Annotated in this window: 57 protein-coding genes (1 of these 57 only partly in view); 34 read left to right on the top strand and 23 right to left on the bottom strand. The window is 65.6% G+C overall.

Annotated features, from left to right (window positions below):
• Positions 1-65: 65 nt before the first annotated feature.
• The 7 genes from smpB to GL300_RS06695 form a co-directional block, all read right to left on the bottom strand.
• The gene (smpB, locus tag GL300_RS06725) at positions 66-536 is read right to left on the bottom strand and encodes an SsrA-binding protein SmpB (protein ID WP_155038844.1); all 471 of its coding nucleotides are present in this window, start codon (positions 534-536) and stop codon (positions 66-68) included.
• A 42-nt stretch (positions 537-578) separates the two neighbouring features.
• Positions 579-2003 carry an inorganic phosphate transporter gene (locus GL300_RS06720; protein WP_155038843.1) on the bottom strand — a complete coding sequence of 475 codons (1425 nt, stop codon included), beginning with the start codon at positions 2001-2003 and terminating at the stop codon, positions 579-581.
• A 1-nt stretch (position 2004) separates the two neighbouring features.
• Entirely contained in the window at positions 2005-2466 is a 462-nt protein-coding gene (locus tag GL300_RS06715) for an NUDIX hydrolase (RefSeq protein WP_343042916.1), read from the bottom strand.
• Positions 2463-2894: an alternative ribosome rescue aminoacyl-tRNA hydrolase ArfB gene (arfB, locus tag GL300_RS06710; protein WP_155038842.1), complete on the bottom strand. Its 432-nt coding sequence runs from the start codon at positions 2892-2894 to the stop codon at positions 2463-2465. Before arfB ends, GL300_RS06715 begins: the two co-directional genes overlap by 4 nt.
• A 46-nt stretch (positions 2895-2940) precedes the next feature.
• Positions 2941-5013 carry a penicillin-binding protein 1C gene (pbpC, locus tag GL300_RS06705; RefSeq protein ID WP_155038841.1) on the bottom strand — a complete coding sequence of 691 codons (2073 nt, stop codon included), beginning with the start codon at positions 5011-5013 and terminating at the stop codon, positions 2941-2943.
• A 77-nt stretch (positions 5014-5090) separates the two neighbouring features.
• On the bottom strand, positions 5091-6242 hold the full coding sequence (locus GL300_RS06700; protein ID WP_155038840.1) for a YcjF family protein: 1152 nt from the start codon (positions 6240-6242) through the stop codon (positions 5091-5093).
• Positions 6243-6252: 10 nt separating this feature from the next.
• Positions 6253-7620: a YcjX family GTP-binding protein gene (locus GL300_RS06695; RefSeq protein WP_155038839.1), complete on the bottom strand. Its 1368-nt coding sequence runs from the start codon at positions 7618-7620 to the stop codon at positions 6253-6255.
• Between the two features lie 136 nt (positions 7621-7756).
• Between GL300_RS06695 and hrpB the strand changes: the two genes are divergently transcribed.
• Complete coding sequence (gene hrpB / locus GL300_RS06690; RefSeq protein WP_155038838.1) at positions 7757-10165, top strand: ATP-dependent helicase HrpB; 2409 nt, start codon at positions 7757-7759, stop codon at positions 10163-10165.
• Here hrpB and GL300_RS06685 read toward each other — a convergent pair.
• The 6 genes from GL300_RS06685 to def (GL300_RS06660) all read right to left on the bottom strand — a co-directional run bounded on the left by GL300_RS06685 (position 10162) and on the right by def (GL300_RS06660) (position 15414).
• Positions 10162-10710, bottom strand: a complete 549-nt coding sequence (locus tag GL300_RS06685; RefSeq protein ID WP_155038837.1) for an HdeD family acid-resistance protein — start codon at positions 10708-10710, stop codon at positions 10162-10164. The two genes, hrpB and GL300_RS06685, sit on opposite strands and share 4 nt — an antisense overlap.
• 118 nt (positions 10711-10828) lie before the next feature.
• The gene (gene fmt, locus GL300_RS06680) at positions 10829-11722 is read right to left on the bottom strand and encodes a methionyl-tRNA formyltransferase (protein WP_155038836.1); all 894 of its coding nucleotides are present in this window, start codon (positions 11720-11722) and stop codon (positions 10829-10831) included.
• 42 nt (positions 11723-11764) lie between these two features.
• Positions 11765-12640, bottom strand: coding sequence for a dienelactone hydrolase family protein (locus GL300_RS06675; RefSeq protein ID WP_155038835.1), 876 nt, complete (start codon positions 12638-12640; stop codon positions 11765-11767).
• Entirely contained in the window at positions 12625-14262 is a 1638-nt protein-coding gene (locus tag GL300_RS06670; protein ID WP_155038834.1) for an alpha/beta hydrolase, read from the bottom strand. The genes GL300_RS06675 and GL300_RS06670 overlap by 16 nt, the downstream gene beginning before the upstream one ends.
• A 91-nt stretch (positions 14263-14353) precedes the next feature.
• Positions 14354-14854, bottom strand: coding sequence for a peptide deformylase (gene def, locus GL300_RS06665; protein ID WP_155038833.1), 501 nt, complete (start codon positions 14852-14854; stop codon positions 14354-14356).
• Positions 14855-14892: 38 nt separating this feature from the next.
• Positions 14893-15414: a peptide deformylase gene (def, locus tag GL300_RS06660; protein WP_155038832.1), complete on the bottom strand. Its 522-nt coding sequence runs from the start codon at positions 15412-15414 to the stop codon at positions 14893-14895.
• A 77-nt stretch (positions 15415-15491) separates the two neighbouring features.
• On the opposite strand from def (GL300_RS06660), the gene GL300_RS06655 reads away from it, so the two are divergent.
• The 5 genes from GL300_RS06655 to GL300_RS06635 all read left to right on the top strand — a co-directional run bounded on the left by GL300_RS06655 (position 15492) and on the right by GL300_RS06635 (position 20255).
• Positions 15492-16676, top strand: a complete 1185-nt coding sequence (locus GL300_RS06655) for a MalY/PatB family protein (protein WP_155038831.1) — start codon at positions 15492-15494, stop codon at positions 16674-16676.
• Complete coding sequence (locus GL300_RS06650) at positions 16673-17332, top strand: L,D-transpeptidase family protein (protein WP_155038830.1); 660 nt, start codon at positions 16673-16675, stop codon at positions 17330-17332. Before GL300_RS06655 ends, GL300_RS06650 begins: the two co-directional genes overlap by 4 nt.
• Before the next feature lie 45 nt (positions 17333-17377).
• Entirely contained in the window at positions 17378-18754 is a 1377-nt protein-coding gene (locus tag GL300_RS06645; protein WP_155038829.1) for an MATE family efflux transporter, read from the top strand.
• A 30-nt stretch (positions 18755-18784) separates the two neighbouring features.
• On the top strand, positions 18785-19021 hold the full coding sequence (locus tag GL300_RS06640) for an Lrp/AsnC ligand binding domain-containing protein (RefSeq protein WP_155038828.1): 237 nt from the start codon (positions 18785-18787) through the stop codon (positions 19019-19021).
• Positions 19022-19145: 124 nt separating this feature from the next.
• Entirely contained in the window at positions 19146-20255 is a 1110-nt protein-coding gene (locus GL300_RS06635) for a pyridoxal phosphate-dependent aminotransferase (RefSeq protein WP_155038827.1), read from the top strand.
• A gap of 67 nt (positions 20256-20322) precedes the next feature.
• On the opposite strand, the gene GL300_RS06630 is transcribed toward GL300_RS06635, so the two are convergent.
• Positions 20323-20805: an Lrp/AsnC family transcriptional regulator gene (locus GL300_RS06630; protein ID WP_155038826.1), complete on the bottom strand. Its 483-nt coding sequence runs from the start codon at positions 20803-20805 to the stop codon at positions 20323-20325.
• 124 nt (positions 20806-20929) lie between these two features.
• Here GL300_RS06630 and GL300_RS06625 point away from each other — a divergent pair, with 124 nt between their 5' ends.
• From GL300_RS06625 to ftsH, 18 genes are all read left to right on the top strand, one after another.
• On the top strand, positions 20930-21259 hold the full coding sequence (locus GL300_RS06625) for a DUF2849 domain-containing protein (protein ID WP_155038825.1): 330 nt from the start codon (positions 20930-20932) through the stop codon (positions 21257-21259).
• Positions 21252-22907, top strand: a complete 1656-nt coding sequence (locus tag GL300_RS06620) for a nitrite/sulfite reductase (RefSeq protein ID WP_155038824.1) — start codon at positions 21252-21254, stop codon at positions 22905-22907. The genes GL300_RS06625 and GL300_RS06620 overlap by 8 nt, the downstream gene beginning before the upstream one ends.
• A complete protein-coding gene (locus GL300_RS06615; protein WP_155038823.1) occupies positions 22900-23631 on the top strand; it encodes a phosphoadenylyl-sulfate reductase in 732 nt (243 codons plus the stop codon). Before GL300_RS06620 ends, GL300_RS06615 begins: the two co-directional genes overlap by 8 nt.
• Positions 23628-23999 carry a DUF934 domain-containing protein gene (locus tag GL300_RS06610; RefSeq protein ID WP_155038822.1) on the top strand — a complete coding sequence of 124 codons (372 nt, stop codon included), beginning with the start codon at positions 23628-23630 and terminating at the stop codon, positions 23997-23999. Before GL300_RS06615 ends, GL300_RS06610 begins: the two co-directional genes overlap by 4 nt.
• A 55-nt stretch (positions 24000-24054) precedes the next feature.
• On the top strand, positions 24055-24894 hold the full coding sequence (locus tag GL300_RS06605) for a ferredoxin--NADP reductase (protein WP_155038821.1): 840 nt from the start codon (positions 24055-24057) through the stop codon (positions 24892-24894).
• 127 nt (positions 24895-25021) lie between these two features.
• Positions 25022-27625, top strand: coding sequence for a type I DNA topoisomerase (gene topA, locus GL300_RS06600; protein ID WP_155038820.1), 2604 nt, complete (start codon positions 25022-25024; stop codon positions 27623-27625).
• A 130-nt stretch (positions 27626-27755) separates the two neighbouring features.
• The gene (locus GL300_RS06595) at positions 27756-28460 is read left to right on the top strand and encodes a CoA transferase subunit A (RefSeq protein WP_155038819.1); all 705 of its coding nucleotides are present in this window, start codon (positions 27756-27758) and stop codon (positions 28458-28460) included.
• Entirely contained in the window at positions 28460-29089 is a 630-nt protein-coding gene (locus tag GL300_RS06590) for a 3-oxoacid CoA-transferase subunit B (protein ID WP_155038818.1), read from the top strand. The genes GL300_RS06595 and GL300_RS06590 overlap by 1 nt, the downstream gene beginning before the upstream one ends.
• A gap of 98 nt (positions 29090-29187) precedes the next feature.
• Positions 29188-29763, top strand: a complete 576-nt coding sequence (locus GL300_RS06585) for a hypothetical protein (protein ID WP_155038817.1) — start codon at positions 29188-29190, stop codon at positions 29761-29763.
• Positions 29764-29861: 98 nt separating this feature from the next.
• A complete protein-coding gene (gene ybgC, locus GL300_RS06580) occupies positions 29862-30266 on the top strand; it encodes a tol-pal system-associated acyl-CoA thioesterase (protein WP_155038816.1) in 405 nt (134 codons plus the stop codon).
• A 99-nt stretch (positions 30267-30365) separates the two neighbouring features.
• Complete coding sequence (gene tolQ, locus GL300_RS06575; protein WP_155038815.1) at positions 30366-31061, top strand: protein TolQ; 696 nt, start codon at positions 30366-30368, stop codon at positions 31059-31061.
• Complete coding sequence (locus tag GL300_RS06570; RefSeq protein WP_155038814.1) at positions 31061-31528, top strand: ExbD/TolR family protein; 468 nt, start codon at positions 31061-31063, stop codon at positions 31526-31528. The genes tolQ and GL300_RS06570 overlap by 1 nt, the downstream gene beginning before the upstream one ends.
• A gap of 4 nt (positions 31529-31532) precedes the next feature.
• The gene (locus GL300_RS06565; RefSeq protein WP_155038813.1) at positions 31533-33083 is read left to right on the top strand and encodes a protein TolA; all 1551 of its coding nucleotides are present in this window, start codon (positions 31533-31535) and stop codon (positions 33081-33083) included.
• 60 nt (positions 33084-33143) lie between these two features.
• Entirely contained in the window at positions 33144-34469 is a 1326-nt protein-coding gene (gene tolB / locus GL300_RS06560) for a Tol-Pal system beta propeller repeat protein TolB (protein WP_155038812.1), read from the top strand.
• A 21-nt stretch (positions 34470-34490) separates the two neighbouring features.
• Positions 34491-34997 (top strand): peptidoglycan-associated lipoprotein Pal, encoded by a 507-nt coding sequence (pal, locus tag GL300_RS06555; RefSeq protein ID WP_155038811.1) that lies wholly within the window; start codon positions 34491-34493, stop codon positions 34995-34997.
• Positions 34997-35935 (top strand): tol-pal system YbgF family protein, encoded by a 939-nt coding sequence (locus tag GL300_RS06550; RefSeq protein WP_155038810.1) that lies wholly within the window; start codon positions 34997-34999, stop codon positions 35933-35935. Before pal ends, GL300_RS06550 begins: the two co-directional genes overlap by 1 nt.
• The gene (gene tilS, locus GL300_RS06545) at positions 35925-37208 is read left to right on the top strand and encodes a tRNA lysidine(34) synthetase TilS (RefSeq protein WP_155038809.1); all 1284 of its coding nucleotides are present in this window, start codon (positions 35925-35927) and stop codon (positions 37206-37208) included. The genes GL300_RS06550 and tilS overlap by 11 nt, the downstream gene beginning before the upstream one ends.
• Before the next feature lie 60 nt (positions 37209-37268).
• Positions 37269-39167, top strand: coding sequence for an ATP-dependent zinc metalloprotease FtsH (ftsH, locus tag GL300_RS06540; RefSeq protein ID WP_155038808.1), 1899 nt, complete (start codon positions 37269-37271; stop codon positions 39165-39167).
• Positions 39168-39230: 63 nt separating this feature from the next.
• Here ftsH and GL300_RS06535 read toward each other — a convergent pair whose 3' ends face one another.
• Complete coding sequence (locus GL300_RS06535) at positions 39231-39443, bottom strand: hypothetical protein (RefSeq protein ID WP_155038807.1); 213 nt, start codon at positions 39441-39443, stop codon at positions 39231-39233.
• An 18-nt stretch (positions 39444-39461) separates the two neighbouring features.
• Between GL300_RS06535 and GL300_RS06530 the strand changes: the two genes are divergently transcribed.
• Entirely contained in the window at positions 39462-39779 is a 318-nt protein-coding gene (locus GL300_RS06530) for a chorismate mutase (protein ID WP_155038806.1), read from the top strand.
• 146 nt (positions 39780-39925) lie between these two features.
• On the opposite strand, the gene GL300_RS06525 is transcribed toward GL300_RS06530, so the two are convergent.
• From GL300_RS06525 to ruvC, 5 genes are read right to left on the bottom strand one after another with little or no spacing between them, the layout of a single operon-like run.
• Positions 39926-40336: a PaaI family thioesterase gene (locus tag GL300_RS06525; protein WP_192336106.1), complete on the bottom strand. Its 411-nt coding sequence runs from the start codon at positions 40334-40336 to the stop codon at positions 39926-39928.
• A complete protein-coding gene (gene ruvB / locus GL300_RS06520; RefSeq protein ID WP_155038804.1) occupies positions 40329-41354 on the bottom strand; it encodes a Holliday junction branch migration DNA helicase RuvB in 1026 nt (341 codons plus the stop codon). The genes GL300_RS06525 and ruvB overlap by 8 nt, the downstream gene beginning before the upstream one ends.
• Entirely contained in the window at positions 41351-42262 is a 912-nt protein-coding gene (htpX, locus tag GL300_RS06515) for a zinc metalloprotease HtpX (RefSeq protein WP_155038803.1), read from the bottom strand. The genes ruvB and htpX overlap by 4 nt, the downstream gene beginning before the upstream one ends.
• A 4-nt stretch (positions 42263-42266) precedes the next feature.
• Complete coding sequence (gene ruvA / locus GL300_RS06510; RefSeq protein ID WP_155038802.1) at positions 42267-42941, bottom strand: Holliday junction branch migration protein RuvA; 675 nt, start codon at positions 42939-42941, stop codon at positions 42267-42269.
• A gap of 10 nt (positions 42942-42951) precedes the next feature.
• Positions 42952-43446, bottom strand: a complete 495-nt coding sequence (gene ruvC, locus GL300_RS06505) for a crossover junction endodeoxyribonuclease RuvC (protein WP_155038801.1) — start codon at positions 43444-43446, stop codon at positions 42952-42954.
• 133 nt (positions 43447-43579) lie between these two features.
• On the opposite strand from ruvC, the gene GL300_RS06500 reads away from it, so the two are divergent.
• The 7 genes from GL300_RS06500 (at position 43580) to GL300_RS06470 (ending at position 50187) form a co-directional block, all read left to right on the top strand.
• Positions 43580-46423 carry a monovalent cation/H+ antiporter subunit A gene (locus tag GL300_RS06500; protein WP_155038800.1) on the top strand — a complete coding sequence of 948 codons (2844 nt, stop codon included), beginning with the start codon at positions 43580-43582 and terminating at the stop codon, positions 46421-46423.
• Positions 46423-46794 (top strand): Na+/H+ antiporter subunit C, encoded by a 372-nt coding sequence (locus GL300_RS06495; protein WP_155038799.1) that lies wholly within the window; start codon positions 46423-46425, stop codon positions 46792-46794. Before GL300_RS06500 ends, GL300_RS06495 begins: the two co-directional genes overlap by 1 nt.
• Complete coding sequence (locus tag GL300_RS06490) at positions 46794-48386, top strand: monovalent cation/H+ antiporter subunit D (protein WP_155038798.1); 1593 nt, start codon at positions 46794-46796, stop codon at positions 48384-48386. Before GL300_RS06495 ends, GL300_RS06490 begins: the two co-directional genes overlap by 1 nt.
• Positions 48383-48874 (top strand): Na+/H+ antiporter subunit E, encoded by a 492-nt coding sequence (locus GL300_RS06485; RefSeq protein ID WP_155038797.1) that lies wholly within the window; start codon positions 48383-48385, stop codon positions 48872-48874. The genes GL300_RS06490 and GL300_RS06485 overlap by 4 nt, the downstream gene beginning before the upstream one ends.
• The gene (locus GL300_RS06480) at positions 48871-49140 is read left to right on the top strand and encodes a K+/H+ antiporter subunit F (RefSeq protein WP_155038796.1); all 270 of its coding nucleotides are present in this window, start codon (positions 48871-48873) and stop codon (positions 49138-49140) included. Before GL300_RS06485 ends, GL300_RS06480 begins: the two co-directional genes overlap by 4 nt.
• Positions 49141-49156: 16 nt before the next feature.
• Positions 49157-49528, top strand: a complete 372-nt coding sequence (locus GL300_RS06475; protein WP_155039222.1) for a Na+/H+ antiporter subunit G — start codon at positions 49157-49159, stop codon at positions 49526-49528.
• A gap of 176 nt (positions 49529-49704) precedes the next feature.
• The gene (locus tag GL300_RS06470) at positions 49705-50187 is read left to right on the top strand and encodes a CAP domain-containing protein (protein ID WP_170297616.1); all 483 of its coding nucleotides are present in this window, start codon (positions 49705-49707) and stop codon (positions 50185-50187) included.
• Between the two features lie 49 nt (positions 50188-50236).
• Here the strand turns inward: GL300_RS06470 and dapA are convergent, their stop codons facing one another.
• Complete coding sequence (dapA, locus tag GL300_RS06465; RefSeq protein WP_155038794.1) at positions 50237-51112, bottom strand: 4-hydroxy-tetrahydrodipicolinate synthase; 876 nt, start codon at positions 51110-51112, stop codon at positions 50237-50239.
• Between the two features lie 103 nt (positions 51113-51215).
• Here dapA and GL300_RS06460 point away from each other — a divergent pair, with 103 nt between their 5' ends.
• Positions 51216-53375 carry a lytic transglycosylase domain-containing protein gene (locus GL300_RS06460; RefSeq protein ID WP_246195099.1) on the top strand — a complete coding sequence of 720 codons (2160 nt, stop codon included), beginning with the start codon at positions 51216-51218 and terminating at the stop codon, positions 53373-53375.
• On the opposite strand, the gene GL300_RS06455 is transcribed toward GL300_RS06460, so the two are convergent.
• Positions 53326-54180 carry a DMT family transporter gene (locus tag GL300_RS06455; RefSeq protein WP_246195098.1) on the bottom strand — a complete coding sequence of 285 codons (855 nt, stop codon included), beginning with the start codon at positions 54178-54180 and terminating at the stop codon, positions 53326-53328. The two genes, GL300_RS06460 and GL300_RS06455, sit on opposite strands and share 50 nt — an antisense overlap.
• A gap of 161 nt (positions 54181-54341) precedes the next feature.
• Positions 54342-55130: an inositol monophosphatase family protein gene (locus tag GL300_RS06450; protein WP_155038792.1), complete on the bottom strand. Its 789-nt coding sequence runs from the start codon at positions 55128-55130 to the stop codon at positions 54342-54344.
• 181 nt (positions 55131-55311) lie between these two features.
• Here GL300_RS06450 and GL300_RS06445 point away from each other — a divergent pair, with 181 nt between their 5' ends.
• On the top strand, positions 55312-55555 hold the start of the coding sequence (locus tag GL300_RS06445) for an NADH:flavin oxidoreductase/NADH oxidase (RefSeq protein WP_155038791.1). It continues 881 nt past the right edge of the window; 244 of the gene's 1125 nt are visible here — the first part of the coding sequence; the start codon lies at positions 55312-55314; its stop codon lies beyond the right edge, outside the window.

Here is a 55555-nt window from a genome sequence, read left to right as displayed (position 1 = left end):
CGGAGCAGACGCGAAAGCGCCCATCCTGTAACCGCAGGGGCGGGGCCGTGCAATGGCTGGTGGCGCTAGCCTTGCTTCAGCAGGCGTTGTTTCTGGCGGTTCCAGTCGCGCTTGGCGTCGGTCTCGCGCTTGTCGTGGTTCTTTTTGCCTTTGGCGACGCCGATCTTCAGCTTCACCATGCCGCGGTCGTTGAAATACATGACCAGCGGAATCAGCGTCATGCCCTCACGCCCGACCGCCTGCCAGAAGCGGGCCAGTTCCTTGCGTGAGACCAGCAGCTTGCGCCGCCGCCGTTCTTCATGGCCAAAGACGCCCGCCTGCTTGTAGGCGGCGATGTAGCCGTTGATCAGCCACAGCTCGCCCTGTTCAACCGAGGCATAGCTTTCGGCAATGTTCGATTGTCCGGTGCGCAGGCTTTTCACCTCGGAACCGGTCAGGACGATGCCAACCTCAAGGTCGCTTTCGATGAAATAGTCGAAGCGCGCCCGGCGGTTCTCGGCGATGATTTTGTAATTCGGATCGGACTTGGTGGCCATGATGTCGAGATAGGGGCGGCAGGCGGCAAAGTAAAGAACGGGCTAAAGGCCCAGGCCCAGCACCAGTGCTGCCGCCAGCGCCGCGTTGACCGGCACGGTGATCAGCCATGCGCCAAGGATCGTGCGCACATGCGAGCGGCGGACCAGATGGCGACGGCGCAATTCCTCGTCCGGCATGGGCGCGCGTTTCCGGGCCTTTTGCCGGTCGCGCCATTCGCGATAGAAGCCGACGCCAAAGACGCCGCCAACCGAGACATGCGTGGTCGAGACCGGCAGCCCCGCCAGCGAGAAAGCCAGCACCGTCAGCGCCGTCGCCAGTGAAATGCACAGCGCGCGGGCCGGGTTCAGGCGGGTGATGCGGCTGCCGACCATGCTGACCAGTCGGCTGCCGAACAGCAGGATGCCGACCGCGATCCCCATGCCCGACAGCAGCAGGATCATCTGCGCATCCAGCAGCGGGCTTTGCCCGTCCGAGATGTTTTGCAGGATGATCGTCAGCGGCGCCGCGATGTTCGAGGTGTCGTTCGCGCCGTGGCCAAAGCCCATGACCAATGCGGCGGCGACCAGCGGCACGCCCAGCAGGTTCTTGAGCGCGGTTTTCTGGCCCGCATCGCGCCGGATCTGGCGACCCAGCATGACATGGGCATAGGCGGCCCCCAAGCCCGCGCCCAACAGGCCCAGAAGGGCCACGATCCGCCAGCCCAGATCCTGAAACGCCACCGCCGCCATCGCGACCAGAAGTCCCGCCGTTGCCGCGACCAGCGCCGTCAGCCAGCGGCGCCCCGAGGGGATCGGGTCGTCCTTGTCCAGAACATGGTGATGCATGCTGGACAGGATCAGTGCCGCCAGCAGCCCCGAGATGATGGGCGACACCACCCAGCCCATCGCAATGATTGCCATCGCCCCCCAGTTGACCGCGCCGAAACCGAATGTGGCGATACCCGCCCCGGCAATCGCGCCGACGACCGAGTGGGTGGTACTGACCGGGGCGTTCAGGCGGGTGGCAACGCTGATCCATGTCGCCGCGCCGACCAGCGCCGCCAGCATCATCTTGGCCGTGGGCGTGCCCTGTCCCATCGTGTCGCCCATCAGCCCCTCGGTCAGGGTCCGGGTGACCGCGCCTCCGGCCATGACGGCACCCAGCACATCCATCAGCGCGACCAGCACCAGACCCACGCCCAGACTGATCGCCCCGGAACCGACCGCCGGAGACAGTGCGTTCGACACGTCGTTCGCACCGATCGACAGGGCCAGATAGATCGCCACCGCGACCGAGGCCGCCATGATTCCCAGCGCCGGCTGACCGGCCAGTGCCGCCGCCGCAAATTCCGCCGCCGCCGCGATAAAGACCAGCGCCAGCCCCAGGCGCACCATGGGCCGGGCCGAGGCCAGCGCCGCATGCTCGGCATGGGTCACCCGTCCCAGATCTTTGTCGAGGATGCGGTATTCCCGCTCGTTCTGGGGCATGTCAGGCCTGATGACCCAGCCGCGCGGGCAAGGCCCGCAGCAGCTTTTTCAACTCGCTCTCGGTGACCAGTTCCGCAGCGCGGTCGGGGCGATACCAGCGGCGCTTGCGGTCGTCTTTTTCCGGGTAGTCATCGGCAAGCTCATCGACCTCAAGGGCAAAGACCCGGACCTCGACCGGAATGGCAAAGCCATGATCCTGCTGCTTGTCGTAATGATAGCTGCCCAGCGAGGACTGGTTGACGCGCCCGCGCACGCCCGCTTCCTCCCAGGCTTCCTGCATGGCGGCGTCGGCCAGTGTCCGGCCCGGCATCGGCCAACCCTTGGGCACGATCCAGCGACCGGTGCCACGGCTGGTCACCAGAAGGATCTTGCCCTTGCCGTCCAGACACAGCGCCGCGACCTGCATGTCCGGTGGCTTGCGGCCCAGAAGGCGGGCCAGCCTTTCGCCCAGTGTCTTGCTCACTCTCCCCCCTCATTCTCACGGACTTTGCCGCGCAGGGACTTGACCGTCCCTTTTTGTGTTTTTGCCGCCAGCCGCCGCCGCTGGCTGCCCAGTGTCGGCCGCGTCGCGATGCGCTTGCGCGGAGCGATCAGGGCCTCGCGGATCAGTTCGGCCAGCCGCTCGCGCGCCATGTCGCGGTTGCGGGCCTGACTGCGGGTTTCCTCGGCCCGGATCAGGATCGCGCCCTCTTGCGTCCAACGCCGTCCGGCCAGCCGCTTCAGGCGCGCCTTGACGGCGGGGGACAGGTGGGGGGAACGTTCGGCTTCGAACCGCAGTTCGACCGCGGTTTCGACTTTGTTGACGTTCTGGCCTCCCGGCCCCTGCGAGCGGCTGAACTGCTCGGAGAGTTCCCATTCCTGAATCGTCAGATGATCATCTATGCGCAACATGAAGGGAATATGTCGCAATCACGCGCAATGAAAAGCCTTCCAGCGCTTATCGTGGCGTGAAATCGGGCAGCTGCAGCCGAATCGTTGCGCTGGCCGAGGCCCCGGCGGCGTCAATGACGGTCAAATGGGCAAAGCCGGGACCGGGATCTGGCAGCAGGCTTTCCGGTCGATCCGACGCGACGCTGCTTGGCAAACCATTGAGAAGAAAGGTCCAGGGGCCCTTTCCGCCCCGCGCCCGCGCAAGCAGCGGTCCCGATGTTTCGATCACCGCCCCGTCTGGGGGGAAGGTCAAAGCCAGCCGGTCGGGGGCCAAAGGCCGCGCGGCCATCCGGCTGACCTCGCCCGCGGGGGCAAAGCGGCGCAGGGCCAAGGGAAGGGCGCTGTTGGGCAGGGTCAGTGTCTGCGATGGCGGCGGCGGTAGGGCGGCCGGGGGCAGGGCGTCGAACAGGTCGAACAGCACCGGCGCGGACAGATCCCCCCCAAAGGCCCCCGGTACCGCGGTGCCGTCCGGCCGTCCCAGCCAGACCGCGCCGACATGCGCCCCGTCGAAACCCACCGCCAAGGCATCGCGATGCCCATAGGAGGTGCCGGTCTTATAGGCCATGGGCCGCGCCCGCGCCCCCTGCGGCGCGGGGTTTCCGGCCAGCACATTGCCGACCTGCCATGCCGCGACCGGCCCGAACATCGCCACCGGCAGTGCCTGCGCACCGCCCGGCAACGCCGACAACCGCATCCCGCGCCCGCCTTGCGCCAGCGCGCCATAGCCCGTGGTCAGATCTTCCAGCGTCACCCCGGCCCCGCCCAGAACCAGCGCCAGTCCGGGTGTCCCGCCGGGCAGGCGCAGATCGATGCCGCCGCGCTCCAGCCCCTGCACCACGCGGTTCGGACCGATCGCCTCGGCCAGCTTGACGACGGGAATGTTCAGCGATTGCACCAACGCCTGCCGCAGGCTGACCGTGCCGCGAAACTGGCGGTCGAAATTCTGCGGCTGCCACGGGCCAAAGGCGGTGGGCCGGTCCTCGATCAGCGTTTCGGGATGCGCGAGACCCGCGTCGAAGGCCAGTCCATAGACAAAGGGCTTCAGCGTCGAGCCGGGCGAGCGCAGGGCCCGCGTCATGTCGACAAACCCCGCCGAGCCACCATCCGTCCAGTCCGCCGCCCCGACCGAGGCAAGGATTTCCCCGTTCCGATGATCCGCCAACACCATCGCCGCCGACAGCCGCCGTCCGACCCCCCGCACAGCGCGCGAGGCCAGTTCCTCGGCCCGGCGTTGCAGGCGGGGATCGATCGTGGTCTCGATCCGGCCCGCGCCCGGATGTTCGCGCCGCAGCCTTTCGGCCAGCAGCGGGGCCAGCGCCGGAAAGGCGCGGCGCTGACGCGGCACCGGCTCGGCCATGGCGGCCTGCGCATCGGCTTCGGACAGCAAGCCCGCCTGCGCCGCCCGCGCCAGAACCCGGTCCCGCGCGGATTTCGCAGCCGCCGGAAAGCGGTCCGGGCGGCGCCGCTCGGGGGATTGCGGCAGTGCCACCAGAAGCGCGGCTTCGGCGGGGGTCAGCCTGCGCGGTTCCTTTCCGAACCATTGCAGGCTGGCCGCGCGCAGCCCCTCGACATTCGCGCCGTAAGGGGCCAGCCGCAGATACAGATCCATGATCACAGGCTTCGTCAGCCGTCGCTCCAGCGCGAGCGCCAGCCGCACTTGTCGCAGCTTTCCAGCCCATTCGCCGGTCGGTCCTTCCTCGATCAGCCGCGCAACCTGCATGGTCAGGGTCGATCCACCCGAGACGACGCGGCCATGCCGCAGGGCCTGCCAGCCCGCGCGCAGCACCGCCACTGGGTCGATCCCGGAGTGATCGGCAAAGCGCCGATCCTCCCACATCACCAGCATGTCCAGAAACAGCGGATCAACCGCGCCCGGCTCCAGCCGCCAGCGCCCATCCGAGACCTGAAACGCTCGCAGCAGGCTGCCATCCCGCGCCATGACCTCGACGCCCACCGGAATATCCAGCCGCGGTAACGCGGTGGCTTGAACCCAGTCGTCGAAACGATCCCGCGCCCCGGCAAGGACTCCCATTGCCAGAACGGCGGCCATCATCATCAGGGCGAAACGGCGCGATCTCATGTAGGGTCCATAGCCCAAGCCGGGCCACGCTCAAACGCCTTGCGGCTTCATCGTTTCACAAATACCCCGCCAAGCCCTCAGTTGGACGGGGCCTTCGGATCGTCCTCCCCGAACAGCCCCTTCAGCCCACGGGCGATCAGGTTGCCGACCTTGGGCCGGGGTTGTTGGATGAAGGGCAGGGGCCGGCAGACCTCCATCGCGGCGATGCCGACGCGGGCGGTCAGCGCGCCATTCACCACGCCCTCGCCAAAACGCTTCGAGACACGCGCCAGCAGACCGCCCCCCGCAACGGTATGGATCAGGTCGTCGCCCGCCGCCACCGCGCCGGTCGCGACCAGATGGGTCATCACCGTGCGCGCCAGCCGCCAGCCGCCGACCGCACCGGCACGCCCGCCATAGATCTCGGCCATGCGCCGGATCATCCGCAGGTTCGCGGCCAATGCCGCCACCACATCGGCCAGGGCCAGCGGGATCAGTGCCGTCGCCGCCGCCACAGTGCGGGCCGCGGCCTCGATCTCGCGCCGGGCCTGCTGGTCCAGCGGTGCCAGCAATTCGGTTTCGGCCATGGCGATCAGGCTGGCCGCGTCATAGGCCTCGGCCTTGTGCTCGGCCAGCCGCTTGCGGCCCCATTCCAGTTCATCCCGGCCGCGATACAGATGCTCCAGCCGCCCGACCACGTCCTTCGCGGCCTTGACGTCGCCCGAGGCCATGGCCGCCCCGGCGGCCCGGTTGATCCCGTCAATCGCGGCGAAGCGCGCCCAGGCCCGGTATTCCCGCCACGCCATCGCCAAAGCGGCGATGCAGAACAGGACCATCAGCGCGATGCCGATCCAGCCCAGCAGCGGATAGGTATGCAGCAGGTCCGACAGGTAGCGCAAAGCCGCCACCGACAGCAGAAAGCTGAACAACGCGACGCCGGTATTGATGAAGAACCGCGTCAGCCGTGTCGGGCCACCGCCGACCAGCCGCGTCACCAATTGCATCGTGCGCGGCTGCGGCAGCACCGATCCCAGCCCGTCATCGATCATCGGCGCATCGGCGGGTGAGGGATGAGCCTCGGCCCCGCCGGAACCCGCGCGATGCGCGCGTCGCGTGCGCTGATCGCTGTCCGGCGTCTCGATGCGGGTGACGGGTTCGGGGCCGCTCGGCTGATCCGAGGGCGGGGCGGTGGTCGCGGCCTCGCCCATCTCGATCAGGACGGGACCGCGGCGTTTGGGGGGCTCGGCCATGGCGTATTCCTTAAATCTGGTCGCCGAACAGGAACTCCGCCGCCCGGTCCAACCGGATATGCGGCGGCCCGTCGCCCGGCCTGATGGTATTGGGGGCGGGGGCGAAGTCCATGATCGCGTAATCGCCGTCCAGCCAGTGCTCGCCGCCCTGACGGGCATGGGTCAGAAGCTCGGCCGGGTTCGCGGGCAGATCGCCCGGATAGAAGGCCGCCTGCCGCCCGTCCATCAGCGTGCCGCGCACGGCGGGCAGGTCCTCGCCATTCTGGCGGATGGTTTCTTCGGTCGTGGTCCGCAGCGAGGCGATGGACATGGCCTCGGTCCGCGCACCGGAAAAATCGGCGCGGTCGCGCGCCTCGCGCAGCATTGCCCCGGTAATCGCGGTCAGGCGCGGGTGCTGGATATGGTGCAGATGGTCGGCCTTGGTCGCGGCGAAAAGAATGCGCCCGACGCGATGCGTGCCCAGAAGCTGCGCCAGCCAGCCAGCGCGACCGGGACGAAAGGCGGTCAGGATGTCGGCCATGGCGCGGCGCATGTCCTCGACCGCCTGCGGCCCGGCATGGATCGCGCCCAGCACATCCATCAGCACCACCTGCCGGTCGATCCGGGCGAAATGGTCGCGGAAGAACGGTTTCACCACCCGCGATTTGTACGACCCATAGCGGCGCGAGAATTCGCGCCACAGCGGGCTGCCACGAAACTCGGGCGGCAGCGGGGTGAAGGTCAGCGCGGGAGAGCCTTCAAGCTCTCCGGGCATCAGGAAACGGCCGGGGGTGCAGTCCGACCAGCCCGCGTCGCGCGCCAGATGCAGATGGGCGGTATAGGCGGCGGCCAGCGCTTGCGCGGCGGATTCATTGAAATTGTCCCGGTCTGCGCCATTCAGCGCGGCGCGGAAGGCATCCTCGCCGGGGCGGCCCTTCATGCGGTCAAAGACCTCAGCCGACCATGTGTCGAACTCGCGATCCATCAACCGCAGGTCCAGAAGCCATTCGCCGGGATAGTCCACGATATCCAGATGCACGACCTGCTGTCCGCGCCATCCCGCGATCAGCCCGCGCGGCTGGGTGCGCAGCGACAGGCGCAGCTGGCTGACATGGCGCGTGCCCTCGGGCCAATGCGGATCCGGGCCGGTCATCGCCGCCAGATGCCGCTCATAGTCGAAACGCGGCACGGTATCGTCGGGCTGGGGCTGCAGCCAAGCCGCCTTCAGCGAGCCATCGGCCGCCGCCCGCAGCGCGCCCATGCGGCCGCGATCCAGAAGGTTTGCCACCAGCGAGGTGATAAAGACGGTCTTGCCCGCCCGCGACAGGCCCGTGACGCCCAGCCGGATCACCGGGTCGGAAATCCCGAGCCCCTGCATCAGATCGTCTGCGATTCCCATCCTGTCCCCGGTCTGGTTCTGCGCCGATCAAGATATGCAGGGTGGCGCGGCTTTTGTAGGGGTGGCGCAATGTCGCAAGAAAACCGCGGGCGTCCAAAGCCTTTCCGTCGCAGGGCGGTTTTGCCATAAGCACCCCATGATCCTGCCCATCGATGCCGCCCTTCCCGATCTTGTCGCCGCGCTGGAACAGCAGGGCCGCGCCGTGCTGATGGCGCCGCCCGGCGCGGGCAAGACGACGCGCGTGCCCTTGGCGTTGCTGCCCACGGTCAAGGGCCGCATCCTCATGCTGGAGCCCCGCCGCCTTGCCGCCCGCGCTGCTGCCGAACGCATGGCCGAAACACTGGGCGAGGCGCTTGGCCAGACCGTCGGCTACCGCATTCGGGGGGAATCTGTGCCGGGCCGCCGCATTGAGGTCGTGACCGAAGGTATCCTGACCCGGATGATCCAGTTCGATCCCGAACTGTCCGGGGTGGGCTGCGTGATCTTCGACGAATTCCACGAACGCAGCCTGAATGCCGATCTGGGTCTGGCCCTGACCTATGAGGCGCGGCAGGCTTTGCGTCCCGATCTGGCCATCGTGGTGATGTCGGCGACGCTGGATGCCGAGCCGGTCGCCGCGCTGCTGGACGATGCACCGGTGATCCGCTCGGACGGCCGCGCCTATCCGGTCGAGACGCGCTGGCTGGACCGCCCCTTGCCGGTGGGAGCGCGTCTGGTCCCCGAGGCCGCGCGGCTGATCTCTGAAGCCGAGGCGGCCACCCGCGATCTCGGTGGCACCATCCTTGCCTTTCTTCCGGGCGAGGGCGAGATCCGCCGCGTTGCTGCCGCGCTGAACCTTGATGCCGAAATCGTGCCATTGTTCGGCGCGATGGATTTCAAGGCGCAGCGTGCGGCGCTTGCCCCTGCCGGGACGCGCCGACGGATCGTGCTGGCGACCTCGATCGCCGAAACCTCGCTGACCATTCCGGGTGTCAAGGTGGTGGTCGATGCAGGCCGGGCGCGGCGGGCGCGTTTCGATCCGGGTTCGGGCATGTCGCGACTGGTGACCGAGCGCGTCAGCCGGGCCGAAGCCGAGCAGCGCCGCGGCCGTGCCGGCCGGGTTGCGCCGGGCATCTGCTACCGCATGTGGGCGCGGGCCGAGGAAGGCGCGCTGCCCGCATTTGCGCCGCCGGAAATCACCGTGGCCGATCTGGCCGGGTTGGCGCTGGAACTGGCCAATTGGGGCTCGGACGGGGCGGATCTGGCCTTTCTGACCCCGCCACCCGAAGGCGCGCTGACCGAGGCGCGGGTGTTGCTGCGCGATCTGGGTGCGCTGGATGCTGGGGGCCATATCACCCAACATGGCCGGGCTTTGGTCGCGCTGCCGCTTCATCCGCGTCTGGCGCATATGCTGGTCGTCGCGGGGCGCGATGCTGCCGATCTGGCTGCGCTGATGGGCGAGCGCGATCCCCTGACCGGCGCGCCCACCGACCTGACCCTGCGCCTGCGCGCCATCCGCGACACGCGCGACTATGAGGCCCGCCATCCGTGGCTGGTCAATGCGGGCACGCTGCACCGCATCCGCGACGAAGCCAAACGCCTGCGCCGCATGGCCCCCGAGGGGCAGGGCCTTGCGCCGGGCGCGATGGCTGCCTTGGCCTATCCCGACCGCATCGGGTTGCGGCGCAAGGGCGACCAGCCGCGCTATGTCCTGTCGGGCGGAAAGGGCGCGATCCTGCCTGAAGGGGACACGCTGGCCGCAGCGCGTTTCATCGTCGCCACTGATCTGGATGGCGACACGCGCGAGGCCCGCATCCGCATGGCCGCGCCGGTCGATGAGGGTGACATCCGCAGCCTTTTCGCCGAGCGGATCGAGATGGTCGAGGTGGTCGAATGGTCGCGGCGCGACAACCGCATCCTTGCCCGCAGACAGGAGCGGCTGGGGGCATTGGTTCTGGCCGACCGTGCGTTGGACAATCCCGATCCGCAGGCCATGGCCCGCGCCGCCATCGAAGGCTTGCGCGCCATTGGCCTGAGCTGGAGCCCCGGCGCGGCGCGGCTAAGGGCGCGGATCGCGCTGGTCCCGGAACTGGGGCCGGTCGATGACGACAGCCTGCTGGAGGACGCAGATTGGCTGCTGCCGTGGCTGGGCAAGGTGCGGACTGCCTCGGACTTGAAGGGACTTGATCTGACCGAGGCGCTGAAGGCCCGGATCGGTTGGGACGGACAGCAAAAGCTGAATCAGGCCGCCCCCGCGCATTTCGTGACGCCCTTGGGCCGCAAGGTCCCGATCGATTACGACCACGAGACCCCCTCGATCGAACTGAAGCTGCAGGAGCTGTTCGGCGTTGCCCGCCACCCGGTCGTGGGCGGGCGGGCGCTGCGGATTTCCATGCTGTCGCCGGGCGCAAAGCCCATCGCGGTCACAAGCGACTTGCCGGGCTTCTGGACCGGCAGCTATGCCGATGTGCGCAAGGACATGCGCGGCCGCTATCCACGCCACCCCTGGCCCGAAAACCCGCTGGAGGCCGACCCGACGACGCGGGCCAAGCCGCGCGGGACCTAGGCCGCGTTCGTCTTGCGCAGGTGGAAGGCCAGAACCACCAGCGACAGCCCGATCAGGATGGCGAAGGTCCCGATCAGCCATGCAAGGCTGAGCAGCCCCGCTGCCGGAAGCGTCGCCATCAGCACGCCCCAGATCACCAGCAACAGCCCGCTGAGCGCCAAGGCCCATTCGCCCTCGATCTCGTGGCGCAGGCGGATGGCGGCGACGATGCGGAAGACGCCCGCGATCACGCCCCAGATCGCCATCCAGATGATGAAGGCCAGTGCCGTCGCCCCGGTCCAGAACAGGGCCATGAGGCCGATGGCGATGGACAGTACCCCGTCCAGCGCCCATGCCCACCAGCGGTCATCCTCGGCCCGGCGCTGAAAGGCGGTGACCAGCGCCATGACCCCGTCAAAGACCGCATAGGCCCCGAACACCATCAGCAGCGCGAACAAGGTCAGGCCCGGCGAGATCAGCGTGACGATCCCGAACAGGATCGCGGCAATCCCACGCAGCAGCACCATCCACCAATTTGCAGCCATCACACGCATCATGTCGTCCATCGCAAATCCTCCTTTGCGATTTCGGTGTGGCGTGAAGATAGCATGACAAGTGCCAATCCATCGCAGCCCCCGATACGCCGTCGGTGGGCTGTGATGAAATTGCTGCAATCGCCGGGGGTTAGGCCAAGCTGTCGGGCAGGGTCAGGCCGCGCAGGATCTCGGATGCGGGCATCGGGCGCTTGCCTTCGCGCTGCGCCTCTATGACCTCGATCGCGCCGGTGCCGCAGGCGACCGAGAAGCCCGCCAGCACCTGCCCCGGACGACCCGCGCCGTCGGTCAGGCGCGAGCGCAGCAGCTTTACCCGCTCGGTCCCGATCAGGCACCACGCGCCGGGGAAAGGCGACAGGGCGCGAATCTGGCGGTCGATATCGGTGGCGGGGCGGGTCCAGTCGATGCGGGCCTCGGCCTTGTCGATCTTGGCGGCATAGGTCACGCCTTGCTCGGGCTGGGGCACGGCGGTCAGGGGCAGGCGGTCCAGCGTGTCGACGATCAGCTCTGCTCCCATCGCGGACAGGCGGTCATGCAGGTCGGCAGTGGTGTCCGAGGGGCCGATGGGGGTGCGCGTTTCGGCCAGCACCGGGCCGGTATCAAGGCCCGCCTCCATCTGCATGATGGCGACGCCGGTTTCCGCGTCGCCCGACATGATCGCGCGATGGATCGGCGCGGCCCCGCGCCAGCGCGGCAGCAACGAGGCGTGGATGTTCACGCATCCCAGACGCGGCGCATCCAGCACCACCTGCGGCAGGATCAGCCCATAGGCCACGACCACCGCGACATCGGCATTCAGCGCGGCGAATTCGGCCTGATCCTCGGGGGATTTCAGGCGTTCGGGCGTGCGGACGGTCAGGCCCAGCTCCTCGGCAGCGCGATGGACGGGCGAGGGGCGGGGCTTCTGCCCGCGACCGGCGGCCCGGGGCGGCTGGGAATAGACCGCGACGACCTCATGGCGCGCGGCGATGGCCCGCAGTGCCGGTACCGAGAAATCCGGGGTTCCCATGAAGATGACGCGCATATGCCTTGGCCCTTCCTGTTGTCGCGGCCCTCATAGCGCGGATCAGGGGCGGGATGCAAAATCCTGCAGGAAATCCGTGACCAGCGTGGTCGCCTTGGCCCGGGCTTCCGGGTTGAGCTCCAGCGACGACAGCGCGGAACGCTCGCTTTGGTCGAAGCCGTGATTGATGCCGGGCAGGGTCACCATATGCAGATCGACGCCCTTGCCGACCAGCTTGTTCGCCATGTCGCGGCAGGCCTCTGGATCGGTGATGCTGTCATTTTCGGCAAGGATCATCAGCCCTGCCGATCCGGGCGGCCAGCGCCCTTCCTCGCCGCGGCTGAGCAGCCCGCAATAGGGGTAAAGCAGCACGACCGGACCGATGCGTGCGGCCAGCTCGGCGGGCTTTTCAGGCCATTCCGTCAGGCCGGGCGGTGGGGTGGGGCTGCTCAGGCCCGCCATCAGTTCCATCGCGGTCCAGCCCCCGTGCGAGGCCCCCAGCAGCATCGTGTCCCGTGGGTCGATCCCCGGCATGTGCTGCAACGCGGTGATGGCCACGGCGACATCGCCGGCGCGCTCTGACCCCGGCAGGACCTGCCCGGCGCAGATCGCCCGCCATGCCTGCGCGCGGTCCAGTTTGCGGGGGGCGTGGCTGTCAAGGATCATCACCGTGCGGTCCTGATCCAGCAGGACCTGCGCCCAGTAATCCATGTTGTCATGCACGCCGTCGCAGCCCGACAGCAGGATCGCCGCCTTGTGCGGGCCGGGGGTCTTGGGATGCAGGATGCGCCATGACGGGGCCAGCAGCGCCTCACGCTGGGCGGGGGTATGGGTGATCGGCTGCCAGCCCGCCGCGTTGCGTGCCGTGTTCAGCCCGAGGATGGCCAGAATGATCGCGACACCCGCACCCGCACCCATCAGGATCAGCCGTTTTTGCATCCAAGCAGCCCGTCCTTGCCGCATTTCGCCTTCAGCCGCGCGGTATCCGCCGGGGTCCAACCCTCGGGCGCGGTGACGCTGACCCAGCCGTCGATATATTCCTCGGCGTCATAGGTATGGCCGAAGCCCGGCGGGGTCGAGGTCGAGACCGCCATGTCCACGGCCAGTTGCAGCTGGGTCACGATCGGGGTGAAGTTGAGGAAGGGTGAGACATCGGGCGCGGGCGGTTCATACATCCATTCCGGCGCGCGCCACAGCGAGGTGGCGTTGTAGAACACGATCGCGTCGCTGGCATGCTGCAGATACAGGATGCGCAGCCGTCCCCATGGCTTGCCCGAGCGGTCGGGCGGCGCGAACTGGCTGGCGTAGCGGATGACTTCGCCGTCATCGATTTCGGGCAGGATGAAGGGGCTGCCGGGGCGGCGGGCGTTGTTGGTCTGGCGCCATAGCTCCGACGGGAAGGGCGGGCCGACCCAAAGCGCGCCCTGAATCGGCTCATTCATCATCTGGAACGGGCTGAAGGAATACATTGAGGACCACGCCCCCAGCGAGATCCCGTGCATGTACAGCCGGGGCCGGGCATTGTCGGGCATGTGCCGCCAATGCTCATAGATCAGGCGCATGGTCGCGGTCGCCTGATCCAGCCCGGACCGGGTTTCAAAGATCAGCGCCATCGGGCTTTGCAAGTAGGAATATTGCACCGCCACCGTCGCCACATCGCCCGCATGCATGTATTCCAGCGCGTCATAGCTGGCGGGGTCCATCCAGCCAGTTCCGGTCGGACTGGCGACGATCAGCACCTTGCGCTCGAACGCGCCCAGCCGGATCATCTCGTCCAGAGCGATCTGGGCACGGACCTCGGGCGACTTGTCCTGCGCAAGGCCGACATAGATCCGCAGCGGCTCAAGCGCCGGACGCCCGACAAAGCCCGAGATCGCGGCGGCGCGAGGCCCGCTCAGGACGAAATCGCGCCCCGGCTTGCCCATCAGCCCCCAATCGACCTTGGAGGCAGGTCCGCCAGCCCGCCAGTCCTCGGTCGGGGCGGGGGTGTTCGGGTCGGTGATGTGCTGGGCTGCGGCATAGGATTGGTCGGCGATGCGGAAGGCCCAGTTGACCACGCCGTCGCGGGTGATCAGCAGCACGATCACCGCCGCCAGCAGCAATCCCAGCACATTCGCGCTGGCCGAGGGGATATAGCGCGCCAGCCGGTTGCGCAGCAGGTTGAACAGGCCCTGCATCCCCCGGCCCAGCAGATACAGGATCAGGAACACCGCTGCCGCCAGCAGGATCATCTTGGTGGTGTTCGCGGCCTCCAGCGGCGGCATTTCCATGCGCGAGCGGATGCTGTTCTGCCAGTCATCGGTCAGGGCGACGCAGCGCACCAACAGGGCCAGCACCGGGATGGCCAGCACGACATGGCAGATCGTCGCCCAGCGGCGCGGCAGCAACGGGATCTGCAGCGCTCGCCACAGGGCCAGCATAAAGACCAGCACCAGATAGCCCGCCGCCATCGAGGTCCCGGCCAGCACGCCTTGCAATATCCAGTCGCGGGGAATCAGCGAGGGGGTCAGAGAGGCGGCAGCCATCAGCAGCCCGGCCAGTAACGGAAGAATCGAAAACATAGGCCAGCGGTCCCTTTTCGATCAGGATCGGGCCCAAAAACGGACGCCCGCGGTCAGGTTAGACGCGGTTTTCGCGAAAGGAAAGCGCGGCTCAGTGTCGGTTCAGCTTGTCCGATTTCGCGACCAGCATCTTGCGGCGCAAAGGTGACAGGTGGTCGACATAGACCTTGCCGTTCAGGTGGTCGATCTGGTGCTGCACCGAGGTCGCCCACAATCCGACGAAATCGCGCTCTTCGATTTCGCCCTGATCGTTCATGAAGCGCACGGTGACGGCGCGGGGACGTTCGATCCGGGCAAAGACGCCGGGCAGGTTCGGGCTGGCCTCGTCATGGGGGCGCAGCTGCACCGAGGCGTGCAGCACTTCGGGATTGGCCATGCGCACGGCCTGACCGCGCTTGTCCGAGGCATCGACCACTGCCAAACGCTGCATGATCCCGATCTGCGGCGCAGCAAGACCGACACCCGGCATCGCGTCCATGGTGTCGATCATGTCGTCCCAGATCATCCGCACGGTCTCGGTGATCTCGGCCACGGGTTCGGCGGCGGTATGCAGGCGGCGGTCGGAATAGGGAATGAACGGGCGGACGGTCATCGGCGGCGCCTTTTTCGGAAATCGTTAACGGGGACGGATCAGGCGCGGGCGCGATCGCGCTTCAGCTTGACCATCTTGCGGGTGATCATCTGACGCTTCATCGGGCTGAGATAGTCGATGAACAGTCGGCCATCCAGATGGTCGATCTCGTGCTGGGCGCAGGTGGCCCACAGCCCGTCGAACTCGCGCTCATGGGTCTTGCCGTCCAGACCCAGCCAGCGGACGCGGACCTCGGCGGGGCGGGTCACGTCGGCATAGTGGTCCGGAATCGACAGGCAGCCTTCCTCATAGGTGTTCAGCGCCTCAGAGCCCCAGTCGATCTCGGGATTGACCATGACCAAAGGCTTCGGCTCGGCCTCGGGGTCCTTCTCGCAATCCATGACGAAAAGCCGGGACAGGACGCCGATCTGCGGCGCGGCCAGACCTACGCCCGGTGCGTCATACATGGTGGCCAGCATGTCGGCGGCCAGGGTTTCGATCTCGGGCGTGATGCGCGCGACGTAGTCGCAGGGCTTTTTCAGCCGCGGATCGGGGTGAAGGAGGATGCTGCGCAATGTCATGCCTGTGATCTAGGGCAAGCCTTGGCCTTGCGCAACAAGCCGCTATGTTTGTGCGCGGCAGAATCCAAGGGAACACCATGACGAAACCCGACTTCGACGAGCTGATCGACCGCGTAGGCACCGATTGCAACAAGTGGGATGACATGCAGGCGGCCTTCGGGGTCTCGCCCGAAGACGGCATCGCCATGTGGGTCGCGGACATGGATTTCCGTCCGCCCGCCTCGGTCCAGCGCGCCATCGAGCAGATCGCCGCGCATGGTGTTTACGGCTATCCCAGCGCGAATGACGCCTACCTGCAGGCAATCCGCTGGTGGATGGAAACGCGCCATGGCTGGCAGACCCAGCCCGAATGGGTGCTGACCGCGCATGGGCTGGTGAACGCCACCGGCATTTGCATCGATGCCCTGACCCAAGCAGGCGACGGGGTGATCCTGATGACGCCGGTCTATCACGCTTTCGCCCGCGTCACCCGTGCCGCAGGGCGTGACGTGGTCGAATTCCCGCTGAAGCTTGAGGACGGCGCCTATCGTCTGGACTGGGAAGGCTGGGCCGCCCGCATGACCGGTCGCGAGAAGATGCTGATCCTGTGTTCGCCGCACAATCCCGGCGGGCGGGTCTGGTCGGCGCAGGAGCTGCGCGAGATTGCGGCCTTCTGCGAGGCGCATGACCTGATCCTTGTCTCGGACGAGATCCATGCCGATCTGGTCATGCCAGGCGCGCCGCGCCACACCGTCACTGCCGTGGCCGCACCAGAGATCGCGTCGCGTCTGATCACGCTTACCGCAGCGACCAAGACCTTCAATATCGCGGGCGCCCATATCGGCAACATGATCGTCGCTGATGAGGCGCTGCGCGAGCAGCTGAAGCGCCGGATGATGGCGCTGGGGGTCTCGCCGGGGATGTTCGGTCCGGCGATGGTCGCCGCCGCCTATTCCCCCGAGGGCGCGGAATGGGTCGATGCGCTGGTCGAATATCTGGACGGCAACCGCCGCATCTTCGACGAAGGCGTGAACGCGATTCCCGGCCTGCGCTCGATGCCGCTTGAGGCGACCTATCTGGCATGGGTTGACTTCACCGGGACCGGCATGACGCCCGAAGAGTTCACCGCTCGCGTTCAGGGCACGGCGCGGATCGCCGCCAACCATGGGCCAAGCTTCGGTCAGGGCGGAGAGGGCCATCTGCGCTTCAATCTGGCCACGCCGCGCGCCCGTGTGGTCGAGGCTGTCGAGCGCCTGAAGCGCGCCTTTGGCGATCTGCAATGAAACGGCTGGGGGCGCTTTTCTCGGCGCTATGCGTGGTGGCGCTGGTCTGGAGCCTCTGGCTGCTCTGGGCCCCGCAACCGCGTACACCGATTGCGCCCCCGCAAACCGGCACTGGCTGGCATCTGCCGGGCCTGCCACGCTTTCAGTTGCCGAAATTCAATCTGCCTGATTTCGCACTGCCCGATCTGCATCTGCCGGACCTGCGCCCGCCTGAGCTACCCCAGACCCCCATCGCCTCGAAGGTCGAGCGTATCCTGATCGAGAAGTCTGCGCGCAAGATGACTGTCTGGCAGCGCGAGGGCGGCCCGCGCAGCTTTGACATCGCGCTGGGTTTCTCGCCCGAGGGTGACAAATCCCGGCAGGGCGACGGCCGCACGCCAGAGGGTATCTTCCGCATCGACCGGCTGAACCGGCAAAGCGCCTATCACCTGTCGCTGGGGCTGGATTATCCGCAGAAGCACCACCGAGACGCCGCGCGCAAGGGCGGCTTCGATCCCGGTGGCGACATCATGATCCACGGCCAGCCCAATCAGATCGCCGAGGGCTACAAGGTCAAGGGCGACTGGACCGCCGGTTGCATTGCCCTGACCAATCCCGAGATCGAGGAAATCTTTGCCCATGCCGCCATTGGCACCGAGGTCGAGATCCGGCCATGAAATGGGCATCTTGCCCCAAAGCTTGCCCAAGGATAAGGCAGAGTGATGACACTCGAACGGTACGCCCCGCATCTGCGCGCGACCCTCGCGCTCGGCCTTCCTCTTGTCGGTAGCCATCTGGCCCGCATGGCCATCGGCGTCGCCGATACGGTCATGGTCGGCTGGTATGGGGTCGAGGAACTGGCGGCGCTGGTCATCGCCACCTCGTTCTTTCACATCCTGTTCTTTCTGGGCATGGGTTTTGGCATCGGGGTGATGGGCGTGATCGCCGCCGCGATTGCGCGTGGCGACGAGGTTGAGGTCCGCCGTTCGGCCCGGATGGCGCTGTGGCTCTCGGTCATCCATGCGGTGCTGGTGCTGCCGGTGATGTGGCATGCGGGCCCGATCCTGCTGGCCATTGGACAAGCCCCCGTCGTGGCGGAACTGGCGCAGGACTATCTGCGCATCGCGGGCTTCGGTCTGCTGGCAGTGCTGTGCCAATTGACGCTGAACAGCTATCTGGCGGCGATGGAGCGGCCCCAGGTCGTGCTGTGGATCACGCTGGCCGGGCTGCCTTTGGTGATCTTCCTGAACTGGGTGCTGATCTTTGGCAATCTGGGCGCCCCCGAGATGGGCGTGAAGGGCGCGGCCATCGTCGCGGTGCTTGTGCAGTATCTGCAACTGGCCGCGATTGCCGCCTATGCGGCATGGCTGCCCGTCGCGCGCAAATATCATCTGTTCCGGCGTTTCTGGCGGCCGGACTGGGCGGATATGCGCAAGGTCTTTGTGCTTGGTCTGCCGATCGGCCTGACCATGGTGGCGGAAGGTGGGCTGTTCGTCGGCTCGAACGTGATGATGGGCTGGATCGGCACGCAGCAACTGGCCGCGCATGGCATCGCGCTGCAACTGGCCTCGATCACCTTCATGCTGCATCTGGGCATGTCGAATGCCGCAACCGTGCGCATCGGACAGGCCAAGGGCTGGGGCGACGGGCAATGGATGCGCGATGCCGCGGTGACGGTAACGGCGGTGTCCGCAGTGGCGGCAATGCTGGCCGTGGCGCTGTTCATCCTGTTCCCGCGCACGCTGGTCGGCTTGTATCTGGATGCGAGCCATCCCGAAACGCCGATCCTGCTCGAGATCGGTTCGCGGCTGATGTTCTATGCCGCGCTGTTCCAGCTGATGGATGCGATGCAGGTGATCGGCCTGGGGCTGCTGCGCGGTGTGCAGGATACACGTGTGCCCATGGTGATCGCCGGGATCAGCTATTGGCTGGTGGGGATTCCGGTGGCCTACGGTCTGGCCTTCGTGCTGGGCTATGGTCCGGCAGGGCTGTGGCTGGGACTGGTGGCCGGGCTGACGGTGGCCTCGATCCTGCTGATGCGGCGGTTCTGGCGGGGCCATGCGCGCGGGGACTGGACCCCGGCGCCGGCCGCGGTCTAGTTTGGCCGCGAAGAAGGCAGGAGGTTCGCCATGCGCCCGGTATTCGTCCAGTTCCGTTGCACGCCCGGCAAGACCTATGAGGTTGCCGACGCGATCTATGACCGCGAGATTGCGAGCGAGCTTTACTCGACCTCGGGCGATTTTGACCTGATCGCCAAGATCTATGTTCCCGAGGATCAGGATGTTGGCCGTTATTTGTCCGAAAACCTGTTCGACATCCCCTTCATCCAGCGCACCCTGACGACGATGACCTTCAAGGCCTTCTGAGGGCAGCAGGGGGCGCTGCCCCCGCCGCGCGTTCCGCGCGACTCCCCCGGGGTATTTCCGAAACGATGAAGTCGAGGCTTGTGGCCACTTGCATGGGGCGGGCGTTTCGGTTTCTGGTGCGGCCATGAACCGACTCCGCTTTGCCCCGATCCCCGCAGGCCTGCCGGCCACCGTTCCCTTTACCGGTCCCGAGACGCTGGAGCGTCGTCGCGGCGCGCCTTTCCGCGCCAGGCTGGGGGCGAACGAAAATGGCTTTGGACCCTCGCCCAAGGCGGTTGAGGCGATGGCGCGGGCCAGCGCCGATGTCTGGAAATACGGCGATCCCGACAGCCATGACCTGCGCGAGGCGCTGGCGGCCCATCACGTCATTTCGCCCGCAAACATCATGCTGGGCGAGGGGATCGACGGACTTCTGGGCCTGCTGGTGCGGCTGGTCATGGCCCCCGGAGAGACGGTCGTGACCTCGGAAGGGGCCTATCCGACCTTCAACTACCATGTCGCGGGTTTCGACGGGCGCCTGCACAAGGTGCCCTATCGCGACGATGCCGAGGATCTGGAGGCGCTGATCGCGGCGGGTCATGAAACCGGCGCGCGGCTGATCTATTTTGCCAATCCCGACAATCCGATGGGCAGCTGGCTGACGGGCGAACGTATCGAGGCGGCGCTGTCGCACCTGCCCGACGGCGCGTTGCTGATCCTGGACGAGGCCTATGCCGAATTCGCCCCCGAAGCCGCGATCCCCCGGATCGACCCCGAGGATGATCGGGTGATCCGCTTCCGCACCTTTTCCAAGGCCTATGGCATGGCCGGGGCGCGGATCGGCTATGCAATCGGGCCTGCTGAACTGATCGCGGGCTTTGACCGCATTCGCAACCATTTCGGCATCAACCGCACCGCCCAGATCGGGGCTCTGGCTGCGTTGCAAGATCAGGAATGGCTGGAGCGGACCCGGCTAAAAGTCGGCAAGACCCGCGACCGCATCGCCGCCATTGCCGCATCGAACGGCCTGCGTGCCCTGCCATCCGCCACCAATTTCGTCGCGGTCGATTGCGGGCAGGGCGGCGATTTCGCGCGCCGCGTTCTGGCGCAGTTGGCCGCGCAGGGTATCTTTGCCCGCATGCCCGGCGTCCCGCCGATGGATCGCTGCATCCGTATTTCCTGCGGCCCTGACCACGAACTCGATGCCTTTGCCGAGGCCCTGCCGGTCGCACTTGCCGGCGCGCGCGAGGACTGATCTCGCGCGCCAGGCTGTGATTTCACCGTTTTACAAATACCCACTGCGACGCTGCCACCTGCGCAGGTCAGTCCAGCGGTAGCGCGGTGGTGGCCTTCAACTCTTCCATCGACAGAAGCGCGGTCACGTTGTGGATCTTCACCTCCGAGATCAGCGCCTGATAGAAGCGATCATAGGCGCGGGCGTTCCGGACCCGCACCTTGAGGATGTAGTCGATATCGCCGGCCAGACGATGCGCCTCGATCACCTCGGGGCGGGCGCGGACGGCGGACAGGAAGCGGCGCGCCCAGTCTGGGTCATGCTCGCTGGTGCGGATCAGCACGAAGAAGCAGGCGTCCAGCCCAAGGGAATCGGGGTCCAGCAGCGCCACCTGCCCGCGGATGACGCCTGCCTCGCGCAGTTTGCGAATCCTGTTCCAGACCGGGGTCTTGGACGCCCCCACGCGGGCTGCGATGTCGTCCAGCGACAGAGTCGCATCCTCCTGCAAAAGGGACAGGATTTTACGATCTGTATCGTCCAGACGGGCCGGTGTTTGTCTCTCTTGGCTCATTGCGAAACTTGGTCCTGATTGCCTGCCATTTGTCTGGAACTGGTTTCTTATTTTTCCAGCCCACTCGTCAATATAGGGAAGATTTTTCTATATATGACTGACCCAATCCGAAAGGCAAAAGGCCATGTCCAAGACCTTCACCCCCTCGTTCGCAACCCCCGCCGTCATCACCGCGAATGACCTGCGCATGGGCCATTGCGTGTGGATGCGTGACGGTGGCTGGACCGCCGACCCGCGCGAGGCCCAGCTTTTCGAGGATGAGGCCATTGCCGATCTCGCCATGCTCGACGCGATCGGTCAGGCGAATCTCGTCGTCGGCCCCTATCTGGCCGAGGCCAAGCGCGGCACTGACGGCCGCCCCGAGCCGACCCATTTCCGCGAGGCCTTCCGTCGTCGCGGCCCGTCCAACTATTTCCATGGCAAGCAAGCCGAACTCGAGGCCAGCAATGTTTGACGCCCGCCCCCAGCATAACGAATACCTGCGCCATCGGGCGCAGCAGTTCCGCAGCCAGGTCGAGCGCCGGCTGGATGGCAGCCTGACCGAGGACGAGTTCCGCCCGCTGCGCCTGATGAACGGCGTTTACTTGCAGCTGCACGCCTATATGCTGCGGGTGGCCATCCCCTACGGCACGATCAGCCCCGACCAGATGCGTACGCTGGCCCTGCTGGCGAGCAAATGGGACAAGGGCTATGGCCATTGGACCACCCGGCAGAACATTCAGTACAACTGGCCGAAGCTGGTCGATATCCCGGATATGCTGGACGCGCTGGCCGATGTCGGCCTGCATGCGATCCAGACCTCGGGGAACACCATCCGCAACGTGACGACCGATGCCTTTGCCGGTGCTGCCGCCGACGAGGTCACCGATCCGCGCCCCTATGCGGAACTGTTGCGCGCCTGGTCGACCGACCATGCCGAATTCCAGTTCCTGCCGCGCAAGTTCAAGATCGCCATTTCCGGCGGCGAGAAGGACCGCGCCGTCATCGCCGCCCATGACATCGGCCTGCGCCTGCGCCGCAATGAGCAGGGTCAGCTGGGTTTCCAGGTCTGGATCGGTGGCGGTCTGGGCCGCACGCCGCTGCTGGGCAAGGTCGTCCGCGAATTCCTGCCCGAAGCCGACCTGCTGCCCTATGTCGAGGCGATCATCTCGGCCTATAACCTCGCTGGTCGCCGCGACAACAAATACAAGGCCCGGATCAAGATCACCGTGGCCGAGCGCGGCCTTGAGGTGATGCGCGACGAGATCGAGGCTGAATTCCTCAGCCGCCGCGACGTGTTCACCGGCATCGATCAGGACCTGCTGCAGGAACTGAAGGCGGTCTATGCCGCCCCGGCTTTCCGCAATCAGGAAGACGGCGACCTTGAGGCCCAACGGGCTGCCAATGTCGGCTTCCGCAGCTGGACCGACACCAACCTGTCGGCCCACAAGGCGCCGGGCTATGCCAGCGTCATGGTGACCTTCAAGGCGCCGGGACAGACGCCGGGCGATGCCTCGGCCGAGCAGATGAACCTGCTGGCCGATCTGGCCGAGCGTTATGGCCACCATGACCTGCGCATCAGCCACGACCAGAACGTCGTCCTGCCGCATGTCCACAAATCGGACCTGTTCGCGCTGTACCAGGAACTGAAGGCGGTCGGTCTGGCCACCGCCAATGCCGGTCTGATCAGCGATATCGTCGCTTGCCCCGGCATGGACTACTGCGCGCTGGCCACCGCCCGTTCGATCCCGATCGCCCAGGACATCGCCGACCACTTCCGTGCCCGCGAACTGGAAGAGGACATTGGCAAGATCGACATCCGCATCTCGGGTTGCATCAACGCCTGCGGCCATCACCATCTGGGCCATATCGGCATCCTCGGTCTGGACCGGGCCGGTGTCGAAAACTACCAGATCACGCTGGGCGGCGACGGCTATGACATCCCGGCCATCGGTCAGCGCCCCGGCGCGGGCTTCCCGGCCGAAGAGGTCGTCCCGGCCATCGACCGCATCATCGACGCCTATCTGGACCTGCGTGAATCTGCTGAGGAGCGCTTCATCGACGCCTATCGTCGCGTAGGGGCAGCTCCGTTCAAGGCGGCGCTGTATCCCGCCGATGCTTGATGGGAGCCTGGACGATCGCGCCGCGCTTCTGAATGAGCGCTACAAACATCATGCCGCGACCGAAGTGTTGCGGCGTGCCCTGAACGATCCCGATCTGGGCCGGGTGACGCTGGTGTCGTCCTTTGGTTCGGAATCGGTGGTGTTGCTGCACATGGTCTCGGTCGTTGCCCCCGGCACGCCGATCCTGTTCATCGACACGCAGATGCTGTTTCAGGAAACCCTGGATTATCAGCTTGAGGTCTCGGAAAAGCTGAAGCTGACCAATGTGCAGGTGGTGCGTGCCACCGAACGCGAGGTCGCGCTGAACGATCCCGACGGCACGCTGCATCAGTTCAGCACCGATTCCTGCTGCGACCTGCGCAAGACCATTCCGCTGGAGCGTGAACTGTCCAAGTTCGACGCCTGGATCACCGGTCGCAAGCGCTTTCAGGGCGGCGAGCGTCAGCAGCTGGAGTTCTTCGAGGCCGAGCCACCGGCCCGGCTGCGCATAAACCCGCTGGCCCACTGGCGGTCCGAGGATGTTCAGGACTATATGGCCGAGAACAATCTGCCCCGGCATCCGCTGGTCGCCAAGGGCTTTGCCTCGATCGGCTGCGCGCCCTGCACCTCGCCCATCAAGCCGGGCGAGGATCCCCGTGCCGGTCGCTGGCGGGGCAGCCAGAAGACCGAATGCGGCATCCATTTCATCGGCGGCAAGATGGTCCGCACAGGAGCGAATGCATGAGCGATTTCTTTCTGGTCCGCGATGACGGCTTCCACCCCCATGACGGGGCCGAGCCGGTCATTCTGGCCCCGGATGTTGATCCCGCGACCTTGGGTGACTATCTGGGCCATGATCTGATCGCCATCAGCTTTCCTGCCTTCAGCGACGGGCGCGGCTTCACGCTGGCCCGCCTGCTGCGCGAAAAGGGTTTCGCCGGGCGGCTGCGTGCCGTGGGCGGTCTGATCGCCGACCAATATGCGATGGCCCGCCGCGTGGGCTTCGACGAAGTGCAGATTCCAGCAGCGCTGGCCGCCCGCCAGCCGCAAGAGCAATGGCTATACCGTGCCGACTGGCAGCAATGGGATCACCGTTCGCGCCTTGCCGGATGAAACGGCCGGGGTTTTCCCCCGGTCCCACCTGAATTAGATAGACCCGGACCCTGACATGACACTGGATCTCTCCGTGGCCGAAGCCGCCGTTAAACCCGCCAAGACCCTGCCCGATGCCCAGACCGTAACCTCGGTCACGCATTGGAGCGACACGCTGTTTTCCTTCCGCGTGACGCGGCCGGCTTCCCTGCGCTTCCGCTCGGGCGAGTTCGTAATGATCGGTCTGCCGGGCGACAACGGCAAGCCGATCCTGCGCGCCTATTCCATCGCCTCGCCCAATTGGGACGACGAACTGGAATTCTACTCGATCAAGGTGCCGGATGGGCCGCTCACCTCGAAGCTGCAACTGATCGAGCCGGGTGATGAGATCATCCTGCGTCCGAAGCCCGTCGGCACGCTGGTGCTGGATGCGCTGCTGCCGGGCAAGCGCATGTGGTTCCTGGCCACCGGGACGGGGCTTGCGCCCTTTGCCTCGCTGATGCGCGACCCCGAGACCTATGAGCGCTACGAGCAGGTCATCATGATGCATACCTGCCGTACTGCCGAGGAACTGACCTATGGCCGCGAGCTGGTCGAGAACCTGAAGCACGACCCGCTTCTGGGCGAGATCTATGGCGAGGATTTCGCCAATCGCCTGCTGTATTACCCCACCACCACCCGCGAAGAGAGCCCCTTCATGGGCCGGATCACCGACAACCTGACCTCGGGTAAGGTGTTCGAAGATCTGAATCTTCCGCCCATGGATGTGGCGAATGACCGCGCCATGGTCTGCGGCAGTCTGGCCTTCAACGTCGACGTCAAGGAAGTGCTGGAAGGGTTCGGTCTGCGCGAGGGTGCAAACAGCGATCCGAAGGAATTCGTGGTCGAGAAGGCCTTTGTCGGCGACGGCGTCTGAGGTAGCTGCCGGGGGTCTCACACCCCCGGACCCCCGTGGGGTATTTTCAAAACGATGAAAGCCCGGCGTTGACACTGCGCCGGGCTATGCTCATTTTCCCCGCCCGAATCATAGCGAAGGATTATCCATGCCTGTCGTCGTCGTCGAATCTCCGGCCAAGGCCAAGACGATCAACAAGTATCTGGGCGACGACTATACGGTTCTGGCCTCGTTCGGGCATGTGCGGGACCTGCCGCCCAAGGATGGCAGCGTCGATCCCGAGGCCGATTTCGCCATGAAATGGGAAGTCGCGAGCGAGTCGAAGAAGCACGTCAAGGCGATCAAGGATGCGCTTGCCTCGGACCCGAACCTGATCCTCGCCACCGACCCCGATCGCGAGGGCGAGGCGATTTCGTGGCACTTGCTTGAGACCTTGGCACCCGCGCTGAAGAAGGGTGCGCAGGTCAGCCGTGTGACCTTCAACGCCATTACCAAGAATGCCGTGACCGAAGCGATGGCGGCCCCGCGCCAGATCGACCAGCCGCTGGTCGATGCCTATCTGGCACGGCGCGCGCTGGATTATCTGGTGGGCTTCAACCTGTCGCCGGTGCTGTGGCGCAAGCTGCCGGGCGCGAAATCCGCGGGCCGGGTGCAATCGGTCGCCCTGCGGGTCATCGTTGACCGCGAGATGGAGATCGAGGCCTTCAAGGCCCGCGAGTATTGGTCGGTTCATGCGAAACTGGCGACCCCGCGCGGCGATCAGTTCGATGCGGCGCTGACGGTTTATGGCGGCAAGAAGCTGGAGCGTTTCGACATCGCGACCGAAAAGGATGCGATGCTGGCGGTCTCGGCCATTGCGGCGCGCGATCTGAAGGTGGCAAGTGTCACCGCCAAGCCTGCGAGCCGCAACCCTTGGCCGCCCTTCATGACCTCGACCCTGCAGCAAGAGGCCAGCCGCAAGCTGGGCCTTGGCGCACGGGCCTGCATGTCGGCGGCGCAGCGGCTGTATGAGGCGGGCCACATCACCTATATGCGGACCGACGGCATCGACATGGCCCCCGAAGCGGTGATGTCCGCCCGCGACGCGATCAAGAAGCGTTTCGGCGAGGAATACCTGCCGAGCAGCCCGCGCATGTACAAGAACAAGGCCAAGAACGCGCAGGAGGCCCACGAGTGCATCCGGCCGACGGACATGTTCATGTCGCCCGACAAGCTGCCCGTGTCCGACAAGGATCAGAAGGCGCTGTATGATCTGATCTGGAAGCGCACCATTGCCTCCCAGATGGAATCGGCGCGGATGGAGCGCACGACGGTCGAGATCGCCTCGGTGGATGCGCAGGTCGGGTTGCGCGCCAATGGTCAGGTGATGCTGTTTGACGGCTTCCTGAAGGTCTATGATCAAGGCCGCGACGACGAAGAAGATGAGGATGGCCGCCGCTTGCCCGCGATCAACGAGGGCGAAAAGGCCGAGAAGCGCGGCATCACCCCCGAGCAGCATTTCACCCAAGCCCCCCCGCGCTATACCGAGGCGACCCTCGTCAAGCGCATGGAAGAGCTGGGGATCGGGCGTCCCTCGACCTATGCCAGCATCGTTACGACGATTCAGGACCGCGACTATGTCCGCAAGGAACAGAACCGCCTGATCCCCGAGGACAAGGGGCGGCTGGTCACGATCTTCTTGCTGAAATATTTCCCCCGCTATGTCAGCTATGATTTCACCTCGAGCCTTGAGGGGGAACTGGACGATATCTCCTCGGGTGAGCGCGCCTACCGCGAGGTGCTGCGCCGCTTCTGGAAGGATTTCACCGCTGCGCTGGAAGGGACCAGCGAACTGCGCATCGGCGAGGTGCTGGAAGCGATTGACGAGGCGCTGGCGCCGCATTTGTATCCGGCGCGTGCCGATGGGACCGATCCGCGCGAATGCCCGCTGTGTCACAAGGGCCGGCTGCATCTGAAGACCGCGCGTTCGGGCGGGGCCTTCATCGGCTGCACCAATTATCCCGAATGCCGCTTTACCCGTCCGATCAGCAGTCCCGAGGGCGAAGTGGTCGGCGATGCGGTGCTGGGCACTGACAATGGCGATGAGATCAGCCTGAAGAACGGCCGTTTCGGGCCTTACGTTCAGCGAGGCGAGGCGACGGCGGAAGTGCCGAAGCCGCCGCGTGCCTCGGTCCCGAAGGGTTGGGAATTGGCCTCGGTCGATCTGGAGCGCGCCTTGGCGCTGCTGGCGCTGCCGCGCGAGATCGGCGCGCATCCCGAGGATGGCGTCGCCGTCGAGGCGGGGATTGGCCGCTACGGGCCCTACGTCAAGCATGGCGCGAAATATGTGAACCTGCCCGATGTCGATGAGGTCTTTACCATCGGCATGAACCGCGCGGTCGAGGTTCTGGCCTCGAAGGTGGTGCGGGGCAGGGCGGCGGCAGCCGCGCCTTTGGTCGAGCTGGGCGAGCATCCCGAGGGTGGCCCGGTGCAGGTTCTGGCCGGGCGCTATGGGCCTTACGTCAAATGGGGCAAGGTCAACGCGACCCTGCCGCGCGATCTGGAGCCCGAGGCGGTCTCGCTGGAGCGCGCGCTGGAGCTGATCACCGAGAAGGCTGGCAAGACCAAGAAACCGGCCAAGAAGGCTGCGGCCAAAACCGCCGAGAAAAAGACGGCCGAGAAAAAGCCCGCCGCCAAGAAGCCCGCCGCCAAGAAGCCCGCCGCGAAAGCTCCGGCCAAGAAGGCCGCCGCCAAGACCAAGGAAGCCGAGTAATCCGGCAATCCCGGTATCTCCCGCCCCGAACCTGATGCGTTCGGGGCGGGATTTTTCATGCCGCAGTGCGGCGCGTTGACTTCGCATCCCATCCCCGCCACAAATTTCGGAAGCCTAGGCGGAGGGGTAGATGAAAAAGATCTATGGCAGTGCGGAAGCCGCGCTGGAGGGGGTCCTGAGGGACGGAATGCTGATCGCGGCAGGTGGCTTTGGCCTGTGCGGCATCCCGGAATTGCTGATCGACGCGATCCACAAGGCAGGGACCAAGGATCTGACCATCGCCAGCAACAATTGCGGCGTCGATGGGTTCGGTCTGGGCATCCTGCTCGACTCGCGCCAGATCAAGAAGATGATCTCGTCCTATGTCGGCGAGAATGCGGAATTCATGCGCCAATACCTGTCGGGCGAACTGGAGCTGGAGTTCAACCCGCAGGGCACTTTGGCCGAGCGCATGCGGGCCGGTGGCGCGGGTATTCCCGGCTTCTACACCAAGACCGGTGTCGGCACGGTCATCGCGGATGGCAAGGAGCACAAGGATTTCGACGGCGAGACCTATATCCTTGAACGCGGCCTTGTCGCCGATCTGGCCATCGTCAAGGGCTGGAAGGCGGACGCCTCGGGCAACGTGGTCTTTCGCAAGACGGCGCGCAACTTCAACGTTCCGGCGGCGAAATGCGGTCGCACCTGCATCGTCGAGGTCGAAGAGATCGTACCCACCGGCAGCCTTGATCCCGATAGCATCCATCTGCCGGGCATCTATGTGCACCGCCTGATCCAGGGGCAGCATGAAAAGCGCATCGAACAACGCACCACTCGCAAGAAGGAGGCCGTCTGATGCCTTGGGACCGCAATCAGATGGCCGCCCGTGCCGCGCAGGAATTGCAGGACGGGTGGTATGTGAACCTTGGCATCGGCATCCCGACGCTGGTGGCGAATTACATCCCCGAAGGTGTCGAGGTCACGCTGCAATCGGAAAACGGCATGCTGGGCATCGGGCCTTTCCCCTTTGAGGGCGAGGAGGATCCCGACTTGATCAATGCGGGCAAGCAGACCGTGACGGCGCTGCCGCAGACGGCCTTCTTTGACAGTTCCGAAAGCTTTGCGATGATCCGTGGCGGCAAGATCGCCATGGCGATCCTTGGCGCGATGGAGGTCTCGGAGACGGGCGATCTGGCGAACTGGATGATCCCCGGCAAGCTGGTCAAGGGCATGGGCGGTGCGATGGATCTGGTCGCGGGCGTCAAGCGCGTGGTCGTGGTCATGGACCACACCAACAAGGCCGGTGAATCGAAGGTGCTGAAGGCCTGCACCCTGCCACTGACTGGCAAGGCCGTAGTCAACCGCATCATCAGTAATCTGGGCGTTCTCGACGTGGTCGAGGGCGGATTGAAAATCGTCGATCTCGCCGATGGCGTGACCGAGGCGGAACTGCGCGCGGCAACCGAGGCGACGATCGTCGCTTGACGCGCGGGCTGAAACGTCCGAGGGGGCTGTCCGCCCCCTCTTGCGGCCTGCGCCGCAATTCACCCCCGAGGATATTTCCGCAAGAAAGAAGGACGGCCATGTTCGGCGCCGATGACATCGCAGCACTTTTCACCCGCGACGGCAATTATCTGTGCGCACGCTGGGGACGGCCTGTCGCGCCGGTGATCTTTGGCCTGTCGGACGAGACGCTGGCCATTTTTCGTGACGTGACGCGGGCGGCACTGGTTCATGCCGGACATCCTCAGGTCGAGACCGATCCCGAGATGGGCGCGAACCTGATGAGCTTTTTCGTGCGCGACTGGGACGAACTGGCAGAGATTCCCGATCTGGATGGGCTGACCGGGCAGCAGGACCTGCCGCAGCGATTGAAGGCGCAGACGGCGGATCAGTACCGTATCTTTCGTTTCGACAGCGACGGGGGCATTCGCGCCTGCATGACCTTCGTGAACATGGGCGGGGGCCTTGCCGACGCCCATCCCGCCGGATTGGCCGAAGTGATGGTCATGCGCGCGCTGCTGACTTTTGCACAGGATGTCACGCCCTCGCGCGAGCTGGCCGATCTGATCCGCGTTGCCTATGATCCGGTCCTGCCGGTCGTGGCGCGTGACCAAAGCCATGCCATGCGCCTTGCCGCACGGTTGCAGCGCCGCTAGTCCCCAATTCTTTCTTGGTCAAATATCCTCCGGGGGAGTCGCCGGGACGGCGACGGGGGCGGAAAGCCCCCCGCGACCGCAAAGTCAGGAGCTGATCCATGCATCTTTTCTCCGTCCGGGTTTATTACGAGGATACCGACCTTGCAGGTATCGTCTATTACGCGAATTACCTGAAGTTCATCGAGCGTGCCCGCAGCGAATGGCTGCGCGATCTGGGGATCGATCAGGCGGCGATGAAGCGCGACGGCCTGGTCTTTGTCGTGCGCCGGATCGAGGCCGATTATATTTCGCCCGCGCGTTTCGACGATGAGTTGACCGTGCAATCTAGCATCCACGAAATGGGCGCGGCGCGGATCATCATGTGTCAGAAGGTGCGGCGCGGCGATCAGCTGCTGTTTTCGGCCGTGGTCACTTTGGTCTGTATCACCGAGGCCGGACGACCGGTGCGGATGCCCAAAGATGTGACCTCACGGCTGGGCGGGCCGGAAAGCACTTGTTCCTGACGCAGAATTGACGCGGCAGGGTTTGTCTGGCCGCGTCATTGCTGCTAATCCGCAAGGCCAGAAGCCGCGAAGCAGCGGCCAAAATCACAGGCCTGATTCATGGAACAACTCGCCGGAGCCGGTCAGCCGGTCGACTTTTCTCTGATCGCGCTGTTTGCGCGCGCGTCGCTGACCGTCCAGATCGTGATGGTGATGCTGATCCTGGCCTCGTTCTGGGCCTGGGCAATCATCATCCAGAAATTCATCTCGTACAATGCCGCCAAGCGCGAGGCCGACCGCTTCGACCGCGCCTTCTGGTCGGGCCAGCCGCTGGACGACCTGTTCGACCGGGTGGGCGATCAGCCCTCGGGCGCGGCTGAGCGCATCTTCTCGGCGGGCATGACCGAATGGCGGCGCAGCCATCGTGACGATGGCGGGCTGATCGCCGGAGCGACTGCCCGCATCGACCGCGCCATGAACGTCGCCATCAACCGCGAAAATGACCGCCTGACCCGTGGGCTGCCCTTCCTTGCCACGGTCGGCTCGACCGCGCCCTTCATCGGGCTGTTCGGCACGGTCTGGGGCATCAAGACCGCGTTCGAGGAAATTGCGATTTCGCAGAACACCTCGCTGGCCGTCGTTGCCCCCGGCATTGCCGAGGCGCTGGTCGCCACCGCGCTGGGTCTGCTGGCGGCTATTCCGGCGGTGATCTTCTACAACAAGCTCAGCGCCGATTCCGACCGGATCGTCGGCGGCTATGAGGCTTTCTCGGACGAGTTTTCGACCATCCTGTCGCGCCAGCTGGAAGACGACTGATGGGGGCCGGGGTCGTCAGAAAGGATCGCCGGGGCCGGGGACGCGCCAAGTCCCAGCCCATGGCCGAAATCAACGTCACGCCCTTCGTGGACGTGATGCTGGTGCTGCTGATCATCTTCATGGTCGCAGCACCCCTGCTGACGGTGGGCGTGCCTTTGGAGCTGCCCAAGACCGCCGCGCAATCCGTCCCGGCCGAGCCCGAGGAGCCGCTGAGCGTCTCGGTCACGCCCGATGGGCCGATTCTGGTAATGACCACCGAGGTCCCCGAGGATGAGCTGATCACCCGGCTGCAGGCGGTGGCGCAGGAGCGCCAGAGCGACAAGATCTATCTGCGCGCCGACGGCTCGATCCCCTATTCCCGCATCATGGAGGTGATGGGGGCGCTGAACGCAGCGGGCTTCAACAATATCGTGCTGGTGACGGATTCGGGCGGCCCCCGGATGAACGGCCAGAATACCGAAGGCTAGGGCGATGGATCGCTCCGACCGTATCGGCTACTGGGTCTCGGGTGTCGCGCATGCCGGGTTGCTCGGCTTTGCGGTCGTGGGCGGCGCGCTGTTCCGCCCGCAGCCGCTGGAAGCCATCCGCATGGCCGAGGTCGCGACCATGTCCGAGGCCGAGTTTCAGGCTTTGGCCGCGGCTGCGGCAGGGCGGGGACCTGTGGATGAGCTGGCCGAAACCACGCCGGCACAGCCGCGTCCCCCCACGGATGAGGACGTCCTGGGTGCGCCCGAGGCGACGAGCCCACCCGTCCCGGATGCGAACTCGGCTGAGTTGACCGCACCCGCCGAGCGCCCCGAGGCGCAGCCGGACCTGTCGGATTTCCAGAACCAATCGCGTCCCGTCGCGGTCGCCACTCTGGCACCGCAGCCGAACCAGCCAGCGTCCTCGGATGATCCGGCGGAACTGCCCGCCAGTGCCTCGCGTCCCAATCCGGCGCGTGAGGCGGCGCAGCCGCAGGCTCCGGCACCGATCCCGCAGCGGTCCGAGCAGGCTCCGATCGAATCCGCGCGTCCGAACGGTCGCCCCGAGGGGTTGGCCGAAGCCGTGCAGGCCCGCCGCGAAGCCGCCGAGGCCGCGCGTCAGCGCGAGCTGACCTTGGCCCGCGAGGCCGAGGAAGCCGCCGCCGAGCAGGCTGCCGCTGCCCGCCGCGAGGAGGCCGCCGCCAAGCGTCAGGCCGAAGAGCGCGCCCGCGAGGAACGCCGCGAGACCGAGCGCAAGGAAGAGGCCGAGGCCGCGCGCGATGCCGCCGCCGCCGAGGAACGCGCGCGCCGTCAGGCCGCTGCCGAGGCTGCCGAGACCGAAGAACTCAAGGCAGCCGAAGCCGCTGCCGCCGCCGAAAAGAAGGCAGAAGCGGAAAAAGCTGCCGCCGAGAAGAAGGCTGCCGAGAAGGCCAAGGCCGAGGCTGCCGCTGCCGAGAAAGCCGCCGCCGAGAAGGCCGAGAAACGCGCCGCCGAAGCCAAGGCCAAGAAAGAGGCCGAGGAAAAGGCCGCTGCCGAGAAGGCCGCCGAGGAAAAACGCGCCGCCGAGAAGAAGGCTGCCGAAAAGGCCGAAGCCGAGGCCAAGGCCAAGGAAAAGGCTGAAGCCGAGCGCAAGGCTGCTGCCGACGCCAAGAAAAAGGCCGCCCAAGCCGAAGAGAAGAAGAAGGAAGAGGGCTCGGCCGGGGCAGGCGGGGGCGGTGCTGCCGCCAGCGGCCCGCCGCTGAGCCAGGGCGAGAAGGACGGCTTCCGCGTTGCGGTCGAGGCCTGCTGGAACCGTGGCTCGCTTTCGACCGAAGCCAGCCGGACCAAGGTTTCGGTCAGCTTCTCGATGTCGGCGGATGGCAAGCCGGAATCGGGCTCGCTGAAGATGATCGACCATAACGGCGCCTCGGAAGCTGCCGCCAAGCAGGCCTATGAGGCGGCGCGGCGGGCGATCCTGATGTGCGGCAGGAACGGCTACAAACTGCCGGCGGACAAATACAACCGCTGGAAAGATGTCATCATCGATTTCAATCCCAGTGGAAACGCGACGATCAAGTAGCGCCATGGCATACCTGACCCCGACGCCTTACCCTGCAACCAGACCTCACGAGGGCGACACATGTTGCGTAAACTTTTCCTGACCTCCGCCATGGCCCTTGCGGGTCTTGGCCTTGCCGCGCCGGCCTTCGCGCAGGACGGGCCGCTGCGGATCGAGATCACCGACGGCGTGATCGAGCCGATGCCCTTCGCCATCGCCAGCTTCCACGACGAGGGCGGCGCGGGCGAATTGCTGGCCAAGGTGCAGGGTCTGATCGCCGCCGACCTGACCGGCACCGGCCTGTTCCGCGAGATCCCGGCCTCGGCCCATATCGCGCGCCCGGAAAGCTTCGAGGCCCCGGTGGCCTATGAGGACTGGAAGGCGATCAATGCGCAGGCGCTGATCACCGGCGCGGTCCGCGTCGAGGGCGGCAAGGTCATCGTCAAGTTCCGCCTGTTCGACGTCTTTGCCGGTCAGCCGCTGGGCGACGGGATGCAGTTCGACGCCTCGACCGGGAACTGGCGCCGCGCCGCGCATAAGGCCGCCGATCAGGTCTATGCCCGCCTGACGGGCGAAGGTCCCTATTTCGACAGCCGCGTCGCCTTTGTGCAGGAAAGCGGTCCCAAGGACGCGCGCCGCAAACGCATCGGCGTGATGGATTACGATGGCGCGAATATCAAATACCTGACCGACGATTCCACGCTGGTGCTGAAGCCGCGCTTCTCGCCCGATGGCTCGCGTCTGCTTTACACCAGCTATGCCAGCGGCTTCCCACAGGCGATGATGATGGATGTGAACTCGCTGGGCGCGCGGGCGCTGGCGGGCGAACAGGGCACGATGAGCTTTGCGCCGCGCTTCTCGCCCGATGGGCGCTGGATCGTCTATTCACTGGAAAAGAACGGCAATACCGACATCTTCCAGATGGACGCGGCTTCGGGTGCGCAGCGCGCGCTGACCAATGCGCCCTCGATCGAGACCTCGCCCAGCTTCAGCCCGGATGGTCGCCAGATCGTCTTTGAAAGCGACCGCTCGGGCGTGCCGCAGCTGTACATCATGTCGGCCAGCGGCGGTGAACCGAAGCGCATCAGCTTTGGCGACGGGCGCTATGGCACCCCGGTCTGGTCGCCGCGCGGCGACATGATCGCATTCACCCGGCAGGTGGGCGGGAAATTCCACATCGGCGTCATGCGCACTGATGGCTCGGAAGAAAAAATGCTGACCGAATCGTTCCTTGACGAGGGCCCGTCTTGGGCCCCCAATGGGCGCGTCGTGATGTTTACCCGCGTGACCCCCGGTGGAAACGGCGAGCCTCGGCTTCATTCGGTGGACATCACCGGGCGGAACATGCGACCGGTCAAGTTGAATGGGGCGGCTTCGGACCCGGATTGGGGTCCTCTGCTGCCGTAACCGCGGGGACTGGACAGGATTATGAAGACTTTCGTGAAATTTGCGGCGATGGGCGCGCTGCTGACCATGGCCGCGTGTTCGCGCCCGGCCCAGCAGGGTGCCATGGTCAACGACCCCTATGCCAAGATGAATCAGGGCGTGGGCGTCGGCACGCTGCCCGGCACGCCCGAGCACTTCAAGGCGACGGCGGGCGACACCGTGCTGTTCCCGGTGGACCAGTCCACCCTGACCCCGGAAGCCCGTACCACGCTGGCCAATCAGGCCGGCTGGCTGAAGCAGAACCAGGGCTACTCGGCCCTGATCGAGGGTCATGCGGATGAGCAGGGGACGCGGGAGTACAACCTTGCCCTCGGTGCGCGTCGTGCCAGCTCGGTTCAGGAATACCTGATCTCGCAGGGGGTGACGTCGGGCCGTCTGCGCACCGTCAGCTACGGCAAGGAGCGCCCGCTGGAAGTCTGCTCGACCGAGGAATGCTACAACAAGAACCGCCGCGCGGTGACCGTGGTCAGCCCCGGAGCGGGCATGTGATGGGCGCATTCCGTAGCATCATCCTTGCCGCAGGGCTGGCGCTGACCGCGCTGCCCGCCGCGGCGCAGGACAAGCAGACGCTGGCCGATGTCCGCGCCGAGCTGTCGCAGCTGTCGGCGGACCTGCAAAGCCTGCGCGGCGAGCTGGTCGCGGCAGGTCCCGCAGGCTTTGCCGCCGCTGGCGGCGACAGCGCCATCGACCGCATGAACGCGATGGAAGCGCGGTTGCAGCAACTGACCGGCCAGACCGAGCAGTTGCAGAACCGCATCGACCGTATCGTCAAGGACGGCACCACCCGCATCGGCGACATCGAGTTCCGCCTGTGCGAGATGGAAGAAGGCTGCGATCTGGGCAGCCTGACCACGCCGACGCTGGGCGAGCAGGGCGGCTCGGCCCCGCTGCCGTCCTCGGACCAGCAGGGCGCGCTTGACGCGCCCGCCACCACCCCCCCAAACACCCTTGCGGCCGGGGCCCCCACTGCGGCGGAGCAGGCTGATTTTGACCGGGCCCGGGAGGTGCTCGGTCAAGGTGACTTTCGTCAGGCAGCCGATCTCTTCGCACACGTAGCGCAGGCCCATGCCGGGGGTCCGCTGACCGCCGAGGCGCTGTTCCTGCGCGGGGCAGCGCTGGATTCCGCAGGCGATCTGTCGGGGGCGGGGCTGGCATGGCTGGAAAGCTTTGCCGCCAATCCGAACGGCCCGCAGGCGCCGGATTCGCTTCTGGGCCTGTCGCGCGCCATGGGCGCCAAGGGCGGTGCCGAACAGGGCTGCTTCTATCTGCAGGAAATCCTTGCCCGCTTCCCCGCCGCGCCGCAGGCGGCTGAGGCTGAAAAGCGCATGACCGATGCCCAATGCGCCAGTGCATTCGAGGGCGAGCTGGCCACCGATCCCGAAATGATGGACCCCGAGGCCGCCGCGGATCTGGCCGATGGCCAGTGATCCCGGTCCGTCACGGACCGAGGACACTCCCCCGAACGATCCAGTTGCCCGATCTATCGGCCATGTGCTGACCCGTCTGGCGGGCGATATGCCGCGGCTGGGGATCGCCCTGTCTGGGGGCGGGGATTCCGTGGCGCTGATGCATCTGGTGCATGGCTGGGGGCAGGGCCGCGTGCTGATGGCCGCGACCGTCGATCACGGCCTGCGTCCCGAAGCCGCCGATGAGGCGCGTCAGGCGCATCGTGCCGCGACGGCGCTGGGAATTCCCCATGCGACGCTGCTTTGGCAGCGGGACAGCGAGGCCGGGAACCTGATGGCTGCGGCGCGTGATGCCCGGCTGCGGCTTCTGGCAGGATGGGCGCAGCGCAACAATCTGGATGCCGTGCTGCTGGGCCATACGCTGGACGATCAGGCCGAGACCCTGCTGATGCGCCTGGCGCGCGGTTCGGGCGTGGACGGGCTGGCGGGCATGGCCGAGACCCGCAGCGCCTTTGGCATGCGCTGGCTGCGCCCGATGCTGGGCCTGTCGCGGGCCGAATTGCGCGGCTGGCTGACCGGGCGCGGGGTGGGTTGGATCGACGACCCCTCGAACGAGAACGAGGATTACGACCGCGTTCGTATCCGCAAGGCCTTGGCGCTGCTGGACCTGCCCGCACGGCAATTGTCCCAGACCGGCGCGAATATGGCGATGGCGCGGGATGCGTTGCAGGATTTCGCCATACAGGTCGCCGACGGGACTGAAGCCCGGAATGCCGGGCTGAAGCTGCCCCTGACCGCGTTTCGCCGCGCCCCTTTGGAAATCCGCCGGCGACTTCTTGTCGCAGGGCTGCGATTTGTTTCGGGTGCGGATTATCCCCCCCGGCGCGAGGCGGTGCTGCATGCGCTTGGCGCTTTGGCGCGCGCGCCCCGTGTCACGCTGGACGGCGTGATTGCCGAGCCAAGGGCCGACTGGCTGCATCTGTACCGAGAGCCCGCGGCGGCGCTGCGTGCGAGCCCTGTCATGGCCGATGCGGATGGCGTGGCCTTGTGGGACGGGCGCTGGCATATCTCGGGCCTTGTGCCCGGCCAGCAGGTCCGCGCGCTGGGGCACGACCTTTTGCCAGAGCTGAACTGGCGTGCGTCCGGCCTGCTGCGCGATGAGGCTGCGGCCACTCCCGGCATCTGGCAGGGCGACGATCTGATCGCCGCACCCCTGCTGAAACCGCAGCCGGAATATGCCGTTCGGTCACTTCGTGGGCTGCCTGAATTCCGGGCTTTGCTCTATACTCATTGAACCTGACGCCGGAATCCCTATTTTCAGGCCAAAGCCTGTCTACCCTTGGAGGATCTGCCTTTGGGCAACGCGCGCAATATCGCCTTCTGGGTGGTGCTGTTCCTGATGATTTTGGCGCTGTTCAATCTGTTCAGCGATGGCTCGTCGCAAATGAACAGCCGCCAGATCAGCTATTCTGACTTTATCCAGCGGGTTGATGAAGATCAGGTCTCGGCCGTCACTATCGACGGCGAGACAATCGGCATCACCGGCAAGGACGGAAAACAGTATTCCACTGTCCGTCCGCAGGGCGAGGAAATCGCCGACCGCCTGATCGGCAAGGGCGTCGAAGTCCGTGTCGAGCGGCAGCAGCAATCCGGCTTCATGTCGCTTCTGGGCGTCTGGCTGCCCTTCCTGCTGCTGATCGGCGTCTGGATTTTCTTCATGAACCGCATGCAGGGCGGTGGCAAAGGTGGCGCGATGGGCTTCGGCAAATCGCGGGCCAAGCTGCTGACCGAAAAGCATGGCCGCGTGACGTTTGACGACGTGGCTGGCATCGACGAGGCCAAGGAAGAACTGGAAGAGATCGTCGAATTCCTGCGCAACCCGCAGAAATTCAGCCGCCTCGGTGGCAAGATCCCGAAAGGCGCGCTGCTGGTCGGCCCGCCCGGTACCGGTAAGACCCTGCTGGCCCGCGCCATTGCGGGTGAGGCGGGCGTACCCTTCTTCACCATCTCGGGTTCCGATTTCGTGGAAATGTTCGTCGGCGTCGGCGCATCCCGCGTCCGCGACATGTTCGAGCAAGCCAAGAAATCCGCCCCCTGCATCGTCTTCATCGATGAGATCGACGCCGTGGGCCGCGCCCGTGGCGTGGGCATCGGCGGCGGCAATGACGAACGCGAACAGACCCTGAACCAGCTTCTGGTCGAAATGGATGGCTTTGACGCCAATGAAGGCGTCATCATCATCGCCGCCACCAACCGCAAGGACGTGCTGGACCCGGCGCTGCTGCGCCCCGGCCGCTTCGACCGCCAGATCTATGTCCCGAACCCCGACATCAAGGGCCGCGAGAAGATTCTTGGCGTGCATTCGCGCAAGGTCCCCGTCGGCCCCGATGTCGATCTGCGCATCATTGCGCGCGGCACGCCCGGCTTCTCGGGTGCGGACCTGATGAACCTCGTGAACGAGGCTGCTTTGATGGCCGCACGTCTGGGTCGCCGTTTCGTCACGATGGAAGATTTCGAGAATGCCAAGGACAAGGTCATGCTGGGCGTCGAGCGTCGCAGCATGGTTCTGACGCCTGAGCAGAAAGAAAAGACCGCCTACCATGAGGCCGGTCACGCCATCGTCGGGCTGAGCCTGCCGAAATGCGATCCGGTCTACAAGGCGACGATCATCCCCCGTGGCGGCGCGCTTGGCATGGTGGTCTCACTTCCCGAGGTGGACCGTCTGAACTTCCACAAGGACGAGGCCAAGCAGAAGCTGGCCATGACCATGGCGGGCAAGGCGGCCGAGATCATCAAATACGGCGAAGAGGGCGTGTCGAACGGTCCTGCCGGCGATATCCAGCAGGCCAGCCAATTGGCCCGCGCGATGGTCATGCGTTGGGGCATGTCGGACAAGGTCGGCAATATCGACTATGCCGAGGCGCATGAGGGCTATTCCGGCAATACCGGCGGCTTCTCGGTCTCGGCGGCGACCAAGGAACTGATCGAGCAGGAGGTCCATGACCTGATCGAGCAGGGTTATCAGGACGCTTATCGTATCCTGTCCGAAAAGACCGAGGAATTCGAGCGTATGGCCAAGGGGCTTCTGGAATATGAGACCCTGACCGGCGAGGATATCGGTAAGATCATCCGCGGCGAAGCCTTGGGCGGCGACGACGACACGCCCGGCTCGTCCATCCCTTCTGTGACCGCGATCCCACGTGCGGGTAGCGCACCGGCAAGCGCCGAGCCGTCCCCGCAGCCGCAAGGCTAAGGCGAACTATCCCTATCTCCCCCGGTCGTCACTGGCCGGGGGATTTCATTCCGCCGCGACCGGTTACAGCCAGAGCAGCATCGCTGCCCCCAAGGCAAGACCAAGGCCGAAACCCAGATTGATGATCACACTTGCGGCCTTCATCGGTCTCTCCTTCCCGAACCGAGCGGCGCAGTTGTTGCCACCGGTCAAGGATTGACCCGGTTCCAGGGTGGGAAGTTCCGATCTCGGCAGAAAATCGCCGATGCCGTGACCGCCCGGCAACAGAAGGCCCATGAAGGAGCGGCACGACACATGCCCAGTCCCGAACCCACCCTATCGCCCCAGTCCCGGATGCACGATCTGCGTGCCCGGATCGACGCGCTGGACGCCCGCCTGATCGCGCTGCTGGCCGAACGGTCGTCGCTGATCGACGAGGCGGCCCGGATCAAATCGCAAGAAAACCTGCCCGCCAGGATCGACAGCCGGGTCGAGGAGGTTGCCGCGAATGCCCGCCGTTTTGCCATCCAGGAAGGGCTGGACCCGGATCTGGCGGAACGCCTGTGGCGGCTGATGATGGAACATTTCATCGCGCAAGAGGATCGGGTCCTGTCCGACCCCCGGCGCGATTGAGTCGTCTGCAGTAGTGGGGGCTTTGCCCCCGCGCGTGCCGCGCTCCCCCAGGATATTTGGACAAGAAAGAAGCGCGCGAAGCCGCCCCTTGTCATCTCTCTTGTCGAAATATCCCGGGGGTCCGGGGGCAGAGCCCCCGCCTTCCTTCAGACCGGGATCATGGTTCCCTGCAGCATCGCGACATGCTTGCGGATATCGCCGGTCACCGCCCAGACATCGGCGGCGACCACCAGAATACGGCGACCGGGTCGAATGACGCGGCCTTCCGCAATCAGGTGATCACCAGTGGCGGGGGTCATCAGGTTGATCTTCATCTCGACCGTCATCACCTCGGCATCTTCAGGCATCAGCGACAGCGCGGAATAGCCCGCCGCGGAATCGCCGATGCTGAAGGCCAGTCCCGCATGGCCCGCGCCATGCTGCTGGAGCGAGGTCGGCAGGATCGGGGCGGTGATGGTGACCTTGCCCGGTTCGATCGCGGCCAGTGTCGCGCCCAGCGTCTGCATCATCGTCTGGCGCGCGAAGCTGGCCCGGATGCGGGTCGCAAGCTCAGTCATCAAACAGGCTGTCCTGCAGACGTGGCGCATCAAGCCCCAGATGCCGCCAGCCCAAGCGCGCCAGCATCCGGCCCCGCGGCGTGCGGCTGACCAGACCTTGCTGCATCAGGAAGGGCTCGATCACTTCCTCGATGGCATCGCGGCTTTCGGACAGGGCCGCCGACAGCGTTTCCACGCCGACCGGGCCACCGCCGTAATGCTCGGCCATCAGGGTAAGGTAGCGGCGGTCAGCGCTGTCCAGACCGATATGATCGACGCCAAGGCGGGTCAGGGCGCTGTCCGCGATCTCGCGCGTCAGCCGGCCGTCGCCTTCGACCAGGGCAAAATCGATGACCCGTCGCAGCAGGCGACCGGCGATACGGGGGGTGCCGCGGGCGCGTTTCGCGATCTCGCGCGTGCCCGCGGGTTCTGACGGGATGCCCATCAGCCGCGCGCCGCGGGTGACGATCAGGTCCAACTCGTCGATCGTGTAGAATTGCAAACGGGTCGGGATGCCGAAGCGGTCGCGCAGGGGCGTGGTCAGCAAGCCCAGCCGGGTTGTTGCGCCCACCAGGGTGAAAGGTTGCAGCTCGATCCGGACGGTGCGGGCAGCGGGACCCTCGCCGATGACCAGATCCAGCTCGAAATCCTCCATCGCGGGATAAAGGACCTCTTCGACTGCCGGGTTCATCCGGTGGATCTCGTCGATGAACAGCACGTCGCGGTTTTCAAGGTTGGTCAGGATCGCCGCCAGATCGCCGGCGCGGGCCAGAACCGGCCCCGAGGTCATCTTGAAATTCACGCCCAGCTCGCGCGCCATGATCTGCGCCAGCGTTGTCTTGCCCAGACCGGGTGGGCCGTGGAACAGCGTGTGATCCATCGCCTTGCCACGCATCCGGGCGCTTTCGATGAAGACACGCAGATTGGCGCGCGCCTCGGCCTGACCGACGAAATCGGACAGCATCTGCGGACGCAGGGCGCGGTCCTCGCCATCGGTTTCCATCGGCTCGGGGCGCAGCATGGGATCGGGGTCGATCATTGGCTGCCCCACGGGCCGCTGTCGCGCCCGCCCGCAGAGGGGACGCGCGACGCGCTGTAACTGCCACCGGACATGGCCTGCAGTCGGGCGATGCGGTCCTCGGTCGCGGGGTGGGTGGCGAACAGGCGGTCCATGCGCAGGGCATGCAGCGGGTTGATGATGAACATGCTGGCCGAGGCCGGGTTCCTTTCCGCGGGGATGTTCACGACCTGACCCGCCGCGCGCGAGATTTTGGCCAAGGCTCCGGCCAGCGCCATCGGCTGGCCGCAGATCTCGGCGCCGATGCGGTCGGCCTCGTATTCGCGGGTGCGCGAGATTGCCATCTGCACCAGACCCGCGGCCAAGGGTGCAAAGATCATCGCCAGCAAGCCCGCAAGACCGCCGCCGCGCTGATCGTCGCGCCCACCGAACATGCTGGAGAACATCAGCATGTTGCCCAGCATGGCGATGGCCCCGGCCATGGTCGCGGTGACGGTCATGGTCAGCGTGTCGCGATGTTTGATATGCGCCAGTTCATGGGCGATTACCCCGGCCAGCTCATCGCGGTTCAAGACCCGCATGATGCCCTGCGTCACCGCCACGGCGGCGTTTTCGGGATTGCGGCCGGTGGCGAAGGCATTGGGCTGGTCGGTGGCCAGCACATAGACCTTGGGCATGGGCAGGTTCGCACGTTGTGCCAGCGCTGCCACCATGTCGACCAGTTCCGGTGCGTCCTGCCGCGTCACCAGCATTGCGCCCTGCTGGCGTAGCACGGCCTTGTCGCTGTTCCACCATGCCCAGAGGTTGCCCGCGCCCGCAAAGATCAGCGCGAAAACCGCGCCGCCCTGTCCGCCGATCACATAGCCCATGCCCATGACCAGCGCGGTCAGGGCGGCCATCAGGACGAAGGTGCGCAGGTTTCCGGTCATCGTCTTACTCCTTGGGGGCAAGCAGCCTGAGGGCCGCCCGGATCAACGCGGCGGTCGGGGCACCGGGTTCCCGGCCCTGCGCCTCGGCCACGGCCCCGGCAGCCTCGGAAGGAGCATAGCCCAGATTGGACAGTGCCGACAGCGCATCCGCCGTCGCCTGCGCGTTGCTATCGACACGCGGGGCAGGGGCGGGCTTCTTGGTGCCGCTGGATTCGATCACCTCGGCGTCCGGCATCGGCCCCAGATCGACGCTGAGGCTGCCGCCAAGCGCCATGATCGCGGGGGCCTTGTCCTTGAGTTCCATGGTGATGCGCTGCGCGAGTTTTGGGCCGACGCCCGGTGCCTTGCGCAAGGCCGACCAGTCGCCAAGCGCCAGTGCGCGCGACAGACCCTCGGCGGAGAGTGTGCCCAGAATGGCCAGCGACACCTTGGCCCCGACCCCCTGAACCGAGGTCAGCAGCCGGTGCCATTCCTTCTCCAGCAACGAAGGGAAGCCGAAAAGCTGCAGCAGATCCTCGCGCACCAGCAGTTCGGTATAAAGCGCGGTGGCCTGACCCGCCGGTGGCAGGCTGGCGGCGGTGCGTTCGCTGACATGGACGATATAGCCCACGCCGCGCACGTCGATCAGCACATGGTCCTGTGCCCGGTGCAGGATGATCCCGGCGATGCGTCCGATCATGTGCTTTCCCTCATGTCTTGATCTTGATGCGCAGGGCGCGACCCTGCAAGTGATGCGCGTGACAGATCGCGATCGCCAGAGCGTCCGCTGCGTCAGGCCCGGCCAGTTCGACCCCCGGCAGCATCAGGCGGACCATGTGCTGGATCTGCTCTTTGGCGGCATGGCCGACGCCGACCACGGATTTCTTGACCGCGTTCGGGGCGTATTCGCCAATCTCGATGCCCGCCGCCGCCGGGGCCAGCAGGGCGATGCCGCGCGCCTGTCCCAGCTTCAGCGTGCCGACCGCGTCCTTGTTGACGAAGGTCTGCTCGACCGCGGCATTGGTGGGCTGATGTTCGGCGATGACTTCGCACAACCCGCGATACAGCACCGCCAGCCTTGGCCCCAGATCGCCTGCCTCGGAATGGACGATGCCATTGGCGATGTGGCGCAGGCGCGGCCCATCGACCGAGATCACGCCCCAGCCCATGTTTCGCAGTCCCGGATCGATGCCGATAATTCTCATGCCTGTCCCGATTTTTTCCCGTTGATTAGCACGAAAGGTGAACATCGCCTAGCGTCAACTTCCCTAAACCCCGGTTCGGGTTGACATTCAGGGAATGGCTCGGGACATAGGATCGCCACTGGAAGGAGGAACCATGTCGCCCGCCTTGATTGCCGCTCTTCCCTTCATCGGCGCTTTGCTGCCGGGCCTGTTGATCCGATCCGGGCGGGATGTGGCGGCGATGGTTTGCGGAACGGCCACCTTTGTCGCGCTGCTGGGCCTGTGCCTGCATATCCCCGCGATCATGGCCGGTGAGGTCATTACCACCCGCATCGACTGGCTGCCCCAGCTGGGGCTGAACGCGAATTTCCGCATCGACGGGCTGGGGCTGCTGTTCGGCATCCTGATCCTTGGCATCGGCTTGCTGATCATCACCTATGCCCGCTTCTATCTGGCGCGGCATGAGCCGGTCGGCGTGTTCTATACCTATCTGATGCTGTTCCAGGGCGCGATGATGGGCATCGTGCTGTCCGACAACATCCTGCTTTTGCTGATCTTCTGGGAGCTGACCTCGCTGTCGTCCTTCCTGCTGATCGGCTATTGGAAGCACCTGCCCGAGGGGCGGCAGGGCGCGCGAATGGCGCTGACCGTGACCGGCATGGGCGGTCTTGCGATGATCGCGGGCATGCTGATCCTTGGCAATATCGCGGGCAGCTACGACATCAGCGACATCCTGAACGCGCGCGAGGCCATCCAAGCCAGCCCGCTTTACCTGCCCGCGCTGCTTCTGATCCTGCTGGGGGCCTTCACGAAATCGGCGCAGTTCCCGTTCCATTTCTGGCTGCCGCACGCCATGGCCGCGCCGACGCCGGTTTCGGCCTATCTGCATTCCGCGACCATGGTGAAGGCCGGGCTGTTCCTGATGGCGCGGCTGTGGCCGGTGCTGTCGGGCACGCCGGAATGGTTCTATATCGTCGCGACCACCGGGCTGGTGACCATGGTGCTGGGCGCATGGATCGGCTTTTTCCGCGACGACCTGAAATCGCTTCTGGCCTTTTCGACCGTCTCGCATCTGGGCCTGATCACGATGCTGCTGGGCTTCGGGACCGAGGCTGCGGCGGTGGCGGCGGTGTTCCACATCATCAACCACGCCACCTTCAAGGCCGCGCTGTTCATGACCGCGGGCATCATCGACCATGAGGCCGGGACGCGCTCGATCAAGCGGCTGGGGGGCCTGCGCAAGCTGATGCCCATCACCTTCCTGATCGGCACCATCGCAGCCCTGTCGATGGCGGGCGTTCCGCCGCTGAACGGCTTCATCTCGAAGGAGATGATGCTGGAGGAAACCACCCATGCCGTCTGGCGCGGCAATGCCAATCTGGTCTGGGCGATGGCGACAGTAGGGGCGATCTTCTCGGTCGGATATTCGCTGCGCTTCGTCTGGCAGGTCTTCTTTGGTCCCGAACGGGACGACTATCCCCACAAGCCGCATGATCCGGGCATCGGTCTGTGGATCGGGCCCGCGATCCTGACCGCGCTGGTGGTGCTGATCGGGCTGTTTCCGAACACATTCGCGGGCTGGCTGGTCGATGCCTCGGCGGGGGCTGTCACGGGTGGGCATCCGCACGCGCATCTGGCGCTGTGGCACGGGCTGAACATGGCGCTGAAGCTGTCGATCGTAGCGACATTGGGCGGTCTGCTGCTGCTGATCCTCAATCCGCGCATGCTGGCCATCCGCGACAGGGTCTGGCGGCCCGATGCAAAAGCCATGTTCGATGGCGTGACCCAGGCGGCGCTTTATCTGGCCTATCGGCTGACCGACCGCTTCACCAATGGGTCGATGGCGCGGGCCTTTGTCGCCTTCTCGATGACGGTGCTGCTATGCGGCCTCTGGGCCTTCTCGACCGGAGGTTATAGCGGCGCGACCCGGCCCATGCTGCCGATCCATGCGATTCCGCTGATCGGCTGGGTGCTGCTGATGATCGCCACCTGCTGCATGGTGGCCTTTCACCGCAACCGGTTGCTGGCGCTGGTGCTGGTGGGCATCATCGGGCTGATCGTCTCGGGGAGCTTTGTCTATCTGTCGGCCCCCGATCTGGCGCTGACCCAGATCTCGGTCGAGGTGGTCACGGTCATCCTGCTGCTGCTGGCGCTGAACTTCCTGCCCAAGCGCACCGTGCTGGACAGCCGCGACGGCAAGCGCGGCTTTGACGCCTTCATCGCCACGCTGACCGGGCTGGGCTTCGGCGCATTGTCCTATGTGGTGATGCGCAGCGATTTCGCGCTGCCCTCGATCTCGGGCTACATGATCGAGAACAGCCACAAGCTGGGCGGCGGCGACAATGTCGTGAACGTCATTCTGGTCGACTTCCGCGGCTATGATACTTTTGGCGAGATCACCGTGCTGGGCATTGCCGCACTGGCGATCTTTGCCCTGACCGAGACGCTGCTGCTTGGCGCAAGCGGACGTCGCTTGCGCAATTGGGTCTATGACAGCCGCCGCGCCGGGGCACGTCACCCGCTGCTGATGGTGGTCATCACCCGGCTGATCCTGCCGATTTCGCTGGTGGTCGGGGCCTATATCTTCCTGCGCGGCCACAACATGCCGGGCGGCGGCTTTGTCGCTGGGCTGATCGTGTCGATCGCGCTGGTGTCGCAATACATGGCCTCGGGCTTTGGCTGGGCGCAAAGCCGCAACCGGGTGCCCTATCATGCCATGATCGGCGCGGGCGTGCTGGCGGCGGGCGTGACCGGGATCGGGGCATGGTTCGCGGGCTATCCGTTCCTGACCTCGACCTATGGCTATGTGAAGCTGCCGGGGATCGAGAAGTTCGAACTGGCCTCGGCCATGGGCTTTGACCTTGGCGTGTTCCTGTGTGTTGTCGGCGCGGTGATGCTGGCGCTGAATTCGCTGTCACGGATCGCGCGGCAGGCCGGAGAGACGGTCAATGCCGAGCCGATGGACATCAACCCCAGTCGTATCAAGGGAGGCCGCTGATGGAGCTTCTGCTGTCCAGCGCCATTGGGATGATGACCGCGGCGGGCATCTATCTGATCCTGCGCCGCCGCAGCTTTGCGGTGGTGCTGGGCACGACCATGCTGAGCTATGCCATCAACCTGTTCCTGTTCTCGACCGGGCGGCTGGTGATCAACCAGCCCCCGATCCTGCAGGACGGGGTCACCAGCTATACCGATCCGATCCCGCAGGCGCTGGTGCTGACCGCCATCGTGATTTCCTTCGGGATGACGGCGGTGACGGTGATGATGGCGCTGGGGGCCTTCCTTGAGGGCGGCGACGACCGCGTCGACATGCCCCGCGCCGACCGAGAGCCGGGCGTCAGCCGCGGTGATGCCGGGGAAGGACGCTGATGAACCATATCCTGATCGCTCCCGTCGTTCTGCCGGCGGTCATGGGCGCGCTGATCATCCTGTGGATGCGCGCCGACCTGCTGCTGCAACGGGTGTTTTCCATCGCCGGAACCGCCGCCCTGTTGGGCGTGGCGCTGTATCTGAACTGGATGGCTTCCTCGGGCGAGGTCTATGTCTATCGCCTTGGCAATTGGGCCGCGCCCTTTGGCATCGTGCTGATGCTGGATCGGCTGGCGGCGATGATGGTGGCGCTGACCGCCGCTTTGGCGCTGGCGGTGCAGCTTTACGCCTTTGGTTCGGGATGGGACCGCAAGGGCTGGCATTTCCATGCGCTGTGGCAGTTCCAGCTGATGGGCGTCTGCGGTGCCTTCCTGACCGGCGACGCCTTCAACCTGTTCGTCTTTTTCGAGATCCTGCTGATCGCCAGCTACGGGCTGATGATCCATGGCGGCGGCCCGATGCGACTGCGCGCGGGCGTGCAATACATCGCCTATAACCTTGCGGGTTCGACCCTGTTTCTGGCGGCGCTGGGGGTGCTTTACGCCGTCACCGGCACGCTGAACATGGCCGACATGGCCGCCCGCGTCGCCGTCATGCCCGCCGAGGACACCGCGCTGCTGCGCACCGGCGCAGTGCTGCTGATGCTGGTCTTTGCGATCAAGGCCTCGCTGGTGCCGCTGCATTTCTGGCTGCCCTCGACCTATGCCAATGCGCCGGGACCGGTCGCGGCGCTGTTCGCGGTGATGACCAAGGTGGGGGTCTATGCGATCCTGCGCTTCTACACGCTGATCTTTCCGCAGGACACGGTGATCGAGGGGGTGGTGATGGACCTGCTGCTGCCCGCCGCCCTGTTCACGCTGGCGATCGGGCAGATCGGCATTCTGGGCACGCGCAATCTTGGCCGTCTGGCGGCCTTTGCAGCGATTGGCTCGGTCGGCACGCTGATGATCGCGGTGTCGCAATTCACCCCGCAGGCGACCACGGCGGCGATCTATTACATTATCCACTCGACCCTTGCCGGGGCGGCGCTGTTTCTGGTCGTCGACATGGTCGGTGCCCGACGCGGAGACCTGTGGCTGCGTCTGGACGGGGTCATGCCGGGCAATGGGCTGATCGCGGCGCTGTTCTTTGCCACCGCCATTGCCGTGGTCGGCATGCCGCCGTTTTCGGGCTTCATCGGCAAGCTGCTGGTGCTGGACGCCACCCGCGATGCGGCGGCTGCTCCGTGGATCTGGGGCACGGTGATCCTGTCCTCGCTGGTGGCGATCTATGGCATGTCGCGGGCGGGCTCGCTGGTGTTCTGGAAGTCCTACGAGCTGCAAGAGGTACCGGTGCCCGTCGCCGCGCCCGCCGCGCCGCGCCGGGGTCCGATCCCGACCAAGCTGGAACCCGATGAGCATATTCAGGATCTGGGCGACGCAGCCTCGCCCGCGCTGGCGGCCAGCGCCGTGGGTCTGTTGCTGGCGGGGATCGTGGCGTTGACCATCTTTGCCGGGCCGGTGACGCGCTTTGCCGAGGCGACGGCCGATCAGCTGTACAACCCCTCGATCTACCTGCACGCGGTGCTTGAGGGGCAGGAGGGCACGAAATGATCCGCCGCCTGCTGCCACATCCCTATCTGTCGCTGGTCCTGATTGCGGTCTGGATGCTGCTGGTGAACCGCTGGGCCGTCGGATCGCTGGTCTTTGCGGTGATCCTTGGCGTGGTGATCCCGCTGATGACGGCACCCTATTGGCCCGATACGGCCAAGCTGAAATCTCCGGGCCGGATTCCCGGCTATCTGGCGATCGTGCTGCATGACATCGTCAAGGCGAACTTCGACGTGGCCCGGATCGTGCTGTTCAAACCGCGCCGCGATCTGCAGCCCGCATGGATCGTCATTCCGCTGGAACTGACCCAGCCCGAGGCGATCACCGCCTTGGCCTCGACCATCACGCTGACGCCCGGCACGCTGACCTGCGATCTGTCCGAGGACGGGCAGGCGCTGCTGGTCCATTGCCTGCACGCGCCCGATCCCCAAGCCATCGTCGATGAGATCAAGGACCGCTACGAGGCCCGCCTGAAGGAGATCTTTGCATGATCGGTTACGCGCTGGCTTTCGCCTATGTCTGCTTTGGACTGGGGATGCTGTTCTGCCTGTATCGCGTGGTCCGCGCGCCCGGCATTGCCGACCGGGTGCTGGCGCTGGACACGATGACCATCAATGCCATCGCGCTTCTGGCGCTGTTCGGAATCGACAAGGGCACCGGCATGTATTTCGAGGCCTCGCTGCTGTTCGCGATGGTCGGCTTCATCTCGACCGTCGCTTACGGGAAATTCATCCTGCGCGGCGACATCATCGAATAAGGGGCAGCCAATGGAAATGATCGGGGAAATCGTCGTTTCGTTCCTGCTGGTAGTGGGCGGGATCTTTGGTTTTGTCGGCTCTTATGGGCTGGTGAAGCTGCCCGACCAGATGACGCGGCTGCATGCACCGACGAAGTCGGCGACGTTGGGCGTGGGCGCGGTGCTGATCGGCTCGCTGGTGTGGTTTCCGACCCAACACGGGCAGGTCACGTGGCATGAGCTGCTGATCACCCTGTTCCTGTTCCTGACCGCGCCGGTCACCGGCAATGTCATCGCCAAGGCCAACATGCATGTGAACTGGCGCGAGGAGGAAATTCCCAAGCCTTCGCCCGACACCTCATGGTCGACCTATGGCGATCCCATGCATGAGCCGCTGAACAAGGGCTGATCGTTTCACTTGCCGCCTTCAAGATTGTATTGATGTCGCGCGTCATAATCCGGCGTCGCGGTTTAAGTTTTTTGCAGGATCTTATGAAGAAGTTCGTTTCAGTTGTGGTCATTTGCCTTGTTGCAGCCTGTTCCCAGCCGGATGCGCCCAAACCGGACAATCCGATTGTCCCAAGCATGCCCAAGGGCATCGTGCGGACCGACGGGCATCGGGCGGTCAATGTCTCGGTCGCGGGTGACGCCCAATGCCGGGCCTTGTCGGCCTCGGAAACCGGGATCGCCCTTTCCCAGACCAACGCGGTGCGTGCGCAGGCCGGGCTGTCGTCCTTGCGCGGGAACGCCAAGCTGCAAAAGGCGGCGCAACAACAGGCCTGCGACATGGCCAGGCGCGGCCAGATGGATCATCGCGGGGTGGCCTCGACCGGGCCGGGGATGCGGGTCAAGCAACTGGGCTACACGCCCCGCATCACCGCTGAAAACATCGCGGCCGGGGCCAGTTCGATCTTTGACCTGAATGGCGCGCTGCGGGAATGGTCAAGCTCGGCCAAGCACCGCGAGAACATCGTGATTCCCCAGTTGCAGGACATGGGGATCGGACACGCGCTGTCCGCTGACGGGCGTTTCGCCTATTGGTCGGTGGTCTATTCCGCGCCGCGTTGAATGAAAAAGGCCGCCCTTGGGGCGGCCTTTGCGTTCCGGGGGCGGGGCCTCAGATCAGGCCCGCATGTTTGAGCGCGGCGTCGATCGCCACCTTGGTCGCGTCGGTCAGCCCGACCAGCGGCAGGCGCACACGGTCGCTGCACAGGCCCAGTTTCGACATCGCGTATTTCGCGCCGGCCACGCCCGGCTCAAGGAAGATCGCGACATGCAGCGGCATCAGCTTGTCCTGATATTCCAGCGCTTTGGCGAAATCGCCCGCCATCATCGCCTGCTGGAATTCCGAGCAGAGCCGCGGCGCGACGTTCGCCGTGACCGAGATGCAGCCGACGCCGCCATGGGCGTTGAAGCCAAGCGCGGTGTCGTCATTGCCGGACAGCTGAATGAAATCCGTGCCGCAGGTGATGCGTTGCTGGCTGACGCGCTCCAGCTTGCCGGTCGCGTCCTTGACGCCGATGATGCGCGGCAGCTTGGCCAGTTCGCCCATCGTTTCGGGGGTCATGTCGATGACCGAGCGGCCGGGGATGTTGTAGATGATGATCGGCAGATCGCTGGCGTCATGCAGCGCGGTGTAATGCGCGATCAGGCCGGGCTGGGTCGGCTTGTTGTAATAGGGGGTCACGACCAGCGCGGCATCGGCGCCCGCGGCCTGCGCGTGCTGGATCAGACCAATCCCTTCACGCGTGGAATTGGACCCGGCACCGGCGATGACCGGGATGCGACCGGCGGCAAGGCGCACGACCTCTTCGACGACGGTGCGGTGTTCGTCATGGCTCAGGGTCGGGCTTTCGCCGGTGGTGCCGACGGGGACCAGCCCATGGCTGCCCTCGGCGATATGCCACTCGACCAGCTTCTTCAGCGCAGCGAGATCCAGTTCCCCCTCGGGGGTGAATGGCGTGACCAGCGCGGGCAGAGAGCCTTTGAACATGACAGTATCCTGAGTTTGAATCTTTGATGGCCTTACATCCCGTGGCGGCGCTTGCCAAGGATGTGAGTTGCGCGACGGCAGGAAAGCCCGCAGTAATGGGGGCATGATGTATCCTTTGCGCGACAGGGTTCTGGGGCCCTTGCTGGCCCTTTCGCTGGCCTTTGGCCTGCAACCTGCGCATGCCGAGGACGCCACGGCGATTGCCAGTGCGCTGGCCGCGTCGGGCGCACGCGACTGGGCGGATGCCGAATCCTATGCTCGCAAATCCGGTCCGATGGCGCAGGCGCTGATCGAATGGCAGAAATTGCGGGCGGGGCAGGGGACTTGGCCGGAATATCTGGCCTTTGCCCGCGCCCATCGCGATTGGCCGGGGATGACGCTGCTGTATCGCCGGGGCGATGCGCTGCTGCGCCGGGATCTGCCCGCGACCGAGATCATCGACTGGTTCGGCCCGCGCCGCCCCGACACGGTGGCCGGGGCCAAGGCGCTGGTCACCGCGCTGCGCGAGACGGATGCCGCTGCGGCACAGGCGGAATTGGCGCGCTTCTGGACGACTCAGCCGCTGACCGACCCCGAATCCGACAATTTCGTCGCCATCTATGGCGCGGATCTGGTCGGATTGCACGACGCGCGCCTGTCCAGCCTGCTGGATCAGGGGGAATGGGAATCGGCCGAGATTGCCTTGCCGCTGGCGACGCCAGCCGCGCAGAATATCGGCCGGGCACGCATCGCGCTGCAATCCGGCAAGGCTGGGGTCGATGCGCTGATCCTTGTCCTGTCCGACGAACAGCGCGCCGATGCTGGGCTGGCGCTGGACCGTTTCCGCTGGCGGATGCGGGCGAAAATGCCGGATCTGGCGCGCGAGTTGATGCTGGAACGCTCGACCGATGCGCAGGCGCTGCGCGTCCCCGAGGATTGGGCCAAGGCCCGCGCCGATTTCGTGCGCGAGGCGATGCGCGCAGGCGACTGGCCGCTGGCCGAGAAGCTGGCCGCCGGGAATTTCTTGCCCGAAGGCGGCGAGCCCTTCATCGATCTGGAATGGCTGGCCGGGTTCGCTGCGCTGAAACAGGGTGCAAGCGACCGCGCGCTTGGGCATTTCACCCGGCTGCAGGCGGGCGTCAGCAGCCCGATCTCGCTGTCGCGGGCGCTTTACTGGCAGGGCCGCGCGCATGAGGCCGCTGGCGACAAGGATGCCGCGCGTGGTGCGTATCTGCATGCCGCAAGCTGGCAGACCGCCTATTACGGCCAGCTGGCCGCCGAAAAGCTGCGCCAGCCGATGCAGCCCGCTTTAGCGGTTCCGGGGCTGGCCAATGACAGCCTGCCGGAATGGCGCGACAGCGATCTGCGCTACAATCCGGTCTGGCAGGCGGGCGTCTGGCTGATGGCGGCGGGCGATACCGATCAGGCGGCGCGCTTCTTCCTGCATCTGGCCGAGACGGCTGCGCCCGAGGATATCGGTCGCATGGCCCGGATGATGCTGGAAATGCACCATCCGTGGTATGCCTTGCGTCTGGCCAAGGCGGCTGCGGCCAAGGGGGTGATCTATCCTGCCGCCTATTTCCCGCTGACCGGGCTTGAGACCAAGCCGCTGGGCCTGCCGCCGGAACTGGTCATGTCGATTGCCCGCCGGGAAAGCGAATTCAACCACACGGTCTCGTCGCATGTCGGCGCGCAGGGGCTGATGCAGGTCATGCCCGGTACCGCCAAGGAAATGGCCCGCAAGCTGGGCGAGCCTTATGATGCGCCGCGCCTGTCCAAGGACGCCGCCTATAACGCGCGATTGGGGGCGGCCTATCTGGATGGGTTGCGCGACCGCTTCGGTCCGTCGATTGCCTTGGTCAGCGCCGGCTACAATGCCGGGCCGGGGCGCTCGGCGCGCTGGATCAACGATTTCGGCGATCTGCGCCGCGCTGCCGACCCGATCGAGTGGGTCGAGATGATCCCCTTTGACGAAACCCGGAACTACGTCATGCGCGTGGCCGAGGCGCTGCCGGTCTACCGCGCGCGCATCATGGGCAAGCCCGCGCCCATCGTGCCCAGCTTTGACCTGAGCGGCGGGGGCATCATGCCGATTCCGCCGCAGCCTCCGATCCGTCTGGCCTTGTCGAAGCGTCCGCCAATGTCGGAGCGCGCGCTGATCCATTACGCGGCGGGCGGCGTGCTGGCCGAGGTGCTTGGCCCCGCCCCCGACATTCAGGAAGCCAAGGCCGCCGTCACCCCTGCCGAGCAGCCCGTTCCCGCTGGCGCGACCGCCACCAGGTGAACAGGCCCGCGCCGACGACGATCAGCCCGCCAAGGGCGACGTTGGGGGCCAGCGTCTCGCCAAAGATCAGCACGCCAAAGATGCTGACCCAGACAAGCTGGGTGTAGGAAAACGGCTGCAGCGCCGAGGCCTCGGCCATCTCATAGGCCTTGATCAGCAGCATATGCCCGGCTGCCGCCCCAAGGCAGAGCAGCAAGAGCCACGGCAGATCCCAAGCGGCAATAGGTTGCCATTCTCTCAGGCCGAAAGGCGTGATTGCGACGGCCCCCGCCACGGCAGTCCAGAAGAAGCTGACCATGGCCCCATCGTCGCGCGCGACCAGACGTGTGAGCAGCCCGTATAGCGCGAACATCACGGCTGCGAGGAAGGGCAGGGCGGCCTCGGTCGAGAACACCCCGCTGCCGGGTTTCAGCACGATCAGGATGCCGGTGAACCCCACGGCGACGGCGGCCCAGCGTCGCCAGCCCACCTTTTCGCCAAGGACTGGGCCGGACAGGGCCGAGATCAGCAGCGGATAGCAGGCAAAGATCGCATGGGTATTGATCAGGCCCAGCCGGACAAAGGCCTCGACCGTGACCACGACCTCGAAGACCAGAAGCACACCGCGAAATATCTGCACTCCCGGTCGCTTTGAACGAATTGCGCCGCGAATCCCGCCCGGCGACCGGGCACAAAGCAGCAGCACGAAGCCGACAAAGAACCAGTAGCGCAGGGTGATGACGAAAATCGGCGAATAGGCTGCGCCAAGATAGCGCGACATGCCGTCCATCATGGCAAAGACAAGCGCGGCCGCGCAGATCATCATGATGGCTTTTCCCTGCCGATCCTCGCCCGGTGAAGGCTGATAAGAGGCGGTCGGGGACTCTGGCGGGGCCAAGTGAGGCCCCGTCCGGTGTTTCTCGGTCATGGCAGGCTTTCCTCTGGTATGGAAGCCATGCGCCCGACCGGCGGAAAGGTCAACCGGGGTCAGTCCCGGCTGCGGATGATTTCCGCGAAGGGTTCGAACAGCTGAGCATTGCCCGCGATGATCGAGCCGGATTCGACCGGGTTGTCCTCGGAACGGATCGATTCGACGAAGCCGCCCGCTTCCTTGACCAGCAGGATGCCCGCAGCCACGTCCCAGGATTTGATCCCGCGTTCCCAGTAGCCGTCGAAGCGGCCCGAGGCGACATAGGCCAGATCCAGCGAGGCCGCACCCCAACGACGCACGCCAGCGGTCAGCGGCATCAGGCGGCTGAGGTCGCGGATGGTCGCGGGCAGGCCGTTCTGGCCAGCAAAGGGCACGCCGGTCGCAAAGATCGATTCGATCATGTGGCGGCGGCCCGATACGCGGATGCGGCGGTCGTTCAGGAAGGCGCCGTCGCCTTTTTCGGCGGTGTACATCTCGTCCTTGGCGGCGTCATAGACCACGGCGGCGACGATTTCGCCCTTATGCTCCAGCGCGATGCTGACCGCCCAATGCGGCAGGCCGTGCAGGAAGTTGGTGGTCCCGTCCAGCGGGTCGACGATCCAGCGGCGGGTCGGGTCCTCACCGGCGTCAGTGCCGGTTTCCTCGCCAACCCAGCCGTAGTTCGGGCGGGCGCCACGCAGTTCTTCCTTGATGATGCGCTCGGCCTCGCGGTCGGCGCGGCTGACGAAGTCGCCGGCGCCCTTGACGCTGACCTGAAGGTTTTCGACCTCGCGGAAGTCCTTGACAAGGCTGCGGCCCGCCTTGCGCGCGGCCTTGATCATGATGTTGAGATTGGCGCTGGCCATTGCATTACCTTTTTTGGGATTGGCAGCCTATTAGACAAAGTGCCGGAAAAAGTGAAGCGATAGCGGGTCATGGCCCCCATGCAGTGGCCGCGACGGAACAGATCGGTCGGATTTGGGCGTGGGGCTTGTGAATCCCCATGGCCCGACTACTTCATTTCTGCATCATCAGCAGGAGGGCCCCATGCCCCAATCCAAGCTTTTCGAGCCGATCACGATCGGTGGCTCGACCCTTGCGAACCGCATCGTCATTGCCCCCATGTGCCAGTATTCGGCCGAAGATGGCAAGATGACGGACTGGCACCTGATGCATCTGGGCATGCTGGCGCAATCGGGCGCGGGCATCCTGACCATCGAGGCGACCGCCGTCCTGCCCGAGGGCCGCATCAGCTATGCCGATGTCGGTCTGTGGGACGACGCGACCGAGG

The sequence above is a fragment of the Paracoccus litorisediminis genome (assembly GCF_009711205.1).
GTDB lineage: Bacteria > Pseudomonadota > Alphaproteobacteria > Rhodobacterales > Rhodobacteraceae > Paracoccus > Paracoccus litorisediminis.
Note: the sequence above shows the minus strand (reverse complement) of the source record. Positions and strands in the feature narration are given on the sequence as shown.

Bases quoted from the DNA above. Each gene is read 5' to 3' on its own strand.
- GL300_RS06645 (WP_155038829.1), top strand. From the start codon at position 17,378: ATGACACTCGAACGGTACGCCCCGCATCTGCGCGCGACCCTCGCGCTC.
- htpX (WP_155038803.1), bottom strand. From the start codon at position 42,262: ATGACCGGAAACCTGCGCACCTTCGTCCTGATGGCCGCCCTGACCGCG.
- GL300_RS06625 (WP_155038825.1), top strand. From the start codon at position 20,930: ATGTCCAAGACCTTCACCCCCTCGTTCGCAACCCCCGCCGTCATCACC.
- ruvB (WP_155038804.1), bottom strand. From the start codon at position 41,354: ATGATCGACCCCGATCCCATGCTGCGCCCCGAGCCGATGGAAACCGAT.
- GL300_RS06495 (WP_155038799.1), top strand. From the start codon at position 46,423: ATGGAGCTTCTGCTGTCCAGCGCCATTGGGATGATGACCGCGGCGGGC.
- GL300_RS06585 (WP_155038817.1), top strand. From the start codon at position 29,188: ATGTTCGGCGCCGATGACATCGCAGCACTTTTCACCCGCGACGGCAAT.
- GL300_RS06670 (WP_155038834.1), bottom strand. From the start codon at position 14,262: ATGTTTTCGATTCTTCCGTTACTGGCCGGGCTGCTGATGGCTGCCGCC.
- ruvC (WP_155038801.1), bottom strand. From the start codon at position 43,446: ATGAGAATTATCGGCATCGATCCGGGACTGCGAAACATGGGCTGGGGC.
- GL300_RS06500 (WP_155038800.1), top strand. From the start codon at position 43,580: ATGTCGCCCGCCTTGATTGCCGCTCTTCCCTTCATCGGCGCTTTGCTG.
- hrpB (WP_155038838.1), top strand. From the start codon at position 7,757: ATGATCCTGCCCATCGATGCCGCCCTTCCCGATCTTGTCGCCGCGCTG.
- GL300_RS06655 (WP_155038831.1), top strand. From the start codon at position 15,492: ATGACGAAACCCGACTTCGACGAGCTGATCGACCGCGTAGGCACCGAT.
- def (WP_155038833.1), bottom strand. From the start codon at position 14,854: ATGACCGTCCGCCCGTTCATTCCCTATTCCGACCGCCGCCTGCATACC.
- GL300_RS06530 (WP_155038806.1), top strand. From the start codon at position 39,462: ATGCCCAGTCCCGAACCCACCCTATCGCCCCAGTCCCGGATGCACGAT.
- GL300_RS06525 (WP_192336106.1), bottom strand. From the start codon at position 40,336: ATGACTGAGCTTGCGACCCGCATCCGGGCCAGCTTCGCGCGCCAGACG.
- GL300_RS06550 (WP_155038810.1), top strand. From the start codon at position 34,997: ATGGGCGCATTCCGTAGCATCATCCTTGCCGCAGGGCTGGCGCTGACC.
- GL300_RS06610 (WP_155038822.1), top strand. From the start codon at position 23,628: ATGAGCGATTTCTTTCTGGTCCGCGATGACGGCTTCCACCCCCATGAC.
- GL300_RS06565 (WP_155038813.1), top strand. From the start codon at position 31,533: ATGGATCGCTCCGACCGTATCGGCTACTGGGTCTCGGGTGTCGCGCAT.
- GL300_RS06605 (WP_155038821.1), top strand. From the start codon at position 24,055: ATGACACTGGATCTCTCCGTGGCCGAAGCCGCCGTTAAACCCGCCAAG.
- tolB (WP_155038812.1), top strand. From the start codon at position 33,144: ATGTTGCGTAAACTTTTCCTGACCTCCGCCATGGCCCTTGCGGGTCTT.
- GL300_RS06535 (WP_155038807.1), bottom strand. From the start codon at position 39,443: ATGGGCCTTCTGTTGCCGGGCGGTCACGGCATCGGCGATTTTCTGCCG.
- tolQ (WP_155038815.1), top strand. From the start codon at position 30,366: ATGGAACAACTCGCCGGAGCCGGTCAGCCGGTCGACTTTTCTCTGATC.
- GL300_RS06460 (WP_246195099.1), top strand. From the start codon at position 51,216: ATGATGTATCCTTTGCGCGACAGGGTTCTGGGGCCCTTGCTGGCCCTT.
- GL300_RS06675 (WP_155038835.1), bottom strand. From the start codon at position 12,640: ATGCAAAAACGGCTGATCCTGATGGGTGCGGGTGCGGGTGTCGCGATC.
- GL300_RS06450 (WP_155038792.1), bottom strand. From the start codon at position 55,130: ATGGCCAGCGCCAATCTCAACATCATGATCAAGGCCGCGCGCAAGGCG.
- pbpC (WP_155038841.1), bottom strand. From the start codon at position 5,013: ATGAGATCGCGCCGTTTCGCCCTGATGATGATGGCCGCCGTTCTGGCA.
- GL300_RS06490 (WP_155038798.1), top strand. From the start codon at position 46,794: ATGAACCATATCCTGATCGCTCCCGTCGTTCTGCCGGCGGTCATGGGC.
- ruvA (WP_155038802.1), bottom strand. From the start codon at position 42,941: ATGATCGGACGCATCGCCGGGATCATCCTGCACCGGGCACAGGACCAT.
- GL300_RS06570 (WP_155038814.1), top strand. From the start codon at position 31,061: ATGGGGGCCGGGGTCGTCAGAAAGGATCGCCGGGGCCGGGGACGCGCC.
- GL300_RS06590 (WP_155038818.1), top strand. From the start codon at position 28,460: ATGCCTTGGGACCGCAATCAGATGGCCGCCCGTGCCGCGCAGGAATTG.
- GL300_RS06695 (WP_155038839.1), bottom strand. From the start codon at position 7,620: ATGGGAATCGCAGACGATCTGATGCAGGGGCTCGGGATTTCCGACCCG.
- arfB (WP_155038842.1), bottom strand. From the start codon at position 2,894: ATGTTGCGCATAGATGATCATCTGACGATTCAGGAATGGGAACTCTCC.
- GL300_RS06470 (WP_170297616.1), top strand. From the start codon at position 49,705: ATGCCCAAGGGCATCGTGCGGACCGACGGGCATCGGGCGGTCAATGTC.
- fmt (WP_155038836.1), bottom strand. From the start codon at position 11,722: ATGCGCGTCATCTTCATGGGAACCCCGGATTTCTCGGTACCGGCACTG.
- ybgC (WP_155038816.1), top strand. From the start codon at position 29,862: ATGCATCTTTTCTCCGTCCGGGTTTATTACGAGGATACCGACCTTGCA.
- smpB (WP_155038844.1), bottom strand. From the start codon at position 536: ATGGCCACCAAGTCCGATCCGAATTACAAAATCATCGCCGAGAACCGC.
- GL300_RS06720 (WP_155038843.1), bottom strand. From the start codon at position 2,003: ATGCCCCAGAACGAGCGGGAATACCGCATCCTCGACAAAGATCTGGGA.
- def (WP_155038832.1), bottom strand. From the start codon at position 15,414: ATGACATTGCGCAGCATCCTCCTTCACCCCGATCCGCGGCTGAAAAAG.
- GL300_RS06630 (WP_155038826.1), bottom strand. From the start codon at position 20,805: ATGAGCCAAGAGAGACAAACACCGGCCCGTCTGGACGATACAGATCGT.
- GL300_RS06455 (WP_246195098.1), bottom strand. From the start codon at position 54,180: ATGATGATCTGCGCGGCCGCGCTTGTCTTTGCCATGATGGACGGCATG.
- tilS (WP_155038809.1), top strand. From the start codon at position 35,925: ATGGCCAGTGATCCCGGTCCGTCACGGACCGAGGACACTCCCCCGAAC.
- GL300_RS06615 (WP_155038823.1), top strand. From the start codon at position 22,900: ATGCTTGATGGGAGCCTGGACGATCGCGCCGCGCTTCTGAATGAGCGC.
- GL300_RS06640 (WP_155038828.1), top strand. From the start codon at position 18,785: ATGCGCCCGGTATTCGTCCAGTTCCGTTGCACGCCCGGCAAGACCTAT.
- pal (WP_155038811.1), top strand. From the start codon at position 34,491: ATGAAGACTTTCGTGAAATTTGCGGCGATGGGCGCGCTGCTGACCATG.
- GL300_RS06700 (WP_155038840.1), bottom strand. From the start codon at position 6,242: ATGGCCGAGCCCCCCAAACGCCGCGGTCCCGTCCTGATCGAGATGGGC.
- GL300_RS06685 (WP_155038837.1), bottom strand. From the start codon at position 10,710: ATGGACGACATGATGCGTGTGATGGCTGCAAATTGGTGGATGGTGCTG.
- GL300_RS06480 (WP_155038796.1), top strand. From the start codon at position 48,871: ATGATCGGTTACGCGCTGGCTTTCGCCTATGTCTGCTTTGGACTGGGG.
- GL300_RS06595 (WP_155038819.1), top strand. From the start codon at position 27,756: ATGAAAAAGATCTATGGCAGTGCGGAAGCCGCGCTGGAGGGGGTCCTG.
- GL300_RS06620 (WP_155038824.1), top strand. From the start codon at position 21,252: ATGTTTGACGCCCGCCCCCAGCATAACGAATACCTGCGCCATCGGGCG.
- topA (WP_155038820.1), top strand. From the start codon at position 25,022: ATGCCTGTCGTCGTCGTCGAATCTCCGGCCAAGGCCAAGACGATCAAC.
- GL300_RS06635 (WP_155038827.1), top strand. From the start codon at position 19,146: ATGAACCGACTCCGCTTTGCCCCGATCCCCGCAGGCCTGCCGGCCACC.
- dapA (WP_155038794.1), bottom strand. From the start codon at position 51,112: ATGTTCAAAGGCTCTCTGCCCGCGCTGGTCACGCCATTCACCCCCGAG.
- GL300_RS06475 (WP_155039222.1), top strand. From the start codon at position 49,157: ATGATCGGGGAAATCGTCGTTTCGTTCCTGCTGGTAGTGGGCGGGATC.
- GL300_RS06650 (WP_155038830.1), top strand. From the start codon at position 16,673: ATGAAACGGCTGGGGGCGCTTTTCTCGGCGCTATGCGTGGTGGCGCTG.
- GL300_RS06485 (WP_155038797.1), top strand. From the start codon at position 48,383: ATGATCCGCCGCCTGCTGCCACATCCCTATCTGTCGCTGGTCCTGATT.